The following is a 57,671-nucleotide window of genomic DNA, read 5'->3' as shown; positions in this document are numbered from 1 at the left end:
ATCGTCGCGCCATGCGAGTTCATGTGCGCAGGCGGATCGAGCTGTGTGGCGACCTGATCGGTTGGAAACCTGTAACTAGTGATCCCGGCGCCGAGCGTCTCGTAGGTGAAAGGGTCGCCGGCATCGATAACGCCGGGTATCGTGACGGACGCACGCGCCGGGCCGACTTCCATCTGACCGAAACCGACACCCACCGGTTGTCCCGGAGCAAATGCATGTGTCAGATCGACGTAGCGCGCCACGGCAAGAGTAGAGCGATACATCCGCCAAAGCGACAGGTCGTCCTGATCCGCGGCCCGGCCGACGAGCGGGAGCAGGATTCCCAGCAAAACCGAGCAGAAAATCAACCCTGTCGATCGCATGCGCTCGATGCTAGCACCGGCGGGGTGCCAGGAGGGAAGGCGCAGTCGTTGCTGCAATACAACGTCCGCAAAATTAGGGCGCGCAGGCTAAAGTTACCCTGTACAAGCGGACTACGGTTAAATGAGAGTAATGACAATGACCCGATTGGTCACGACTGGTATTCGGTCGCTCGTCGCGCTTGCGCCACGCAGGTATTGCGTCGCCGCCGTGTTCCTCGTGGGCGAGCGTGGATCGACCGGGCGCAGCGGCGGACACAGGCAACCGATCGCTGGCGGTCACGTCAAGAGGCGCATGAAGCCATGAATGCGCAGGTCAAGCCCGAAATCGCGCGGCTGAAGCCCTACCTGGCCGAAGTCGAGGCCGGCAAAGCCTATTTCTGGTGCGCCTGCGGGCGCTCGAAAAAGCAGCCCTACTGCGACGGTTCTCACAGGGGTACCGGTCTTGAACCACGAAAGTTTGTTGCAGCTGTGTCAGAAGAAGTCCTGCTCTGCGCCTGCAAGCAGACCGGCACCGCGCCTTTCTGCGACGGCGCACATACCAATCTTCCTGGTGGCTCGCCGCTCGACGATCCGAATTCCCCCGCGAACCGTGCGGTGGGTTACAGCAAGGAGATAGTAGGCGCGCGGACGATCCTGAACGGCGGCTGCTACGTATTCTCACCGGCTCACGCAAAGTTCGCGGTACGCGGGTCGCTCAGTTATTGCGACGTCGTGTCGGGCGGGTTCGGCGCGACCTACCAGTCACAGATACTGCTGCGCGTGACGGGCGATGCGTCGCCGATCATGACGTTTGGCGATTGCCATACGGCGCTGTTCGTCTCGAAGGGCTCTGGCAGCTTGAGCATTTCCGGTCGACGCTTTGCCTTGCAGTGCATGGACGGTGCCTATATCCGACCATTCGAGTCGTTCGAACTTGCGCCCGCTGCGGGCTCGACCCTCGAAGTATTTGCATCGGCTTGCCCACGAGGTGCCATCACCTGGGTCGATACGATGAGGCATGACTTTGACAACAGGTTTCCGGAGCGCATCGTGTCCGTCGACGAGGAACATCGCACGGCCATGGGTCCGCGCTGGTTCCAGATTCTCGTTGACAAGCGCATCGGGTCTGACGTTATCACTCAGTTCATCGGCCACATTCCTGAATCCAAGGCGGCACCGCACCGTCATCTCTACGAGGAAGCAATCATTGTTCACTCTGGCGCAGGCTGCATGTGGACTGAGGACCGGAAATCCGACGTACGGGCGGGCGATGTGATTTTCCTGCCCCGCAAACAAAAGCATTCGCTACAGGCAACGACGCTGGCCGGGATGAACGTCGTTGGCGTGATCTATCCGGGGGACAACCCCAGCATCAATTACTGACACAAAAGGGGATCGAAACGTGACCCAAGAATACAGTACAAATCTGCGCCTGATAGTGGCCCTGGTACCGTTCTCGTTCGCGCTTGCGGTCCGAACTGTACCGGCGATTGCGGCGAACTCATCTTCCGGCAGTGAAGTGCTGCAGGAAGTTGTCGTGACGGCTTCGAAGCGCGGTGAGCAGTCGACACAGGACATTCCCGGCGCCATCCAGGCGATTTCCGGCGATACGCTCGCAAAAATTGGCGCCGCCGAGTTCGTAGATTACGCTACGCGCGTACCGAGTCTTACGTTCAACGACCTCGGTCCGGGCGACAAACAGTATGTCATTCGCGGCATCACGTCGACCGGCCCGGCCACGGTCGGCGTATATTACGACGAGGCTGTGATCACGGCCTCGAATGCAAATGATGGAGGAGGCCGTAATGCGGACATCCGGCTTTTCGACCTCGACCGCATCGAAGTTCTGAAAGGCCCGCAGGGCACGCTCTACGGCGCAAGCTCGATGAGCGGCACGATCCGTTACATTACCAAGCAGCCCGATCTCGCCCGATTCGGTGGCTATGTCAATGCGGAGGCATCCACGACCGCCAATGGCGGGTCCAATCTCGGCGTCAACGGGGCGCTCAACCTGCCAATCATCACCGACAAGCTCGCGGTTCGGTTCACAGGTTGGGATGTCGACAACAGCGGGTTCATCGACGCCGTGCGCATACCATCCGGCCCGATCGAAAACGCCAATACCGAGCGAACGAGAGGCGCCCGCGTGACGCTGCGTTGGCAGGCGACAGACAAGCTTGCGCTATCCGCCACGACGACCAGCCAGTCGTTACATGCCGGCGGCTCCGCGCGATTTACGCCACCTGGCGTGCAATCCTTCGGTGACGCTGGCGCCGGTTTTCCATCGATCCCGGGAGGTGATCTCGTCAATACCGACCTTACCCAAAGTCCATGGGATGAGACGATCGACATTTATGGGCTTACGGCGGAGTACGCGGGTGATCTGGGAACGCTTACGGCGACAACGAACTATTTCGATCGCGATATCAGCTTCGTCTTTGACTCCTCGCCGATCCTGTTCTTCTTCGGCGTGCCGATACCCGGCATTACACTCGAGCCGCAGGCGCGACGGATCACAGCGAGCGAATTGCGCTACGCATCCAAATTGTCGGGGCCCATCAACTTCGTCGTCGGCGCGTTTTCACAGAATGAGCACAGCGATTTTCGCGTTGAAGTCGTCAAGATCAACGCTTTCGGGAATCCCGCCGGGCCCTTCAGCCGGCTCGACAGCGACGATGCGCTGCAAAACCCCAGCGGCAATACCTTCTTCGGCCGTATCGACAATGACCAGTTGAAGCAATTCGCAGGCTTTGGCGAGGTCACCTGGACGATCAACGAGCAATGGTCGTTGCTTGCTGGCCTGCGGTACTTTCACTCTTCGTTGGACAGCCAGAATGAGACCACCCATCCGTTCGGCGGCTTCGGCAACCAGATACCTGTTGGTGTACAGACCAATTCGGCAAGCGGCAACAAAACGACGTTCAAGGCCAACCTTTCATACAAATATGGCGCGCAAGGACTGCTGTACGCGACGGTCGCTCAGGGCTTTCGAGTCGGCGGTACCAACGCGGCGGATCTACCTTTTGCGAGCGGTATTCCGCCGAGCTTCGCTCCCGATCTCCTGACAAATTACGAGATCGGCGCGAAGAATGAATTTCTCGACCGCCGGCTGCGCTTGAACGGCGCGATTTACCAAATCAACTGGAAAGACATCCAGGTGCAGGCCCTCGACAATACACAGGCGTTCTTCTTCACAACGAACGGCGGCAAGGCGCGCGTGCGCGGCGCCGAGCTTGAGGCCGAGGCGCTCCTCGGGTCCGGTTTTGAGTTCGCTATCGGCGGTTCTTATATCGATGCCGTGATCACCGAGCTGCCACAGCTGTCAAGCGGCAGCAATGCGAGTCTGGGAAATGTCGGTGACCGCCTGCCCAAGGTTCCGCGCATTCAGTACAACGCGGCGTTGAGCTGGGGAACTCCAGTCGGCAGCAGTGCGAAGCTCGACCTGCGGGCCGATGTCGCGCACCGCGGATCAGCGCAATCCCAGTTCAATAACGCCAATGGTTTCGACCAGACTTTGCACGCCTATACGCTAGCGAACTTCAGGGCCAACTTGAGTTGGAACCAGTGGACGGCGAGTCTCTTTGCGCGGAATCTCTTCGACGAGCGTGCCGAAATCGACGCGATCGCCTCGGCGCAAGATCCTCTTGCCCATATTACGGCGCGGCCGCGCACGGTCGGTGTTGCCGTAACGAGAACGTTTTGAGTTGTGGTGGGAGGGCCTGGTAACCCTTTCAATGCGCGCTGTCATCGGCGAAGTGCCGCACGCCGCAATCGAGGCCGCGCGCCGGCGACTCGGTGGCTTGGCGCTTGGAACCAGGCTACTTGAGCTTGCGGTACCGGGTAGCGATTGCAATATTGCGATCAAGCTCGAGAATGAGCAGCCTGCGGGATCTTTCAAATTGCGTCCGGTCGCCAACTCGTTACTGTCGAAGGAGCGCGATACGCTGGCGTCGGGCGTCCATACCCTGAGTTCCGGAAACAGCGCAGTGGCATTGGCCTGGATGGCTGCGCGGCTCGGTATACCCGCAACAGCGATCGTCCCCGGCAATGCGCCACCACACAAGCTTCGGCAGCTCCGGGAGCTCGGCGCCCACATAGTGACGATGCATTTCGATGACTGGTGGCAAGCGATCCTGGCGGGAGCTGCGCCGGGAGTGCAAGGACTCCTTGTCGATGCCGCCCGCGACGCGGCAGCACTCGCGGCGAACGGCACTATTGGTCTTGAGATAGTCGAGTCAATGGACGATCTCGATGCGGTCTTCACGCCCTTCGGCAGCGGCGCCTTGGCCTGTGGTATCGCTTGTGCCGTACGTCCTCTGCGGCCGAGCGTCAAGATCATTGCCTGCGAACTTGATTCAGCGCAACCGCTGACCGCCGCCATTGCCGCTGGCAAGCCAACCACAGTCGAGTACGACTCGGGCTTCGTGAGCGGTGTAGGCTTCAGTTCGATCTTGCCGGAGCTCTGGCCGCTTGCAAGCCGGCTGATCGACGGCACGTGCACGGTGTCGATTGACGAAGTCGCAGCTGCGATTCGCCTCCTGTCGCTACAAGCCCAGGTGACGGCAGAAGGCGCCGGTGCGATTGCGGTTGCTGCCGCACTGTCGCGTCGGCACCCGTACCGAAAAGTATGCGCTGTCGTTTCCGGTGGCAATATCGAGCGCGCCGTGCTGGTCAGGATTCTGGCCGGCGCGCCGCCCGCCAAATGAAATAGCCAACAGTCACGATCACAAGCCATGGAATGCCGTACTTCCAGGATATGTTCCAATCCGGGTCGAGCCCCATCGTCACGAGGATGGCGAGGAGGAGGGCGATGCCGGCGTACTGCATCCACGGGAATAGCGGCATACGTACGAGAAGATCCTCGGCACGATGGCGGCGGCGAAAACCCAGATGGCTTGCCAGTATGATGATCCAGACCGTCATGGCGCCGAAGAGTGCGACGCCCAGCAGTTTTCCATAAGCGTCCGGCGTAATCTTCGAGATCGCGGCTGCCGCGAGGATGCAGGCACCGGAAGTAAGAATGGCGCCGACCGGTGTGTGGTTGGCACCGAGCCGGCCGAGAAAGCGCGGCGCATAGCCGCCGCGCGAGAGAGAAAACAGCATGCGCGAACACAGGTAAACGTTGGTATTCATGCTCGACAGCGCGGCGCTCAAGACAACGAAGTTCATAATACCCGCAGCGTAGGGAATGCCGACACTTGTGAATACGCGCACGAAGGGGCTCTCTTCGACGACCCGGGCACCGGTTTCGGTCCACGGCACGAAGGTCACGACAATCGCCAAAGCGACGACGTAGAAGAGAAACAACCGAAGGATCATCGTTCGCAGCGCCGCGGGAATGGCCTTCTGCGGTTCCGCGACTTCGCCGGAGGTGACTGCGATCACTTCGATGCCATTGAACGAGAAGACTCCCATGATCACGGCAAGCCAAATGCCCTGGAAGCCGTTCGGCGCGAACCCGCCTGGCAGGCCCGTGAGATTCGTAAGACCCTTGGCCGGTGCGCCGATCCCGAGGATGCTCGCGAGACCAAGAATAATGAATATGACAATGGCCGCTACCTTGATCATCGCGAACCAGTACTCGAACGTGCCGAAGTTGGCGACGGAGCGTGCGTTGACGTACAAAAGGACAAAGGCAAAGGCAATCGACCACATCCATACCGGCACGCCCGGATACCAGAACGTCATGTACAGGCCTGCTGCCACCGACTCGCCGCCAATCGCGATCACTTGCGCGATCCAGTAGGTATATCGCACCACAAAGCCCGCCCAGGGATTGAGGTAGGTCTCGGCATACACGCCAAAAGATCCGGCCGCTGGGTGCGCAACGGCCATCTCGGAGAGGCTGAATACCATCACCAAAGCCACGAAACCGGCAATCGCGTAGCTCACGAGTACGGCGGGCCCCGCGTAGTGAATGGCGATACCACTTCCCATGAAAAGGCCAGTGCCAATGGCGCCGCCCAGGCCGATCATCACGACCTGTGCTTTGGAGAGCGCTTTGGACAGGCCGTGTTCGCGCGCGATGAGTTCCGATTCTGACATCTGGTTTCCCCCTGATTTGCTACCTGCGGTGTCGCGGGAAGGTCATCGAATTTTCGACATTCGGCGGCCAGTCATCATGCCTGATGGCTGGAAATCGCGCCCGTTATGTTTTCGTGTCCTGGCCGCTGATGAACCTGCCAGGCAACGTGCGATGAATTGAGTCGCCAAGTTCAAATAGCCGCTCAATAGAGTGCTCACCAACAGCTGCCAGAGTCCGGATATTTGCGTGCGCTTGCGTCTTGTCGTTAATCTATGGTGATGGCCAGCGGTTGGGCACAAGATGGTGCAGTGCAGGAGCAGATCGACGCGACTGTCAAGGACGGCGTCGCGCGCGCCAAGAGCCGTCTGCCGCAAGGCCCGTCGCTGACACATTGCAGCGATTGCGGCATCGAAATTCCCATCGAACGCCGCACGGCGCTACCGGGCGTGCGATTGTGCGTGCCCTGCCAGCAGAAAAGCGATCAGCCAACTACAGCCCATTCGGCATACAACCGACGCGGATCCAAGGACAGTCAGCTGCGCTGATTTGCCTCGGTTTGTTCACCAGCGCTACGGAAATTGCCTATTTCCGTTAGATCCAAATGACGCGACCCTCCCTTTGGAGGGACGCAAATGGCAATGGCAGGGCAATTCAAAACCTCGCGCGACCAATGGGACGTCATTGTCGTCGGTTCCGGCATGGGTGGGCTATCCGCGGCAGCGGCGCTATCGCGGACGGGCCACAGGGTCTTGTTGCTCGAGCAGTACCAGACGCTGGGCGGACTGACGCACAGCTTTTCGAGGAATGGCTTCAGCTGGGATGTTGGTCTTCATTATCTCAGCGGCGTCGCGCCTGGCGAGCCGGAGCGCAGGTTACTCGACTGGCTTTGCGCATCACCCATCGAGTTGGCACCAATGGGAACCGTCTACGATGTGCTCCACATCGGCAACACAGATCCGCTACCACTCTCACGCCCATGCGCAGCGCAGGTGCTTGATCTGAAAGAGCGCTTTCCAGATGAATGCAAGGCAATCGATGCCTGGTTTGATGCGATCCACAAAGGCAAAGAAGCGGCGATGGCCATGCTGCAGTCCCGCGGAATGCCGCAGCCGATCGGCGCATTTATCGAGTGGTGGAAGAGGGGTGATCTCATGCGTTGGTGCGGAAGGACAACGGCCGAAGTAGCGGCCGAAATCACTGACAACCCTGAGTTGACTGCTGTCTTCTTTGCCCAATGGGGCGACCATGGCGGGCGGCCCAGCAAGGCCAGCTTTGCGATTCACGCCTTGGTGGCCTATTCCTATCTCGAAAGTGGGGGCTGGTATCCCATCGGCGGCTCGTCGGTGATCGCCGAACAGATTCTCCCCGTCATCAGGCAGTCCGGCGGCGAAGCGCGGGCGGGCGTAAAGGTGGAGACTGTGCTCGTAGATGATGACCGCGTGGTTGGAGTACGCACTTCCGCTGGCGAGGAAATCCATGCAGACGCCGTCGTATCCGATATCGGCGCACGCGAAACAGTCGATCGGTTGTTGCCCGGGGAATTGGGAGTCGATGACTGGATAGCGGAAATCCGGTCGATGCAGTCAGGCATTTGCCACTTCTCGATGTATCTTGGTTTTGAGGGGGATGTTGAAGCCGCGGGTGCGACCAAAGCCAATCACTGGATCTACCCGGACGGCGACATGGACGCGGTCTGGGAACGCGCACCGAACGGCAAGCCGCCGGGTATGTTCGTCTCCTTTGCGTCTCTCAAAGACCCACAACATGATCCGGGCCCCAAGCAGAGGCACGCGGGCGAGATATTGATCTGGACGGACTGGGCCGTCGTCGCGCGCTGGGCTGGTACGCCATCGGAAAAGCGTTGCGAGGACTATGTGCGCTTCAAGAAAACTGTTGAAGATCGGGTATTCGAACAGTTCCAGGCGTACTTTCCAGAACTGGCGAAACTCGTCGTCTTTCGGGAGCTCGCCACGCCATTGTCAACAGTTGCGATCACCGGTCACCGAAACGGCGCTTTTTATGGTCTCGATGTAACACCCGACCGAATAATGTCGAAAGCATTGCGTGTAAAGACACCAGTCAATGGGCTGTACCTGGCCGGTCAGGACGTCGCCTCCCCCGGCATACCGGGAGCGCTTTGGGGTGGAGTCCTGTGTGCAGGAAGCATTGATCCAAGCGTATTCAAGCATATCCACTGATGGCAAGCGTCGCGAGGTACTGCAGCAAATGCGGCTCGGGACGCAGGCGTCGGTGTGTTCAGTCTAAGCTGCGCCGGAAGCGAATTCTGCCGTCCATCAAGGTCATCACAACGCGCGTCTCACTGATTCGGTCTGGCTCGATTTCGAACAGGTTCTGGTCGAGCACGACGAGATCAGCGGCCTTACCGGTCTCGATCGATCCGGTTACCGCCTGCGATCCCATGGCCGTGGCGCCGTTGATCGTGAAAACGGCGATGGCCTGCGGGAGCGTCAATGCCTGATCCGGGCCGAGCACACCATCGTGTTTTCCGAAAGGACTGCGCCGTGTGACGAATGCTTCCAGATACGGAAACGGATTGAGATCAAGGTTGTCGTAGGCCCAATCGCTGCCTGCGGCAACGATACCGCCGGCGCGCGTCACCATGCCGGCGGGGTACACGCGTCGCATCAATGCCTCGCCAAGCAGGCCTGCGGCGGCGTCGGCGGTTGCGCTTGGAAACCATAGATAGGGTGACATTTCGCAAACGGTGCGCAGTTTCTGCAATCGCGGCATGTCGTCCGGGCTGATCATGCTGCAGTGGGCGATGTGGTGTACCGGGCCGTCCGGATTCGAACGACGAGCCAACTCGACGGCATTGAGGAATCGCCGGATTGCCTTGTCGCCGTGCGCGTGCGCCACCACACCTATGCCGCGTCGATCCATGTCAGCGACCAATGCGTTCAGTGCGGGCTCATCATAGTACGGCTCGACCGTTGCCGCCGCGATCGCGGCCGGAGGGTCGAGCAGTGACACAGCCGGCGGTACACCGTCGAGAAATATCTTGATGAATCTTGGGTTTACATACTGGCTCGAATGGGCTGCCGCTCCCGATAGCAATTCGATTGCGACTTCCGATTGATTCTTCGTGCCGAAGTTCGGACTTGAATAGAGAATCGCGGCCGCGATCCGAAGTGGCAGTTCGCCTTTGTCCGCCATCATCTGGTAGACGGCGAGCGCATCGCCATCGAGAACCATTGCATCCTGCGCGCCGGTGATGCCGTAGGAAGACATCTCCCCGAGGACCTCGCGCACAATGGCGTACTTTTCTTCGAAGCCTGGTTGCTCCTCTTTCAGGAATGGTTCTGCCAGTTCCATTGCGCTATCGAGCAGGAGTCCAGTCGGTTCCCCCGTCTTGTCATCCCTGACGATGACCCCGTCGGCGGGTGCGCTCGTGTGCCTATCGATATGAGCCAGACTGAGCGCAGCGCTGTTGAGCCACAAGGAATGGCCACCAAAACTCTTGACGAACACAGGTCGATCGGAAATTACCCGGTCGATATATTTGCGGTTGGCATCGACCTGGTAGCCGAACCCCTGTCCGACGATGACGGGAAAATCGGTATGCTCTGCCGCATACGCGGCCAGCTTCTCCACAACGCCTTCGGTCGACAGGTCTGGATGAATGAAAAATCCCGTGAACTTGAGGCCGCCGAGCAACGGGTGTACGTGACTGTCGATAAGCCCGGGCATGACGAATTGGCCGGCGAGGTCGATCTTTTCCGTGCCCTTGCCTGAGAGACGAACGACGTCTTGTGTCGACCCCAACGCGACGATTTTGCCGGCCCGAATGGCAATGGCCTCGGCCCAGGGCCGGGCAGGATTGACGGTGTAGACTCTACCATTGATCAGCACCGTATCGGCAGGCTCGCCTTTGGTGCTCGCACAGGAGGTGAGGCACAAGCCGCAGACACTCATGAGAGCCAGTAGCCGCGCATTGATGGTGGTCTTCATGGGAATCGACTCACGCCTGCTTGGTTGAATAATTCTAGTCCGCAACGGTCTGTTCGCCCGCGACCGACTCCTCCGGCGCGGGCAGCCATACCGAGACCCGCGCACCGCCGCCATCACGATTGGCAATTGCCAATCGTCCGCCGTGGGCATCTATGATCTCACGGCAGAGCGTCAGGCCGAGACCCGTTCCCCTGGATTTCGTGGAATAGAAGGGTAGAAGCGCGTCGCGCAGCACATCCTCCTTGAGTCCGCTGCCGCGATCCGACACCTCGATGACGAAGCCTTCCGTATGCTCGCTGACCCGGAGAGTCACCTCATCAGGCGGCGAGCCGGACTCGATGGCATTCTTCACGAGATTGATGAGAACCTGCTCGATCTGCGCGGCATCGACACTCACCGGTCGTTCCGGCAATGGTTCGAGGATACGGAACGGCATGCTATTGCCGAGTCCCTCGAGCAGACTACGCCAGGCTATGGCCGCCGGCCGCGGCCGCGGCAATTTTGCGAAGCGTGCATAACCCTCGATGAAATTGGCAAGATGCGAAGCCCGCTCCTCGATCGTCTCGAACACGCGCGCCAGTCTTCCAGGCTCCGGCATGGCAATCAGTTCACGTCCGGAGTGCGCAAGCGATGTGATAGGTGCGAGCGAATTGTTGAGTTCGTGCCCGATTACGCGGATGACCTTCTTCCAGATCGCGACTTCCTGCGCTGCCATCTCGCGCGTCAGCCGTTTGAACAACAATAGTCGGTGCGGCTGGCTGTTCAGGGAGAATGGCCGATGACTGATATGGTAAATCTCTGTCTCGGCGCCTACGGAAACTGTGATCAGTGTATCCACGCCGCCCGCAACGGCTTCGCGCATCGAAGATGGCGCTGATCGCATGATCTCGCTGAAGCGCAGGCCTTCGATTTTCCTGCCTGCGCCGAACAGCTGTCGCGCTGCGATGTTGCTGAAAACGATCTGCTCGCTCGCATTGGTCAGTACGAGCGCAAGCGGTGTCGTCTGTACAACTGTATCGAGCAGTAGTTCGCGCTGGTAGATATTGAGCCGTTCGCGGCGGAGGCTATCGCCCAGGGCGTTGTACTGTGATGTGAGTTCGCCTATCTCGCCTGTAGCCGTCGGTGTCACGCTGACGCTGAAGTCGCCGTCCCGCAGGCTGCCGATACCGTCCGCGATGGCGCGAATGCCGCGACTCCAGCGACGCAACATGCGATTCGTCACCCAGAGCGCAAGCGGAACTATCAAAAGGAAAGCGCTGGCACCGGCGAGCACGGGCGCGTCAAGCCACGCATCGAGCAGTACTGCTGCGGCAGCCACCAACGCGGCTGTCAGCATTACGATCGCCCCCATGCGGCCGGCGAGCGAAGGACTGGTGCGAGGGTCTTGAATCATGCCGGGCACTATCGTGCCAGATCAGCCGCAGGTCATCGACGTGTATCGGGCGCGCTGCGGCTCAGCGGGTTTGCGGCCCATCATCGGGTGTGGCTGCCGTCTTCAGCCCAAGTTTCTCCATCCGGCGGTACAGCGCTTGCCGCGACAGGCCCAGGTCGCGGGCGGCGCGGGCGATGACTCCATTCGACTGCGACAGCGCCTGCTCGATCGACCGACGATCGATATCCGACCCATCGCCTGGATCGATCGCCGAGGGCAGCGCGAGCCCAGCCGCGGAAATCGACGGATCAGCGGCAAGCAGACAGGCGCGGTGGATGACGTTTTTCAGTTCGCGAACGTTTCCTGGCCAGCGATAGCGTGTGAGTGCGCGCTGTGCGTCCGCGGCAAGGTTGAAGCCAGGCTCGAGGAAGTGCTGCGCGAGCGGCAGGATGTCCTCCGGGCGACCAGACAGCGGCGGCACATCGAGTTCGATGACGTTGAGTCGATAGAGCAGGTCTTCGCGGAACCGCCCGTCCTTGATGAGTTGGGGCAGCGCGGCGTTGGTCGCGGCGATGATTCGAACTTGAGTCCGGCGGGTGGAATTCGACCCAAGACGTTCGTATTCGCCAGTTTGCAGGACGCGAAGCAGCTTTGCCTGGCCCTGCGCTGAAAGATTGCCGAGCTCATCGAGAAAAATCGTGCCGCCATCGGCTGCCTCGAAACGGCCTATACGCGCCTTTGCACCCGTGAAGGCGCCCGCTTCCGTGCCGAACAACTCTGCTTCCATCAGCGTATCGGGTAGTGCGCCGACATTGACCTTGACGTAGGGGCCGGATTTGACCGCTGAGTTGGCCTGGACGATGTCGGCCATCACCTCCTTGCCGGCGCCGTTCGGGCCCGTAATGAGCACAGGCACATCCGCATGGGCAATGCGCGCGGCGGTCGCGGCGAGCGCGTGCATCGCCTCGCTTTCATACACGAGGCCACGCAGGTCAAATCGCTCCGCGAGCTGGGCGCGGGTGGTCGCGCGCCGGTGGCGTATGGCTCGATTTTCGGCACGCGTCGCTTCGAGTTCGAGCAAATTGCGTACGGTGGTCAGGAGGCGCGTATTGTCCCAGGGCTTCGCCAGATAATCCGAGGCGCCAGCCTTCACAAGTTCGACGGCTGTTTCAAGGTGTGTCCAGGCCGTCAGAAGAATGATCGGTAGCTGCGGGTGCTGCGAGCGAATCCGGCGAAAGAGGGCGATCCCCTCTTCGCCAGAGGTTGCCTCGCGGCGAAAGTTCATGTCCTGAATGACCAGATCCACGGGATCACGCGCAAGCGCATCGAGTCCCGCCGACGCGTTAGGCGCGCTCACCACTCTGGCGCCCTGCATGGACAGGAGAATGTCGAGCGCGGTGCGCACGGCTTCGCTGTCGTCGATAACGAGTACCGTGTGCTCCGCCAGGTCGAATGTGCCGTTCTGTGCCAGCGGTTTCCCCGTCGGCGAGGAACTGATCCGGGTGTCGGCGGCCGCCATATTGAAGACAGTCTAGACCGTTCTGCTCGCGACAGCCGGCGAAATGCCCGAAGCGCGCCGTGCCGGCTGCAGGGCAGCGCCCAGGCCGATCGACCAGATGAGCAGCACACCGCCCACCAGGTAGTAGAGGTCGAGGCGCGGCAGTTCATACCGGGTCGAGATCCAGTACCCGATGCCAAGGGCTGCACCGCAGCCGGCGACGACACCCGTGGTGGTTACCATCCAGTTCTCGACCATGAAGTGCCGCACGATGTCCATGCGGCGGGCGCCCACCGCACGGCGCGTTCCGATCTGTCGTATGCGGGTCGAAACATTGAATGTCGCGAGGCCGAAGATACCAAGCGCGGTGATGGCCAGGAGCGCTACTGTCACGCTCACGAGGAAAATCGACATGTTTCTGTCGTCCAGGTAGGACTGGTTGACGAAATAGTCGAATGGTTTCACCCATCGCAACACGCGCCCCGGATTCGAGTCGCCGAGGCGGGTTTCGATTTCGCGCATCACGGCGTCGCGTCGACCAGGCTCGGCGCGCACGACATAGATGGCATTAGGCCCGTCTTTGATACGAGGGAAGAATACGACATTCTCGAGTTTGTCCCACTCAACCCACGCGCCCTGCATGTGCTCGATTACGCCGACAATGACAATCGGCTTGCTGAGGCTGTCGTAGAAAGTCTTGCCTACGAAATTGTCGTCGTTCGGGAACAATTCCTTTGCGAACGCTTTGGTGACAATCGCCTGCGAGGCGAATTCGAAGGTTTTCGATGGCGGGAGGATCTCGCTCGCATCGAAATTCCGGCCCGCAGCGATTGTCAGACCGAGGGCCTTGACGGCCTGCTCATCCACGTCGTAGTTGTTGCCCGGTACCGACTCCCTCGGTCCCACTTCACCGGGGCGCGATTGAAAGCCATTAGAGCTGCCGCCCCCGGACAGGGGAATGTTGCTCATGAGACTCGCCGTCATGACCCCGGGGATGCCCCGTAGTGACGCCAGATCACCGCGCCAGCTCGCGTCGTAGTCGAAATCCCTCGCAAAACCCGCGCTGGCTACCCAGATGATGTTGGCGGTGTCCATGCCAGTAGGACGGGTGATTTTGTCGACGCGCTGCTTCACCACATAGACGGCGTTGACCAGTACGGCGAGTCCGATAGCGATCTGGAACGCGACCAGAATTGCGCCGGTTCTATTGCGCCACAAGGCGCTCGCGATGGGGCGGATGTTCCAGGCTGTCATATCACTGTGCCTTCAAATAAGTAGCTGGAGGGATGCGGCCGATACGCCATGCAGGGTAGAGTCCCGCCGCGATCGTTGCGAACAATGCCAGGGCGAGTGCCGTGACGACGCTTGTCAGGTCCACATGCGCGAGCGCCTGGGTGCCGCCGAGATTGGACGGATCGGTGGTGTAGAGTGCGCGCAATCCGGCGAGGAGCACGCCACCCAACACAAGTCCGAGCAGCGCGCCTATCGTCGAGATGACGCCGACCTCCACCAGGTGTTGCAGGAATATTTGTCTGCGGCTCGCGCCGAGCGCGCGCCGGACACCGGTGAGTGGAGCATTGTTCAGGAATTTGGCGAGCAACAGGCCGACCGTATTCAGAAGACAAACGGCAAGGAACGCGAAAGCGAGTCCTACGAGGACGCGATCGTCGTTGCTGACCACATCATTGTCGATGAGCCACTGGTCAGGGCGCGTCAAGCGGTTGTTCAGCTTGCGCTGGTAACGTCCGCTTTTCTTCTGCTCCATCGCATAGTTGTCGAGAAAGGTCTGAAAGCGCTCCCGCGCGGCCTCGGTCGGCAATTCGACCCACATCTGGATCCAGGTATTCTCCGAACTGAGAAAATCCTGGTAGTTGTTGATCTCCTCGGCTTTCCATCCGTTGGTATTGCCTGCGCTTTGCAGTTCGAGTACGGAATTCCAGCCGAACGGAATGTAGACATCCTCGGGATCCGCCAGATTGCCATTGTTGAGATCGTAGAAAGTTGGCAGCGGCAGCCACCTGTCCCGCACACCGACGATGCGAAACTCATCGTCGTTCCAGCGAATACGCCGGCCGACGCTGTTGATACCGCCAAAGAGCTTGTCATTCATCTCGCGGGAAATGACGGCGACGGGTTCCGGAGCAAAATCCGCATCGCCACCCCAGGTGCCACCGTATTGGAATGGCACGTCGAACATGGCGAAGAAATCCCTGGTCGTCACCCGGGTCAAGGTACGCTCCGGCTTGACGTGTGCGCCATCGACCGACAGGACACCGATGGCCTTGTGCATGATCACCTTGCGCGTCGGTATGTCCGAGCGGTACACCGCCACGGCATCGCGGTAGGTGAGCTGCTCGGGCGGCAACTCCGGCTTCTTGATCCGATTGGCTTGTTGCGGATCCCAAAAATCCATCGTGACCGCATAAAGCACGTCGTTCTTCCACCAGATCGGATTGCCGGACATCGCTCGGTACATCGTCAGAGTAAGCACGCAGACCGCTATTCCGAGCGCGATCGCACCGATCATGAGCGCCGTGAGTCCGGGGCTGCGCCGGAGGCTTCGCAGCGCCAGTTCGAGGTAATAGCCGAACATCAGTGACTCCTCAGGGTTGCGCCACGGCAGTACCCGCACCGGGCGCCGGCTTCATGATCACACTGTCGTGCGATTCGTAGGGCTTCAGGTCCGAAATCTGGCCATCGACGATATGCACATTGCGGTAGGCACGCCGCGCGAGCTCCGGGTCGTGAGTCACCATGATGATGGTCGTACCCATTTCGTTGATTTGCTCGAGAAGATCCATGACTTGCCGCGCCATCAGTGAATCGACATTCCCTGTGGGCTCATCCGCCAGCAGGAAACGGGGGTCGCCGGCGAGTGCGCGGGCAATCGCGGCGCGCTGCTGTTGGCCGCCCGAGAGCTGCGAAGGCATGTGGTGCATGCGCGAGCTGAGCCCAACCACATCGAGAGCACTTTTGATTCTCTGTTCGCGGTCTTTCTTCGTGAATCCGCGGTAGCGCAATGGCACGTCGACATTGTCGAAAATATCGAGATCCGGAATCAGGTTGAAGCTCTGGAAGATGAATCCGATCTTTTCGTTCCTGAGGCGCGATCGACGTTCGTCAGAGAGTCGACTCACGTCATCGCCGTCGAGCCGGTAAGTGCCGGTATCGAAAGTCTCGAGAAGGCCTGCGACATTCATGAATGTGGTCTTGCCAGAACCCGATGGGCCGGTAACTGCAACGAACTCGCCATCCTCGACCGTCAGCGAAAAATCCCGCAGCGCATGGGTTTCGATCAGGTCGGTGCGGTAGATCTTGCTGATGCCTTGCATTTCTAGCATTGCGGTTGGCTCCTTGACTGTGAGACGGCGGTTCAGCCGCCAATGTGAAATTCCGGAATTTCTTTGGTATCGCCGGCACCGGAGATGACTACCTGCTCGCCCGGTGCAACGCCCTTGATGACTTCGATTTCACCGACCGAGGCTGCGCCGAGCTCTACGGGTGTGAGCACGGCCTTGTCGCCGTGCACGACGTAAACAGCTTTGGTCGATGACAGTATGTCCGAGCTTCTCTCGAACTTGACCGCATTGGCGCGCTGGTCGATCACGATCCGCACGGAGCCTCGCTGGCTCTGGCGCAATCCCTGCGGCTGGTGCTGCGCGAACTTGACGCGACCGGTGACCTGGCCAGAGCGCACCTCGGGCGATATCGCCGTAACCAGTCCGCGGTAATTCTCGCCGTCGAGCGCAATCTCCGCGTCCATGCCGGGTTTGACGTCTCGCGCATAGACATCGGCGATCTGGAATTCGAGTTCGAAGACCGACAGGTCAACGACCGTGAGGAGCGGTGCATTTTCCGTCACATTGGTTTTCTCGGCCGCAGCCAGATTCGCAACCATGCCATCGACCGGCGAGCGCACGTTGAGCTCATCCACACGTCGCTTCAGGTTTGCGACCAGGATGCCCTGGCGTTCGCGTTCGAGCCGTCGGGTGCGAAGATCGAGATCGAGGCTCTCCTGTTCAAGTCCCGAAGTCTGCATTGCGTGGTCGTAGGCGAGTTTCGCAGAAGCGCGATTGTCCTCGGCTGTTCTCAGTTCGCGCTCGGAAATCGCACCCTTTTCCCAGGCGGATTGCGCGCGTTGCAATTCGCGCTCGGCGGCGCGAATCTGCACATTCGCGAGGTCGGCGGCTTCCTTGGTCGCGAGTTTCTGGCGGCGGATCTCTATCGCCTGGCGTTGCAGCGCCGTGTCGAGGCTCTCGAGCGTCGCGCGCTCGCGCTGGTATTCGCTCTCGAGCGTTGGGCTGGCGAGCAACGCGACTGTTTGGCCGGCCGTCACGCTGTCGCCGGCCCGGACCTGGTAGCTGATGTTTCCCGCGGCGACCGCGTAGAGCGTCGGGCTGACGGCGGCAACGACAGTGCCCTGGCCCGACACATCGCGGACGAATGGTCCCTCGTTGACGGTGACTATGCGCAGGCGGTCACGCGATACCGTGTATTCAGTGGCTAACCAGCCGCGAATCAGGAAGGTGAACACCAGGATCAATGCCAGTGCGCCACCGACAAGGCCGATGATGACCCGGCGATCGACGCCCGGCCTGGCATTCAGCCTGACATCCTGCCGGCTGGTATCGCGAATGCTCTCGCCGGATCCCGGTGATGCGTCCGCCTGGGTGGCGGCGTCAAGCGGGCGCAGATTCGTGATTTTCATGTGAGATCGTCCATGACTACGTGCAATGCATAACCCGTGCCAGGAGCGGGTTGCTGCTAACGCATTGAAAAAGAACTCAATTCTCTCGGCTCGTTGCGTCGCTTGATGTCCGCGGACAGTTTGCGGACAACGACCGGACACTCGACCGGAGACACCGGGCCTATTCCCTCGGGGAGCAAGACGTTCTACAATAAACCAGTCAGTTAATTAAGTACAAAGTTAATCAATGCCGAATCGACTCGATCGGACTTTCGCTGCGCTCGCTGATCCCACCCGCCGCGCGATACTCGCGCGGCTAGCGGCGGGCGAAGCAACAGTGTCGGAACTGGCTAGGCCGTTTCTCGCCGACATGAGCCTGCCTGCAGTTACCAAGCACCTGCAGGTTCTGGAGCGGGCGGGGCTCGTCAGCAAGGGGCGCAAAGCGCAATGGCGACCCTGCCGCCTCAATAGCGAACCACTGCGCGAAGCCGTCGATTGGATGGAGCATCATCGCGTCGCCTGGGAGGAGCAGCTCGACAGGCTGGGCGCGTACCTCAAGTCGCAACAAAAAGGAGCCCGTCGTGGGCACAAGAAATAGATCGAACATGATATCCATCACGCGACTCTATGACGCACCGCTTCAGGCGGTCTGGTCGGCGTGGACGAATCCGCAAGAAGTGGCGCAGTGGTGGGGTCCGCGCGGATTTACGCTCACCACCCATAGCCACGATCTGCGTACCGGCGGACATTGGCACTACACCATGCATGGACCGGACGGGACCGATTACGAGAACACGACGCAGTACCTGGAGGTCGCTCCGCTGCAACGCATGGTCTACGACCATGGTGGCCACAAGGATCGACCGCCACTGTTTCGCGTCACAGCGCTGTTCACCGAGCGTAGTGGCCGAACGCAGCTCGACATGAGCATGGCCTTGGCAACGCCTGAGGCCGCCGACGCGACGCGCGCCCATATAAAGAAGGCTGGCGGCGAAGCGACCTGGGACCGGCTGGCCGAATATCTGGTCAAGCAGCTCGCGGGACAAGAACAGTTCTTCATGACCCGCACGTTTGATGCGGATATCGGGCGCGTATATGAAATGTGGAGCGACCCTGAACACCTCGCCAAATGGACACCGCCCACAGGTGCCACAATGACGTATCTGCGGGCAGATCCGCGTGTTGGTGGTTCGTCGTTCTATGCGATGACTTTCACGAATGGGCTGACGATCCACGGTCTCGTCCAATACATTGCGCTCGAACCGCCCGATAGACTGGTTTACACGCAACAGTTCTGCGACGAAAACGAGCGTATCGTGCGCGCGCCATTTTTCAAGAATTGGCCGGAGACAATGCTGACCACCATCGAGCTCGTTGCCGAGGGACCGGATCGAACACGGGTCACCGTACGCTGGGAGCCGCAGCACGCTGATGCCGCCGCTATTGCCGAGTTTGTCAAACAACGCGGCAGTATGAGCATGGGTTGGACCGGCAGCCTCGACAAGCTCGATGTGATTCTCGGCGCAAGCTCGAGCTAGTATGCGATCGGCGGTGGGTTCTTGGAAGCTGTCATGTGCGTGGCTCGCTGTCGGACTACTCCCGGTGCAACTGGCAGCGCAGACCGATCCAGACGGCGGCTCAGGTGCGCGGCAGATCTATACAGCAGCCGACTTCTCGCGATACGCACCGAAGAACGCCTACGACATGCTGGTGCAGGTTCCGGGGTTTTCCATCCGCGACAATGAGGAACTGCGCGGACTGGGTCAGGCCACGGGCAATGTGCTGTTCAATGGCAAACGGCCATCTAACAAGACCGACGACATGTTCACGCAACTCTCCCGTATCCCCGCCGATACGGTCCTGCGCATCGAAATCGTCGACGGTGCCAGTCTCGAGCTTCCGGGTCTTTCCGGGCAGGTGGCGAACATCGTCTATCGCGCCGGCAATTTTTCCGGTCAATACTCGTGGCGTCCGGAATTTCGCGCGCACTACACCGACACGCTGCTGACCAGAGCGAGCGTATCCGCAAGCGGTCGCCGGGACGACTTTCAGTACGAATTGGCGCTCACCAACGATAACGGGCGGCGCAGTGGCGCAGGTGGACCTACACTCATATTTGACCGCGCGGGCACCATCGTGGAAACGCGGCGCGACATCTGGAATACGCACTACGACGAACCCAAGCTTTCAGCGAATCTCACCTGGGGCGGCGCGGACGAGCGTATCGGGCACCTCAGCGGACATTACCAACGCATTTTTGACCGCTACGATGAAGACGGGCAGCGCTTTGGCGTGATTCCACCCGATCAGCTGCGCGCCGTGCGAGAAATCAACGACAGTTGGAATTATGAGATTGGCAGTGACTATCAGTTTCCCCTTGGATCCGGATCCTTGAAGCTCATTGGACTGCGCCGGTTCGGTCGCGAGCCATTTTCCCAGGAAATAATCACCCGCTATAGCGATGCATCGCCCGCAACGGGCGATCGCTTCGCACAGACCGGCGAACTCGCGGAGACTATCGCGCGCAGCGAATATCAGTGGCATATGCTTGCAGGCGACTGGCAGCTATCGAGTGAAGCGGCGTTCAATTCGCTCGAGAACGCTGGCGCGCTTTTCAAGCTGGATCCTTCCGGCAATTTCGTCGAGTTACCCTTTGCCGACGGCTCAGGCAGCGTCAAGGAAGACCGTTACGAGACCCTGATCAGCGTCGGGCACAACATCACTCCGCATTTCCTGTTCCAATTGACCGCCGGTGCCGAGCGATCGACGATTACCCAGACCGGCATCAACGGCATCACGCGGACATTCTTCCGGCCGAAGGGCTCTGTGACGCTGGCCTGGACGCCAACGGCGGACTTTGATGCGTCGCTGAAAATAAGGCGCCGTGTGCTGCAGCTCGACTTCTATGACTTCCTGGCGCGAGCGTTCTTGAATGACAACAACAATAACGCCGGTAACAACGAATTGCGGCCACAGCAGGACTGGAGTTTCGAGGCGGAGATCAACAAGAAGTTGGGTGGGTGGGGCTCCAGCAAACTATTCCTTGTCTATCGCGCCGTCGAGGACCGTGTCGATATTGTTCCACTCGCCTCGGGCGAGGGCGTAGGCAACATCGCCAGATCGCATGGCGAGGCCATTCGGCTGACTTCGACGTTCAATCTCGATCCGATGGGTTTGAAGGGAGTGAAATTCGATACCGACATCCTCTTCCAGGGTAGCGGTCTCCGCGATCCATTCAACGGCCAAACCAGGCAATGGAGCGGTTTCAGGGACAAGTATTTCGACGTTGCACTACGCCATGACGTACCGGGCAGTAACTGGGCGTGGGGAGCGGCTGCAAGCTACGCGCACGATCAGCCTCAATATCGCAGCAACCAGGTCGATGAAGTCTGGGAAGGACCATGGTTCGCGAGTATTTACGCCGAGAACAAGAGCATGTTCGGCCTGACGGTGCGGGCAATGGTTGATAACCTGCTGGGCGCGCGCTCCAGGCGCTATCGCGTGGTCTATTCCGATCTGCGCGGACTGAGTCCCGTCGACTTCGTCGAGGACCGAAATCGCCTGATCGGTCCGATCTTTTCCCTCTCCGTGCGCGGCACGTTCTAGCCGCGCATTGCGGGGCGTTAAATCGACCGCTGACGCCCGGGCGGGCTACACTTGCCTTTGATTCCGCGAACAGCCCCCGAGCGTCACCCGTGCCGAGGAGAATCCGGCGACTACTGGTCGCCAACAGAGGCGAAATCGCCATACGCATCATGCGTGCCGCCACCGAGCTCGGCGTGCGCACCATTGCCATCTATAGCAGCGAGGATCGCTTCTCGCTGCATCGCACCAAGGCGGACGAGGCCTATCTCATCGGTGCTGGCAGCGGACCGATCGATGCCTACCTCGATATCGAGGATGTACTTCGCATAGCGCATGAGGCGGGCGCCGATGCAGTGCACCCAGGCTATGGGTTCCTGTCGGAAAACCCCGAACTCGCCGCACAATGCGAGCGCGCTGGATTGATCTTCTGCGGACCTTCCGTCGCGACACTTCGGCGTCTCGGCAACAAGGTCGAAGCCCGAAAGCTTGCCGTAAGCGCGGGTGTGCCGGTGATGCCCGCCTCGCCACCATTGCCTGATGACATCGCGGGCAGTCGCGCCCTCGCCGCCGAGGTGGGTTACCCCGTAATGCTCAAGGCAAGCTGGGGTGGCGGTGGTCGCGGCATGCGTATCATCGAGAGCGATGCGCAGCTCGCGGAAATGCTTCCCGTTGCCCGCCGCGAGTCGCTGGCAGCCTTCGGCAACGACGAGCTGTACTTCGAGAAATTGGTGCGGCGTGCTCGACACGTCGAGGTGCAACTGCTGGGCGACAGCCATGGCAACCTGGTGCACCTGTTCGAGCGAGATTGCACCGTGCAACGGCGAAACCAGAAAGTAGTGGAGCGCGCACCGGCAGATTTTCTTACCGACGCCCAACGTGCCACCCTTTGCAGTGCGGCACTTGCAATAGGCAGGGCGGCGAATTATTGCGGTGCCGGCACAGTCGAGTTTCTGCAGGATGCAGATACGGGCGAGTTCTATTTCATCGAAGTCAATCCGCGAGTGCAGGTCGAACATACTGTCACGGAGGCGGTAACCGGCATCGATATCGTGCAGGCTCAAATTCGCATCGCTGACGGTGCGCGCATCGGGACACGCGAAAGTGGCGTTCCGTCGCAGGGGGAAATTCGTATATCCGGCCATGCACTGCAGTGCCGTGTGACAACCGAGGATCCCGAGAATGGTTTCATTCCTGATTACGGTCTCATTACCGCGTACCGCAGCCCCGCCGGCTTTGGTTTGCGGCTCGATGCAGGAACCGCGTATGCCGGCGCGATCATCTCACGGTATTACGATTCACTGCTCGTCAAGGTCACAGCGTGGGCGCCGCACGCCGATGAGGTGATCGCGCGTACGCATCGCGCGCTTTGGGAGTTTCGTGTCCGTGGCGTCGTAACGAATCTGCGTTTTCTCGACCAGGTCATCACGCATCCGGCGTTTGCGGATTCGAGCTACACGACCAAATTCATTGACACGACACCCGAACTGTTCGATCTGCCACGCAAGCGCGATCGCGCGACACGCATCCTAAACTACATAGCGGAGACCATCGTCAACGGCAATTCGCAGACCCGCAACCGGCCGCGCCCCATCGTGCTGCAGTCGGTGGCACCGCCGCGTCTGCCGGTGGCAGATCCGCCACCGGGGACACGCCAGCACCTGCTCGATCTCGGTGCGGAGAGATTCTGCGAATGGATGTTGACCGAAAATCGCATTCTTCTCACTGATACCACCATGCGCGATGCTCACCAGTCGCTGCTGGCAACCCGCGTGCGTACGAAAGACCTCGCGGCGATCGCGCCGGCCTATGCGGCACTGCTGCCGAACCTGTTTTCAGTGGAGTGCTGGGGCGGCGCGACTTTCGATGTTGCGATGCGCTTTCTCAAGGAGGACCCATGGGAGCGGCTCGCTCAACTGCGCGAGGCTATGCCCAATCTCCTGCTGCAAATGTTGCTGCGCGCCGCCAACGCCGTTGGCTATGCAAATTATCCGGATAATGTCGTGCGTCATTTCGTGGCACGCGCTGCGGACAGCGGTATCGATGTATTTCGCGTATTCGATTCGCTCAACTGGGTCGAGAACATGCGTGTCGCCATCGATGCGGTGCGCGAAAGCGGGAAGCTGTGCGAGGCCGCCATCTGCTACACGGGCAATCTCTGCGATCCGGGTGAACGCAAGTACACACTCGATTATTACACACGGCTTGGACGCGATCTCAAGGCGGCTGGCACGCAGATTCTCGGCATCAAGGACATGGCGGGTCTACTGCGACCACAGGCGGCGCAGCTGCTGGTGAAGGCACTTAAGGATGAAACCGGGTTGCCAGTGCATTTTCATACGCATGATACGAGCGGCATCGCCGGTGCCTCCGTGCTGGCCGCGGTCGATGCGGGCGTAGATGCCGTGGACGGCGCCATCGATGCAATGAGTGGCCTTACCTCGCAACCAAATCTCGGCTCCATCGTCGAAGCCCTGCGTTTCACGGCGCGCGACAGCGGGCTCGATCCGGCCCGGTTGCGCGTGATTTCCGCCTACTGGGAACAGGTGCGACGTCAGTACCTGGCGTTTGAAAGCGATGTGCGTTCGGGTGCGTCGGAAGTCTATGTGCATGGAATGCCGGGCGGGCAATATACCAACCTGCGCGAGCAGGCTCGATCACTTGGCATCGAGGATGCGCGTTGGCCGGAAGTGGCACACACCTATGCCGAGGTCAATAACATGCTGGGCGACATCATCAAGGTGACGCCGACGTCCAAAGTTGTGGGCGATCTGGCGTTGCTCATGGTCACTAGCGGCATCACACGCTCGGAAGTCGAGGATCCCGATCGCGATTTCGCGTTTCCCGAATCGCTGGTGCAGCTTCTGCACGGCGAACTCGGACAGGCCTACCGGGGATTTCCACAAGCTCTTCAATGCAAGGTGCTCAATGGGCGCAAACCGCTGACTGAGCGGCCAGGGGCGAATCTGCCGCCGGTCGATCTCGAGGCGGCGCGACGCGAAATCGAGGGCAAGATCGGGCGCGCGGTGACCGAGAACCAGCTGGCATCGTACCTCGTGTACCCGAAAGTATTCATCGACTATGCGGCTGATCGTGCAGCCTATGGTGATATCGGCATGCTGCCGACACCGGTTTTCTTCTATGGCATGGAGCCCGGCCAGGAAGTCAGCATCGATATCGAGCGAGGCAAGACTCTGATCGTGCGCTACATCGCTGTCAGCGAAGCACATGCGGATGGAACACGTACCGTATTCTTCGAATTGAATGGTCAGCCGCGTTCAGTTCGTGTTGAAGACCGCAGTCAGGTTGCGGTGACCCCCGCTCGACCGAAAGCCGAAGCCGATAACCCACTTCATGTCGCGGCGCCGATGCCGGGGCGCGTAGTTAGCGTCAACGCCAGGGTTGGTCAAAAATGCGGGCGCGGCGAAGTCCTGCTGACTCTGGAGGCGATGAAAATGGAAACCGCAATTCGTGCGGATGGCGATTGCGTTATCGCAAAGGTGCTTGTGTCTCCTGGGGCACAGGTCGACGCCAAGGACTTGATGTTGGTGCTGGAGTAGGATGCGATGAGCTCCATTCCGGCATTTGTTCCAATTGCTCCCATGTCTCGCGGCCTGGCGTTAATCACCTATATTGTGCTGGCGCTTGCGGCGACACTGCTGGTGGTAGGGCCAAAAATTGTGGTTGCCATTGTCGCTGTAATTTTCGCAGCCGTCTGGCTCTGGTATCGACCGGGTGGTTTCGAGGTTCGCGATGGCTGTCTCGTGATCCGCTGGCCGTTGCGGCAGCGACGGATTGCGCTGGAAACGGTTGTATCAGCAACACCTGTCACCAAGGAGGAGCTGCATGCCAGGTATGGCCGGGGCATTCGAATCGGAGCTGGCGGTTTGTGGGGCGTATTCGGTCTTTACAGAACGCCCCGCCAACTGTTCGACATCTACGTTACCAATACATATCGACTGTTGGTCATTGAGCGGGTAGACGACCGGCCACTGATTATATCGCCGGCAGATCCACACGAAATGGCGCAACTGTTGTCGACGACTCGAGCGAACGCAGGGTCATAGCTGGTCTGCGTCGCCGTTTTGGTCTTTGATCGATCCAGTGACAAGAGTTGGCAATCATGCCGACGCGTACCTTAGGATGTAAGTCCCAGCTTCTTGCGTATTTCCTCGAGGCAACTTGTTGCTGCGATCTCCGATTCCGTCGTAATGCGCGCGCCGTCGTCGGCAAGCATTTCGTCGTAGCTTGCTGATTCCTTCGAATACTTCGGACTTCGCACGCAATAGGCTTCGCCGACACTCATGCCACTATTCGTATCGATCAGGAATGCTTTTGCGGAGTACTGAATTCCGTAATGACCCCAGTGCGTCGGGAAGTAAAGCATCGTCCAATTTACGGTTACGACATCGAGTACGAAGTCGCTGCCCGAATAGGCGACAGCAATCTCTTTAGGATCGAGCGAGGTCACCTGCTTGTTCGAGGTGATAGACGTCATTGAGTGAGCGGCAATCAGTTCGTCGAACAGTGTCGGGCCGATCTTCGCCGCGGGATCGGTGAACTGAAAACGGTCTCTCAATTCGCGACCAGCCGTTACCGTAGATGCGCCGGCCACCGCCCCACCGATCGCGCCAAACAATCCGCCTGTGGCCATCTTGCCCGCCGTCATAACCGCGAATTCCGGTAGCGAACGGCGTGCCAGTACAATTGTTTTTCCTACGAATTGAGACTTGGCCTGCAGATTAACGGGCACGGTCTTTGTGCTGACACAGGCAGCAACGAGCGTCACGAGCAAGATGCCTGTACCGATGTGCCGATACTTGCCAGTGGAATTCGACATGCAACGCCTCCTTGGCGAACCTTGACAACCCGTAAAATGGGTAGACACCTGCACTGAAATGCCGCGATGACAGTCTAGCCGAGACGCGGAAAATGCGTCAGTATGGAGTGTGCAACTGCCTGAGCCGAATCGGAATTCCGCTAGAAATCATTGGCGTCTCCATGTAGCCGCGTGGTGTCTTTTTTTCGTTCTGGACGCATTCCCTGTGAGTGCGGCGAGCAACCCGCCACCCAATATTGTGGTGGTGCTCGTCGATGACATGCGCTGGGACGATTACGGTGCGGGGGGAAATACGATAATTACCACGCCCAACATTGATCGCCTGGCGGCTGAAGGTGCACGTTTCACAAACGCATTTGCGACGACGCCGCTTTGTTCGCCGTCGCGCGCTAGCCTGCTGACGGGTCGCTACGCGCATCACCACGGGATTATCGACAACACCCTGCGCCCGAGCCACGACCTGCCGGTTTTTCCGATCGCCTTGCAAAAAGCCGGCTATCGCACTGGTTTCTTCGGCAAGTGGCACATGGGCAACGACGACCTGCCGCGACCAGGCTTCGACCGCTGGGTCGGGATGGCCGGACAGGGCGAAGCCATCGATCCCTCATTCAATATCGATGGCAAGCGCGAACGTCATCCCGGATACGTGACGGATTTGCTGACTGACGAAGTAATGCGATTTGTCGCGGAGCCGGACTCGCGACCATTTCTGGTCTACCTTTCGCACAAAGCGGTGCACCCGAACATCGTGCAACGCGATGACGGTAGCAGCACCGGGGTAGCGGGGCAGCCGGATGGTTTCGTGCCCGCGCCGCGGCATTCCGGTCGCTACGCTCAGCGCGTGTTCCCGAGGCGAGCGAGTTTTGGCGTGCCGCCGCGCGACAAGCCGGCACTGCAGCAGGCGATTGCCGGTCTGCCGCCGCTTGGCAAGGCGACGGCGACCAGTGATGCAGAGATTGCCGGGCGCCTTGAAATGCTGCTCGCGGTGGATGAGAGCCTCGGTCGAATCCGGGACGCGCTTGCCGCGGCTGGCCAGCTCGATCGCACCGTCATGGTGTTGACGAGCGACCACGGTTACTTCTATGGGGAACACGGTCTCAACGAAGAGCGTCGTCTCGCCTATGAGGAAACCATCCGCGTTCCTCTGCTGGTGCGTTATCCTTCGCGCGTGCCTGCAGGTACAACGCCCGACAATTTCGCCCTCGGCATCGATCTTGCTCCGACATTGCTGGATCTGGCCGGTGCCGGGATCGACCCGGGCATGGATGGCCGATCATTGGTTCCCCTGCTCGAAGGACGCAAACCAACCTGGCGCAACGCTTTTCTCATCGAGTACTACAGCGACACCGTGTTCCCGCGAATTTTCAGGATGGGTTACAGCGCGGTGCGTACGGAGCGGTACAAACTTATTCGCTATCGTGATATTGAGGGAATGGACGAGTTCTACGATCTCGCGAAAGACCCTTATGAGCTGCACAATCGAATCCACAAATCTGACGCTGACGCGCAGATTCGCGAGCTCGACACGGTTCTGCGGAGCCTACGCAACTGAATGACCTGATCCAGTCTGTTCTCGTCGCATTGACGGACCTGCAGTTCTGGCTTTTTGTCGCAATCGGGTTCGTTGCCCAGCTTTTCGACAGCGGCATCGGTATGGGCTTTGGCGCGATCAGCTCGACCGTACTTGCCGCCCTTGGTCTGCCGCGCGAAGTCGTCAGTGCATCGGTCAACGGAGCAAAATTGTTCGCGGGGATTGCATCCGGGATTTCGCATATCGCCCTGAAAAACATCGACTGGCGGATTCTGCGTTCGCTGTTGATCGCCGGCACGGCGGGCGGCATGGCCGGTGCATGGTTCATCACGACTTTCGACGGTCGGTGGGTTGGCGTCGGTATCTCGCTGTACCTGCTCTTGGTCGGCCTGTTCCTGTTGTGGCGGGCGTACCGACCGTCCGCGCGGGTCTTCGATGGTCGTGGAGTCGCAACGGTGGGTATCGCGGGCGGATTTCTGCAGGCGGTGGCCGGCGTCTGGGGCCCGCTGGTGACGAGTAACCTCGTTGCGCTCGGCGTCAATCCGCGCGGTGCCATTGGTACAGGCAATGTCGCCGAAATGTTTATTGCCGGTATCGTATTCGCCGTGCTGATCGCCCAGCTTGGCATACAACGCGTCAGCTATTTTGGTGTAGCGCTGCTTGCGGGCGCGCTGCTTGCAGCGCCGCTCGGCGCCGTTCTTGCGCGCGAATTACCGCGCCGGACTCTGACCATACTGGTCGGACTGCTGGTGACGCTGCTGAGTGGTCTGCGGCTATATCACGACGCAATTGGCTGATGAACTTAGTGACATTCTTGTTTCAGTCACGACATGTTTTCGAAGCATATCGTGATGTTTCGGCGCGCCGGCTTGAATGCGCGTTCGATCAGCCGTCCTTATCGATGACCGAGCCAGCGATGAAGTGCCTGACCTTTCCACATCCAGAGACCCGACAGGACCATGATTGGGACCACTATGAAGCGGACGCGGTTGGCAAACAGTGGCAATTGATCGAACGGGCTATAGATGTAGCCAATGATTGGAATGGCTAGAACGAGATGAAATGAGCGAACCAGCGTACGTTTGGTCTGATCCTTCATAGTGTTGCAATGTTAACACCAGTCGGCAATGTCGTTTGCAAGTTCCAGAGCATGCGTCAATGGCAGCCCATGCGGCGCGCCGGCGTAGATCTTTAGCTTACTTTGCGCCACCAGCGCTGCAGTTGCTTGCGCATTGTGCACGAGTGAGGCGGAAACGTCCGCGTCACCGTGTACGATCAAAGTCGGTGCCGACAATCTACGCAAATCGTTCCTGTAGTCGGTTTCCATGTCGATACGGTTCGCCGCCAACGCAACCGTAAGGGGGGTTTGCAAGCAAAGATTGATTCCCCATTGCACACGAGCGGCAGAAGTGTCGGGCGAGAAGAATGCAGGGGCATTTTCCGTCACCCACTGTGGGAAGTCTGCGATCCAAAGTGCGTGCAGTGCTTCCAGGGCGGCATGCGATACACGGGATTCATGATCGGCGGTGCGGATGTTATAGGGCGTAGTTGGCGAAACCAGTACCAGGCGCAAAGCGTGGCGCCCACTTGTCCGACCCGCAAACCGGCATGCCGTGCCGCAACCCATAGAATGTGCGACGATGGTCGCATCCGCCAACTCTCGGTGCTTCCAAACCCGCGCCAAGTCATCTACCAGAATGTCCGCGGTCCAACTCGAAAAGCCCTCGGTTGAGTGACCATGCCCGCGCATATCATAGGTAACGCAGCGATAACCTCGTGCCAATAACAAGGCAACCACCGGATCCCAAAGCACCTGGCTCAAGGCCCAGCTGTGGATCAGGACAATGGTGTGACCTTGGCCGATATCCCGAATCCGCAACTGAGCACCGTCTGCCGTACGGACAGTCGCAGTTTGACCGGCGGGTTGCACGCCATCGGCGCTAGCCGCACCTGCCGTTGCGAGAGTCAAACCACCGAGAGCGCCATATCGGGCAAGGATTTGTCGTCGATTGATGGTCATGGAACCGCCCTACTTTTAGCTGCAATGCACCAGCATGCTGCCCGTCCCTTCTGGGTGACAATTACCTGGGAGGTCATCGCGCGGCGGATGTTTGAGCGTATCATTCGGCAAAATGCGACCGAACAATTCAACGGTCGGCGTCTTATTGCGCCAGTGGCGGAATTATCGCCGTATGAGCCAGTTGGCACTTGCACTGGATGGCGAGCTGTCTGCCCGTCATCTGAGCTTCATAGAAACCGGACGCTCTCAGCCCAGCCGAGCATTGCTGTTGCGTCTGTCAGAGCGTTTGGATATACCGCTGCGCGATCGAAACGAATTGCTTTTGGCAGCCGGGTATGCACCGGTTTTTTCCAACAGCTCGCGTGACGGCGCAACAGGAGGTCCTGCACGCGAGGCTATTGAGCTGATCCTGGCAAGCCATGAACCCTTTCCGGCACTGGCGGTTGACAGCGAGTGGAACCTGGTGCAAGCGAATCGCGCCGTTGGACCATTGTTGGCCGGCGTCGCGGCAGAGCTATTGGTTCCCCCGATCAACGTTATTCGATTGAGTCTGCACCCGAATGGGCTGGCCCACCGTATTGTCAATCGCGCATCATGGTATAGGCACATTCGTCACCGCCTTGCTCGTCAGATGGCGGTGACGCACTCGAGTGTTTTGGGCGCTTTGTATGATGAAATTGCCGGCTATGCCGAAATGGAGCCGGCTGATCCAATGCCGGAAATCCCCTTCGACGGGTTTGTTGTGCCGCTGCAACTGCGATCCCCGCTGGGCGAGCTGTGCTTCTTTAGTACGACGACGCTCTTCGGTACGCCGCAGGATGTACTTTTGGACGAGATTGCCATTGAAACCTTTTTTCCTGCCGACACATTGACGCGGAAACGACTACAACAAATGGCCGCGTAGATGCAGGAGGAGTAAAGATGAATCCCCTGGTCACCAAGGTGCTTGAGAAAAACACGCGCTGGCGCACCGAAAGCATCGCGCTTCGTGAGATTTGTCTGGCCTCCGGCCTCAATGAGTCGCTCAAATGGGGCCAGGCATGTTACGACCTCGATGGCAGGAACGTGGTGCTGATCCACGGTTTCAAGGACTACTGCGCACTGTTGTTCATGAAAGGTGCGCTACTCAAGGATCCGAAGGGATTGCTGGTTCAGCAGACCAGGAACGTGCAGTCGGCGCGGCAGCTACGCTTCAAGTCCATCGCGGATATCACGGCGCGCAAATCGACAATCGCTGCGTATATCAAAGCGGCCATCGAGGTCGAGCGATCCGGGGCGAAAGTAAGAATGAAAAGCGCTGCCGAGTTTGCCATGCCGGAGGAGCTTCGCCGGCGATTGGACGATGATCCCCGACTCGCCGAGGCATTTCGCGCCCTCACGCCAGGGCGGCAGCGCGCCTACCTGCTTTATTTTGCATCAGCCAAGCAGTCGACGACCCGTGAGACACGCATAAACAAACACACTCCGAGGATCCTGAAGGGTCTGGGCCTCAACGATTGACGCGCCGGAGGAGGCTAATCATGAAAAGTATTGTCACGATCACACTGACCGGCCTGGTCATCGGCGGGTGCGGTTCCGCAGACGATTCTGTTTCGGATGCTGTCGAGTCGACGACGCAGGTCGCGACGGCAGTGTCGATCCAGCCCGGCCAGGTCATGGCGGATAACGTCATCATTTTTGACAAAGGACGCGCCTTGTCCAGAGGGCCTGTCAAGATGGCACTGGGCGAAACCGATCCTGCGACGGGCGAGAAAGTGTACACGGGGCGTATGGGCCAACCTGAGCCCGCCGGCCCGAAAATCGCTTTTGTCGTGCGGTCTGTGCCGGAGGGCGTACTAAAGGATTATCACGACCATGGCATAGCAATGTCGGAGAACACGGCCTATTTGCTTCCAGAAGGCGTACAACTCTCGCCGGATGCGCTCCGCGACATGACACCCGTCGGCGCCATCGACACCGAATTATCCAATGAGGAAATCGTCGCGCTATTTGGGGTCCAAATCCCCGAACCACAATGGGTTCCCGCGCCGGACTGATCATCACCGTGTTCGGCCGCTTGTGCGTCTGGACCTGCGCTTCTCCGGCTGATTGATTTTCCGCAAAAGCCGCGCCACGGCTTTGACAGTGGCCAGCGATGAGGGGTCGGTTGCTGCGGCTGTTGTCGTGTCCGAATCGGTCGGTTCAATAGACTCGGTCGAAGCCGCTTCGACTGTGGTATCGGCTGCACTTTCGGTTTCGCTCGAGGTGGGCTGCGACGTGCTTGCCTCGGTGCTGCCCTGCAGCAATTCTTCCGTGTGCGCGCCCGTTGCGCACAATGCCAGCAGACAACCGCAGGTTATCGACAGGACTGGATTCATTCTCAGTACTCCTCATGTTCGTGACGAGCGGTATACTGACGGTGGCGTTTGCAGGAAGTGCCGCTCTCGATGGATTAACAGAGTTGGGCGGCGAAGCAGCTCAGTAAAGTAATCAACCGTTGGCGTAATCCTCGCCAGCGCTTGCTTTGCTCGCCACCGCCGTCTGCGGGTTGCTGGAGGATCGTCACGCAATGGGCAGCCAGCCGATAACACTGCTACTCGATGCGGCGCGCCGAGGCGAGCCGGCAGCGGCCAATGCGCTGTTCAGCGAAGTCTATGCAGAACTCAAGAGTATCGCGCGCTCACAGCGTCGCCGCTGGCGCGGCAATGAAACGCTGAATACCACAGCCCTCATCCACGAAGCCTTCGTCAAACTGTCTGCAAATGACCGACGATCCTATGTCAATCGGGCACACTTCTATGCGACGGCCTCGAAAGCCATGCGTCATGTACTGATGAACTACGCGACGCAACAGAATGCCATGAAGCGCGGAGGCGATGCGGTCCGCGTGCCTCTCGAGGATACGCACCTCGACACCAACGCGTCCGCGGAAGAATTGCTGGCGCTCAATCAATTGCTCGAACGCCTTGAGCAGCGGGACCCAAGAGGCTGCCAGATCGTCGAGTGCCGCGTGTTCGGTGGCATGAGTGTCGAGGAGACAGCCGAAGCGCTCGGCATCTCGGTTGCGACGGTAAAGCGGGACTGGCAGGCTGCGCGCGATTGGCTCTATCGCGAACTCGGATCGCCGCAACCTGGAAACAGCTGATGCGGCGAGAGCCAGACCCGTCATCCGTCGCTGATGCCGAGCGCTATTTTGAACGTCTGGCTGGCGGTGCGCGAATCGCGGTGCTTGCGCAGTCGCCTTCGCCACCGCCTGAGCAGCGGCGCATTGGCCCGTACGAGCTCGTCGAACTGATCGGTCGGGGTGGCATGGGCGCCGTTTATCGGGCAGAACGGGCAGATGGCCAGTTCGAGCAGCGAGTCGCGCTCAAGTTGCTGCCTTTCGGTCTGGGTGGTGAGTCGCAACGCGAGCGTTTTCTGCAGGAGCGGCGCACGCTGGCCCGGTTGAGTCATCGCAATATTGCGCGACTTCTCGATGGTGGCGTTACCAACGATGGTACGCCGTATTTCGTGATGGAATACGTCGAGGGCGTGCCGATAGACGCGTATTGCGATCGGCTCGCGCTTGATGTGACGGCGCGCTTGCTCCTGTTTCGGCAGGTTTGTTCGGCGGTTCGCTATGCACATCAAAACCTGATCGTACATCGCGACCTGAAGCCCGCTAACGTACTGGTCGATGATCGGGGTGGCATCAAGCTGCTGGATTTCGGAATCGCCAAGCTCATCGGTGACGCCGACAGCGGCCGGACTTCCGTTACGGAAGCCGCCGATCGCGTCCTCACGCCGGAATACGCATCGCCCGAGCAAATCCGGGGTGAGGCATTGACTGTAACGACCGACGTCTACTCGCTGGGTGTTCTTCTGTTCGAATTGCTGACCGGCGAGCGGCCGTATCGGATCGCCGAGCGCTCGCTGCCGCTCGTGGCCAAGGCAATCCTCGAGATCGATCCCGCCCGTCCCAGCGACGTTGCACCGGCGGCACGCCGCAGGTCTCTTCGCGGGGACCTCGATGCGATCACGCTCAAGGCGCTGGAGAAGCGTGTGGACCATCGTTACCCGAGTGTCGAAGCGCTGGATGAGGACATCGCCAGGTATCTGGCGGCGCGGCCAGTCAGCGCGCGGCCGGCCAATACGCTCTACCGAATCGGCAAGTTCGCCCGTCGACGAAAGGTGCTGGTGGCTGGCGCTGCTGCGACCGCGGCGAGCCTGTTTGCGTTGGGGGCGCAGACCGTTGCATTCTCGGTCGCAACCGAGAAGCAAGCGGCGGCCGTGGCGCGCGAGAGCGATCGCGCGACGGAGATTCGCGATTTTCTGTTGAACGTGTTTTCGGTTTCTGACCCGAACGAATCGCGCGGCGAGACCATCACTGCGCGAGAACTCCTCGATCGCGGGGCGGAGCAATTGCGCTCGGACTTGCAGCGCCAGCCGGACAGCCGGGCTGCACTGTTCGCAGCCATTGCCACGATATACGAGCGCCTTGGCATGTACGAAAGGGCCGAGACCATGTTCCAGCAGGCCCTGCTGCTTTATCGGCAAAGCGGCGACGCGCACGGAGCTGCGGTGGCAGAAGCGCTCGGTCAGTACGCCCGCATCAAGGAAATCAAGGGCGACTACCGTACCGCCGAGCAGCTCGCGCGTGAGTCGCTCTCGCTCAGTGAGCAAAGGGGCGAGCAAATTGCCATCGCCAGAAGTTCGAATATCCTGGGACGCGTGCTGCATTTGCGCGGCGATTATGATGACGCCGAACCCTACTACCGGCGCGCGCTTGCGATCTACCAGGCGGAGTACGGTAACAACCACGAGGATGTCGCGCTCAGTTTTTCGCATCTTGGCGCCCTGATGGCCCACAAGAACGATTTCGACCTGGCGGAGCAATACCAAACCGAGGCGCTCGCGATTCGGCGCCGGCTGTTTGGCGACGAGGACCTGCGCCTGTTCGGCAGTCTCAACAATCTCGCTGACCTCGCGCAACAGATGGGCAACTACGACCGGGCACTGGAATACTTCGGGCAGGCGCTCGCGATCGCTGACAAGTTCCTTCCGGAGAATCATAGCGACAAGGCATACGTCTATAACGGACTCGGTGTCGTCAATCGAAAACTCGGTCGCTACGACGAGGCCGAGAGATACTACCGGCAAGCGATCGCCCAATCGCAAGCGGTGTTCGGCGATTCTCATCCCACGGTTGCCGGGTATCGTGCCAACCTGGCCAAACTGCTCTACCTGCGTGGTGATCTCGCAGCGGCTGAAGCCAGCTACAGGAACGCCTACGCCGCGCTTGCTGCAGGAACGCCGGACGATCCCTACGTTGCTCTCGTGCGCAGCCGGCTCGGGAGGGTCATGGCCGAACGCCGGGTGAGCCAAGAATCGCAGGTGCATGTACGAGAAAGCTACAGCAAGCTCCTTGTGGCCTATGGCCAGCAAGATGCGCGGACCCGCGAAGCAGCGGACAATATGGCTTTTGTGGAGGCGCGGCTCCGCCCAATCACAGTGAATTTGCGCTAGCGCGCCTGCCGCGCGTGCATCGCAATCTGTTCCTCCCAGCTACGCGGTGAGCTGAACGCACCGCATTTTCGGTATGTCTCTACGCAAGGGCTGCTGATCGATCAACTCGATCACAGCTCAATTCCACGATGCATTCAAAAGGAGACCGACCGATGAAACGTAACAGGATAACGACGCCATTGGCGCTCGCAGCCTTGGGAATGGCGATCGGACCGCTGGCCAACGCCAAGCCCTGCAAGGACGTGGTGTTCAACGTGACCAACAATCACTTCGAGGGCCGTGAGATCGAGATTCGCCAGGTGAAATTCCGCAATCCGCACAAAGGCGGTAAGCAGCAAACCGAGGATGTGAAGAATGTCTGGTGTGATCCAGGCGCCACCTGCAGTACATTGGGCGACAACCTCGCGGATGCGGACAAGGTCGATCTCTACGATATCCAGGTCGTGTTCAAGTATCGCGAGCATGACGGCGGCATGTCGAAGGAGTTCGTCACACAACCGTTTACGCCGACGTACCGCAAGTGCAAGGAAGGCAAGCAGTACGGCCCCATCGTCGTTACGGATTCGCCGTAACAGGGAGATGCCCATGAAACGAATCCTGCGCCTGGAGCATGCGCTTGCAGGTATCGGTCTTTTGTTGTCCGCTTCGGCCAACGCCGCACCGGCCAAATACGACTGTTACCGTTTCGACAAGCTTGCCGAGGACTCGCGCTATACGGTTGGCGATGTAATCGACACCGAGCACGCGGTGATCACGATCAAGCAATATTACACGAACGGTAACCCGGCGATGGCTGATGCACGCCGCGCCGAGGTGGTGAACTCCAAAATTGCCGGTGGCGATTCGCCGGAGCTCAGCGTCTACCTCGTCTCTGTCAATGTCGTACCGAAACAACCGATAACGCGTGTTCGTACGCGCCTTGCTCAAAGCATCAGCCAGAGCGGGGGCTTCGCCAATGCCAATATTGTCGTCAATGGCGAGAAGCACGAGAGCCCGAATGGCTTCGCCGCAATGGATGGCAAGATCATCGGACGTCCTGGTAAAGGCCGCGCGAAGATCACGGCACATATCGCACCGACCGGGTCGGGCAACTGGCACAGCGGAACCTTCGAGCTGGCGTCGAAACCCGGCGAGACCATCGAGAGTTTCACGATCGGTGGCCACACTTGGCGGATTGACGACATGTGTATCGGACTGTAGGGACGTAGCGATTCCGCTCCTGATCCGGGGGTGGACCTGTGGAACCCGGTCTGTCGACCGGGTTCCATTGGTCGGCGAATAGTCAGACCGACCGGATGAATCGAACAACCGCCTGCGTCCATGCCTCGGGCTGCTCGTCAACGATGTCATGCGTGCCGCCTGCCAACTCGACGTAAGCAAAATCAGGACGCAACGCATGAGCGCGGCGCGACATTTCGTAGGCATCATCACCGGTGTTGGTCAGGATCAGGGTACGGCAACGCAGGGCGGCGAGATCTGGCGCCATGTCATGCGCAAATGCTGCCTTGTGGCCGTACCAGGCAGTATCTCCGGCCCAGAGCTGGTCGATCAGGCGCCGATGCATCGCCACCTCATCTGTCCAGCCCGGCGAATACCTCACACGCGTATTCCAGGCCTCCAGCAGATGCGAGCCATCACGCCTGACCTGCAATGCACGCAAGGGCAGGCTGGAAAAATGCGCAAGGTCCTCTGCGCTCAATACAGGCGGTCCGTTCAACACCAGTGAGGACACAAGCCCCGGGTTGCGTGCCGCCATGTTGCAGAGGATAGCCGCCCCGGTGTGGTGTCCAAGAAAATGAGCTGTCCCGAGTCCAAGTCCCTGCACGACCGCCACGAAGGCATCCGCATAGCCAGCGATCGACGGCGGCTGCCGCGGCACATCGGACTGGCCGTAGCCCGGCGTGTCGACTGCGATGACATGCAAGCCCTGCGCGGCGAGCAAAGGCATCGCGCGCTCGAACATCCGCCCGCAGACGGGCGACTGGTGGGCCAGTATGAGGCTGGGGCCCATGCCCGCTTCGTAATAATGTATTTGCCCGAACGGGCCATCCAGGTAGTTCTTGCGCATTGGAATATCCCTGTCGTGGCTGCCTCCCTTGACTGAAATGCGGCGGTAGGCAGCCGGCCTGCGGTCAAGGATACAATTTCCGGCGCTGCGCTGCGCTCTGCGCCCGGATCATTGGCGTCATGGCCGCTGTCAAATAAAGAGAACTCCCCGATGGTCGACGCAAGTCGCAGGCAATTCATGGTGCATGCTGCCAATGCAGGCGTGATCGGAGCCGGACTGCTTGCCGCCGCCGCAGCTCGATCGGCACAGCCGCACCCGCTTCCGGACTTTGCCGACCCGGCGCAACGTCTCGAGGCGAAAGTAAAGATGATTGGCACGCTGGATGAAGCGCCGGTACATACACTGGTGCGCATTCATATATATGGATATGGCCATGAGGGTAATCTCACGCCATTCTTTTCGATGCACAACTATGCAGTGAATTTTTGGCGTCGCCTCGCCAACGGAAATTACCAGGTCAGGGTCTACGAAACCGGAATTTATACCGCCTTTGACAGTCAGGACGTCATCACCGAATGGCGCAATCCATACACCGACGAAATTCGCGAAGTACAGCAGTTCCGCTCGGGGCCGCTCACGGTTGAGTTTGGTCCTGATGGCATCGTTCCCGGGCCCGAGACGACGGTCAAACCCGTCGCGATGGCGATTGAGGTGATCGAAGACAGCATCATCCACAATACGCAGAGTTCGTTCGCGTTCCCGTCACCTTTCATGCCGGAGGAATTTCCCAAGGAAAGTCCAGGCCGGATGTTTTTCTGGGACTCGCACTACACGCACATGAGCCCGGCAAATACCGTCGCGGACCCGAAGGTGAGGAACGCGCCAGCCAATATCACCCTTACCAATCTCGTGTCATGGAACCCCTGGCTCGGCATGGCGCAGCGGCCAGGACGGACATTCGGGCGAGGTGTTGGCCGCAAGATCGACGGCCCGCGGTCGTTGCCACCCCAGGTGCTCGAGGGTCTGCGTGAACACACGCCGCAGGTGCTCGACATCGACAATTGGGGGCCACCGTACAACGATATTGCGGATTACAAGAACAAGCTCAGGAAGGCGAGGGGTTGAACATGCGACGCATCGGAGGCCTTCTTGCCCTGGCGGTGCTGACCGGTTGCGCCGCGGGGGAGGACCCCTTGGTATTGCAGCGCCACGCTCGCGCACCTGCGGATCCGGTGGCCGACGTGGATTGGTACGAGCCGACCGAGGCCGTTGGCACGCAGGAGGGAACGCCGCTCGTTGTCGCGGGGGCCGGTGATCGCACTATCGATGCAAACGTCCTCGACGGGGCAGAACGCTACGCCGCGAGCATGAACAGTTACGGGCTCGTCGTCGCGCATCGTGGCGTCATCCAGCTCGAGTCTTACAAAGACGGATTCAATGCCGGGCGTCGACTCGATTCGCAATCGTTGCACAAACCGCTGGTGGCCATATTGACGATGGCGGCCGTTGCCGACGGCAAGCTGGCGCTCGATGATCCGCTGGCGAAATTCATCCCGCAGTGGCGCGACGATGCACGTGGCAAGATCACGGTTCGCGACGTCCTGTACATGCAGACTGGTCTCGAGGAACCTGCCTTTGCGGCGAGACTGGATAATCGCGCCTATCGCATGTTCATCACCAGCGATCTGGCATCTGCCGTGCTTTCGCTCGGAGCCGAGGATGCGCCTGGCACTCGTTTTCGCGTGCACTATGCTGCGACACAGTTACTGCAAATGGTCCTGGAATCGGCGACGGGCCAGCGTTACGCCGCCTACCTGCAGAATCGGTTGTGGTCGCGCATCGGTGCGTCGCCCGCGCGTGTGCGGCTCGACCGGCCCGATGGCGATGCACAGGTGTTCTGCTGCCTGCAGGCAACCCCGCGCGACTGGCTGCGCATTGGCTTGATGCTCATGCACCACGGCGAGGTTGGCGCCGACGCCGTAATACCGCTCGATGCGTGGCTACAGCTCTTGACGCCATCGCCATTGAACGCCAATTTCGCCATGCAGCAGATCTGGCGTGGCAGTCCATATGCATCGCTGCGTTACCTCGATAGCCGCGAACCCAGGCGCGGCCTGCCGGTTTCCGCTCCATTTGTTGCCGAGGACGTGTTTTTTCTGGAGGGTCGGGGCGGTCAACGCGTGTATGTCGTGCCGAGTCACGAGCTCGTAGTCGTGCGCCAGGGCGAGGTGCGCATGGACTGGGATGACGCGGCGTTTCTCAATCCGTTGATCGCAGCGGCCCCGCCTGCGACAACCGCGACAACGACGGGACGTCCGATTCCGACACCGGCCTATTCGGCGCTACTGCTACCACCCCGCCCCGACTATCAAAAGGACAGCAGTTGGGCCCGGCAGGCGAAGACGTCGCTCAGACCGACGGCGGCTTTCTACGTGCACCCGACGACCTACCGCGAATTTGCGTACTGGAATGCCCCCATCGGCGATCCTGCGATCGATCGCGGTGTCGACGAGGTCGTGGCGGGCCAGGCCAGCGTGCTCGATGATTGCTGTGATGTATTTGCACCACGTTATCGTCAAGCCGCCATCTCCGCACTCGGGGTCAACCGCCAACCCTATGAGCTGGCGTTACTCGATGTGCGGGCCGCCTTCAAACACTTTCTTGAACGAATAGGCGATCGTCCCTTTGTGCTGCTTGGTCATAGCCAGGGTGCGCTCCATGTGCAGCGACTCATGACGGATGTCGTGGACCGGGATCCTGCCCTGTCGAGGCGCCTGGTGGCGGCTTACATCGTCGGAATCCCGGTACCGCAGGCAATGTACACGCAACAGCTCTCGCGGACGCGACCCTGCAACGCACCGGACCAGACAGGATGTATTGCCACCTGGTCAACCTACAGCGCGAATTTTGGGCAATTCCCTCAAGTGCGGAACGTTGTCAGGCAGATGTTCGCACCACTGATGCAGGCAGCGGGCACGCAGGCGATGCAATGCATCAATCCATTGACATGGTCGATCGACGAGCCCAGCGCCGGTCGGCAGGCAAATCGTGGTGCCGCCATGATCGATATGACAACGTTGGCGCTCATGCCGCCCGTAGCCCGGCTGGTGGGTGCGCGTTGCGACGACGGGCTGCTGATCATCGAACCCGACCCAGCGCCACCATTCACCGGCTTCGATCTGATGGGAGGCAACTACCATCTCGCCGACATTGCGCTGTTTCATCGCAACATTGCCGACAACATCGCGCTGAGGGCGGAGGCTTGGCAGCGGCAAAAAGAGGCATCGCGAGCTCGCTGACGTATACTGCACGATCGCAATTTTCCAGGCGGTCCCTGTCATGAAATCTCTGCTTGCATCTTTTCTCCTGGCGTTGTTCGTTTGTGCCGGCGGCATCGCCTTGGCGGAAGAATCCCCCGCATCGACGAGCGACAAATCGGCCAAGGATGAACCGCCGCCCGAAGGCAAGTTATCGGTTACTCATCACCAGGTCCGCATGGGCGGATCCACCATCGCCTATACGGCGACGGCGGGAACCATGCTCATGAAGAACGACAAGGACGAGCCTGTCGCCTTGTTCGGATTCACCGCCTATGTGCGCGATGGAATGGACGCGCGGACGCGCCCGATTGTTTTCGCCTACAACGGGGGTCCCGGGTCCGCGTCGGCGTGGCTGCACATGGGCATCCTCGGCCCGCGTCGCACGGTCATCGAAGATCTTGCGGTCAATTCGCACGGTCCTTTTCGCCTGGTCGACAACGAGTACGGTGTGCTCGATGTGGCCGATCTCGTGATGATCGATCCGGTCGGCACTGGTATTTCGCGCCCGGTTGGCAAAGCCGAGGGCAAGGACTTCTGGGGCGTCGACCAGGATATAGAATCCGTGTCGAACTTCATCGTGCAATACCTGTCGACCTATGGCCGCTGGGCTTCGCCCAAGTTTGTCCTGGGCGAGAGCTATGGCGGCATGCGTACCGGCGGCGTCAGCTATGCGCTATTCACCAAGCACAATGTCGCCCTCAATGGCGTCATACTCGTGTCGCCCTATATGGATTTCGCCTCGGGTAATGCCGGGTTGCGCATGGACGATCCCTATGTGAATTTCCTGCCGACTTTCGCGGCGACGGCGTGGTATCACCATGCCCTGGCGAATCGCCCGGACGATCTGCTGGGCTTCTTGCGCGAAGCGGAACAGTTTGCCGAGGAAACCTATGCGCCTGTCCTTTTCAAAGGGCGTCGCGCCAGCGCTGCGGATCGCAAGACCGTACTCGCCGGGCTCGAGCGTTACACGGGTGTATCGGCGCGCTACTGGGATGCGGCTGATTTGCGTATGGACGAGGGACACTTCCTGCAGGAGCTCGAGCGCGACAAGGGCATCGTGATAGGCCGCGTGGACTCGCGCTATCGTTCGGGCAACATCAATCCGCTGGCGGAGACGATGCTATACGATCCGTACACGAGCGCCGTCGCACCGGCGATCGTTGCCACCTTCAATGACTATTACCGCAACGAGCTCAAGGTCGAAACCGATCGTGAATACGTCCTGTCCGGACGGCTATACGAGAACTGGGACGGTCGCCACGCCCAACCGGATCTCGGCGGTTACAAGTCGCCCGTGGCGAACACGGCGGTCGACCTCGAACAGGTCATGACCATGAATCCCAACATGAAAGTGCTGATCCAGCAGGGGTATTTCGACCTGGCGGTGCCGTATCGCACCGTCGAGTACATACTGGATCACATGCGGGTGCCGGATCCGGTCCGTGCGAACGTCCGCATCGAGTATTACGAGGCAGGCCATATGATGTACGTGCATCCGGCGTCAATGCAGAAATTCCGGCATGATCTCGCGGGTTTCATTGCCGCAGGCAGCCGCTGACGAATATCCCAACGTGACACAGGGTCCTGTGTTGTTTACGAAATCGTAATCATGGGCTCAGGCTGTTGTAGTCAATGATCGCCAATACTTGTCGCATCGTCGGCATTCGGCCGACGACGCCACGACGGACTACAACTGCTCGTCTGGCCGATGTTCGATCATCGCAAGGAGTAAGCCATGATGTCATTCTCATCAAGCCGCGGTGGCACCGCCATCAACGCGGCAATGTTGATCGCTGCGGGTTTCGTCGCCGCCGCACCAATTGCTGCAGACGCTGCCGGCGCGTCGTCGACGACCATCGTGATTCAGGGCAGCCGCGAGACGCGCAAAGTCATCGGTCGCTCGGACATTGGCGCACCTATCGTGCAGGTGGATCTCAGCCACACGGTCAGCTACGCGGATTTGAATCTGGCCAGTGCGTCTGGAGCCGAGACGCTGCGTCAGCGAGTTGATAGTACGGCGCATTTGTTGTGTCGCGATCTGGATCAGCTCTATCCACTTGAGAGCAGCGACCCGATGTGTGCGAAGCATGCCGTCCACATGGCTAAGTCCCAGGTGGATGCGGCTATTGCGGCCGCGAGCGCAAGGCGCAGCGGCTAGGTTGCCGAGTCGACCGGTCCGGGCGCGACAGCTTCCCCGGGCGGTGCTAACGGTCTGCGCCGACCGCAATGCCGGCCGGCGCAGCGTTTTGACGAACGATTGCCTTGACCTGAAGATAGCGCGCGACGCCTGCTTTGCCGAGTCGCGCGCGGCCGAGGCCCGACAGCCTTGTTCCTTCCCACTCGAAGTCCATTACCATGCTTGAGAGGGATGCGTCGCCAATACTGATGAATCCAGCGTCGAGTGCTGACGCGATGCGCTCGGCAGTGGCTTCATCGCCCGCGAAGACATTCGCCGATAGTCCATACTCGGTATCGTTCGCGAGCGCTATGGCTTCGTCGAGACCGTCGAATGGCATCACTGGAATGACGGGCCCGAATGTCTCCTCTTTCATGACTTTCATCGAGTGATTGACCGCTGACAAAACGGTTGCTTCGCACCAGCGTCCGCCCTTGTCGATGATCTTGCCACCCACCTCGAGTTTGGCGCCCCGCGCAAGCGCATCGTCTATGTGTTCGCGGACGATGTCGGCCTGCCGTGCCATGATGAACGGCCCGATCTGGCCTTTTGGGTCATCGCAGGTAAGCTTGACGGTGCGTGTCTGTGCCACGATGCGCGCAAGCAGTGCGTCGTGGATTCGCCGGTCCGCATAGACGCGCTCGAGTGATTGACAGGCCTGGCCGCTCGCGAGCAGCGATGCGCGCACGATGGCCGTGGCGGCCGTGTCCAGGTCGGCGTCCGCTGTGACGATCGCCGGATCCTTGCCGCCGAGTTCAAGAAAGGCCGGAATGAAGCGCCGCGCGGCGTGCTCGGCCACCAGGCGACCTGTACGGACGCTCCCCGTACAGACAACGGCGTCAACATGATCGATCAAGGCTGCGCCGGTGCTACCGGGTCCGCGCACGATGGCGACCACGTCGCGCACCGCCGGCACGGCATCGAAAATCCTGCGCAGGGGCTCGACGTAGCGGGGCGTGACTTCGCTCGGCTTCAACACGACACCGCAGCCCGCCGCAAGCGCCGGCAGCAGGTCGATCATCGACAGGATGACCGGGAAGTTCCAGGGCGCGATGACGCCAACGACGGGGTAGGGCACCAACTGCTGGCGACCGCTGATTCCCGGAATTGCGGCCGGGCGCTGCGCATCGTTTCGCAATACGATCGCGGCAGCATCGATTGCGCGTTGGATCATCTCGCCAACCGCGGCCGTTTCGATGGCCGCGATCCGGTGGCGACCCGTATCGACCTGCAGGCTTTCCCGCAATTGCTCCGCATTGGCTGCAAACGCCTTCGCGAGTTCCCCCAGGGCCTGAGCGCGGCCGGATACGCCAAGCTCGCGCCAGCGAGCCGATGCTGCGCGGACCCTAGCGCAGGCGTTCGCAACCGCCGCCTCGTCCGCTACCTCGAATCGGTAATCTTCCACGCCGGTCAGGGGATTTCTCGCCATCATCGTGCTCGCCATCGACGGTCTCCGCCATGTATCTGAACGGCACTGTCCTGCCGGGCACAAATTATGGCGACATTTTCAACCGGGATCGCAACTACCGCTTGGATCCACCACCTGGCGTTTGGCGCATGCCGCTCGCAGCCCCGGGCCGGAGCACCTATGCTTGGACCATGGATGCCAAGCGCCTGCTGCTCATCTGGGGTGGTCATGAAGGTGGCCGCACCGAACAATTGCGCGACGCGGTTTTGCGTGGTGTTGCGGCGGCAGGCAGCGACATCTGCCTTCGCGCCAAAGCGGCCCTTGTCGCCACCAGCGGGGATCTGCTCTGGTGCGAAGGCCTGTTGATGGGCACGCCGGAGCATTTCGGGTATATGTCAGGCGCGCTGAAGGATTTTTTCGATCGTACTTTCTATCCCGTCGAAGGCCGCACCGAGGGCTTGCCGGTCGGGCTATTCATCAGCGCCGGAAACGATGGCAGCGGCGCTGCCGCGGCGGTCGAGCGGATCAGCATCGGATACCGATGGAAGTTCATTGCGCCGCCGGTCATCGTGGTGGGCGCGCCTGACGCGCCGGCCTTGGCGCGCGTCGAGGAACTCGGGGCGACAATGGCGGTCGGGTTGGTTGCGGGCGTTTTTTGATCAGCACCCGGTCGAGGTCGCGGTCGCAAGCGTATAGACGCAGCTGCTGCTGATTCGAGTGGACGGTCGGAAGATATCGAAAACCAGCATTTCGCGGTTCGCTCCGCAAAGTACGCCGTTGAAGCGCTGGTCGGTGAATTCACAGACGAGATGCTCACGATCGTTCCAATGGTAGCGTCCCTCGCTGTGTACATTCTCTATTAGCTGAGCTTCGCGATGAAATTGCGCGACCGAAAGCACGATTTCGTTTCGTCGATTCACAGTCGAGTCGCCGTGGAAGGTAATCAATTCGCGGTAAACCGTTGCGAACAGAATGCCACCGCCATGAAGATCCGTACGAGCAATAAGTGGTCCGAGATAGGGGCAATCGAGGCGCAACGATCGGCGCGTGTCGGCTGTCACGGCCGGTTACGCGTGCCGCTATGCCTTCGTTCCGGCGCGTAGAGCAACCTGTCGAGGTCGGCTCGCAATCGATTCCAGTCGACGGCGCCATAGGCCGCCAACATACGCCGCTGGGTGCGACGCCAACGGGGCAGCGCACGCGCCAGCACGCGTCGGCCAACGGGCTTCAAAGCCACGGATCGATGCCGCCCTGCGCCGCGCGCGCAGATCTCAAGCCAGCCGCTGCGGGCCATGGGCCGAAGGTTTCGTGACAGCGTGGTTGCATCGACGTGAATCGTTGCGGCAAGCTCGGTCATTGACACCGGACCGGACTTGGCAAGCGCGATGAGAATGGTCAGCTGCGAGACGCGCAGGCCACAGGCGCGCAGCTGATCATCATAGTGGCGTGAAATGGCCCGCGCGGTCCTGCGCAGTGCGAACGCCATGCAGGCGCTGGTTCCGGCGAGATGCAGACGTGGCGTCGTTCGTCCCACTTTCATGCTCATATTTTGACATGTATATGCATGTCAAAGAAGGACCTGATGAATCTGTGATGCAGTCCGTGGCTGGCAAAGCGGGCTCGGCGCAGCATGAGCCATGGTCGCGATTTCATTCACCGGCCTTGGGTTCCTGGCGCCAGCACTGATGGTGCTGCCCTATCTGCTGACCTATTGGCTCTTGCAGCTGACAGTGCCGGCGGGCGGGCGGCTATGGCCCTATTTGCTGGCCGCAACGGCCGCGCTGGTCTTGACCTATGCCATTGGTCGCAGGCTGAATGCGAACGGTATACGCCACCGGTTGTGCAACATCCGGTTCGAGAACTGGGCATTCATTCAATTCGCAATGACTGCTGCAGTCTACGGGCTGTTCTGGCTGGGTGCAGTTTACCCGCCCTGAGGCAGGCGCAAGCGCAAGGCACCGCGAGGGGTGCAGCGCTCCTGCAGTGCGCCGGCTCTAGGTCAGCAGACGAGCATCGATTTCCTGCTCGGCGATCAGCCAATCCTCGAGGTCGTTGCCCGGCGCGAAGCCGCGTCCGGCTGCGCGGTAATAGGCGGCCTTTGCAATCATGTCGTGGCGAGTATCAGGATCGACGAATGCCGTGCTGCGCTCGATGACGCGATTGGCGCGCTTTGGGGAACGTCCCGGCGAGGCGCTCCGGGTCGATCGTCGGGGTGCAGGCGAGGTCGTGGGGGTTCGTTGTGGCATCGGACCGCTCCCTAGCTTGACGAGTTCATACTAGACACCTGTTGCGCCGGCAAGTTCCTCTCACATCGCATCAAGTGGCATCGCACTAACCAGGCAACACCTTGTGACAATTACGTATCGGCGAACTGCCTTTACGGGACTAAGTTGCTGCTTCGGATGCTGCCAAGGAATGCGCATGGCAACACTGGTACTGGTCTGCGACCGAAGCGCCGCGCGCTTTTTTCATCGCGAGAGTCGTCGCAAAGGCGCGCCGCTCGAGGAAAAGGCCATCTTGGTCTCGCCTGCGGCTCGATTGCGACCGACCGAGATCAACAGCGACCGCGCTGGACGCATTTACGCGCGCAGCGCGACATCGACGGGGCGACACAGCGTACGCGGCCATACGCCGGGCCCTGACCGTGAGCCGCATCGGGTGATCGCCGAGCGATTCGCCAAACGCATCGCCAGGCGGCTCGACCGCGAACGACAGTCGGGTGACTATGATCGTATCGTGCTGGTTGCATCGCCGCGCTTTCTCGGCACGTTGCGCGCTGCCCTCAGCGCCGCGACGAGGACGCTTTTGGCAGAGGAGCTGCCACGTGACTGGGTCCGCGCCGATGTGACGCAGATTCGCAAGCGCTTGTAGGTAAATATCCCTAATACGATTGCGAAACAACGAATGGCGCGTATACGGGCCTCGACTTAGGGTAGCCGCAGGGCAGCCGGAGCGATGCCATGTGGAAGAAAATCCTGTTCGCGATCCGCGATCCGTTCGATACCGATAACGAACCTCTCGCCAAGGTCGCCGACCTGGCAGCGGCAGCGGGCGCTGAACTCGATTTGTTTCATGTCGCTTTCAGTCCTGTGATTGCCGACGCCAACCTGCCCCAGCGCGCGGCGGCGGCGACCATTCGCGACCAGGTACGAACTGCCAGGGCTGCGCTCGAAGCACTCGCGTCACCCTATCGATCGCGCGGTACGGTCGTCCATACGAGCGTGCGGTGGGACCGTCCAGCCTATGAAGGCATCATTCGCCAGGTGTTGCGCAGCAAGCCGGACCTTCTGGCCATCGATGCGCAGCAGCGAGGCGCCCTGGGTCGCTTGCTCGTGCGGCATACGGATTTCAGGCTGATAGAATTATCGCCGGTCCCAACGCTCCTGATGAAATCGGCCCGCAATCTGCGGGAGTCCTCGATCGTCGCTGCCGTCGATCCAGAGCACAGCCACGACAAGCCCGCGCAGCTCGATAGCGATATTCTTGCGCAGGCAGCGTTCTTCGAAAAGATACTCGATGCTTCGACCACGGTCGTACACGTGCGGCGCCCGGCAACGGACTATGTCGTCGGCTTCGATGGCCAGCCCGTGCGCGTCCCCGCCGACGACAAGTCGAGCGAATTGAACCGACAACGGGTCAAGACGAAGCTTCGTGAACTTGCCGATGCTGCCGGACTCCCTGCGGCGCATATACAAATCGAATCCGGCGCGGCCGACCAGGTACTCAGCGAGATCGTCAATCGGTTGCGAGTGGGCCTGGTGATCATGGGGGCGGTGTCGCGCTCCGCGTTGAAGCGCGCTTTCCTCGGCCACACCGCCGAACGCGTGCTGGACCAGATCGATGCCGATATCCTTGTCGTCAAGCCGCGGCAATTCAAGACTTCCGTGCCAGCGACCTCGCGTCACCTGGTGCGGGCCGCTGCTCCACTCTGACGCACGCCGCCGCGCTCGACGCACGGCCGTGCTCGCGGCCGCGGCCTTGTGCCTGGTTTTCCCGCTGGTCGCGGTCGGCGAGTCGACGCTGGAGGAAGTCCTGGCAGGGCGGCTTGCATCGCAGCCGGAACCATCGTCAGCGCGTGCATCGGCGATCCTGCAAGCCATACGAACAGAATACGCGGCGCGCGATTATCGACCGCTGTGGCTTGGCGACAGGCGGCCGACGGCCGCTGCGCGTGAGTCTGTCCTCGTGCTTCAGCGATCCTTCGAACACGGACTGGATCCGCGCCATTACCAGGCGAGCTGGCTCGCCGAAACCATGAGGTCACTGGGTGCTGGCAACAAGGACTTGCAGTCCATGGCGGGTTGGGACCTCGCCATGACATCATCGGTCGCGCGATTCCTCGTCGACCTGCAGGTGGGTCGTGTGGATGGCGCGCGTTTTGGTTTTCCGAAGGTGAGTCTGGATCGGATCCGCAGCCTGGTGGAGGGCTCGATGCGGCGCCTTGCGGCGGAACCCCTGAGCGTCCTCGCCGAATCGACAGCCTGCCAACTGCCGCAATACCAATCGCTCCTCCCGGAGCTGGCGCGGTTTCGCAGCCTGGCACGATCGGATTTGAATCCGCGGCAACTGCCCGACGCGCGCGGCGGCGTGCTCCACGAGGGTGACGAATACGCCGCCGTTCGCGAGCTCATCGATATCCTGCGTGCATACGGCGCGCTCGCAGGCGCAGACGAAGTCGATCCGACGCACATCGGACCGCAGGTGGCACTGGCCCTGCGCCGCTTCCAGATGCAAAGCGGCTTGCAGGCCGATGGTGTCCTGGGGCCTGCAACCCTAGCTCAACTGCGGGTGCCGTTCGCTCAGCGTGTCATGCAGATTGAACTCGCCCTCGAGCGATGGCGATGGATCGGCCAGCAGGACGAACCCTATGTGATCGTCAATCTGCCGCAATTCACCCTGTTTGCCTACGCGGCCGGTGCATCGCAAGACGTTCCGCTTGCCATGCGGGTCGTGATTGGCCAGGACGATGAGCGCTGGCGCACTCCGCAATTCTCGGCGGTGATCACCGAGGTGATATTCAATCCATTCTGGGACGTACCGGTCTCGATTGCCACGCGGGAGCTGTTGCCGCTGGAACGAGCCCACCCGGGCTATTTGACGCGCAACGGATTCGAGGCTGTAACGGTCGATGGGCGGACATCGCCCGCCCGCGGCGCGGCACTAGTGGCCGTTGCCAACGGCTCGATGCGTCTGCGGCAGCGACCAGGCGCGGGCAATGCGCTTGGTCGCATCAAATTCCGCATGCCGAACGACTATGGTGTCTATCTGCACGATACGCCGGCGAAGGATCTGTTCGATACGGCCTGCCGCGCATATAGCCATGGCTGTCTGCGACTCGCCGAACCCTCCGCCCTGGCGCAATTCGTGCTAGGCCATGGCCTGCGAAGCGGCGGCGCCGAATGGCCGGCAGGCCGTATCCGTGAGGTCATGGCAGCGGAGGAAACGATCAACCTGCGGCTCGAACGGCCACTCAGGTTCCATGCGATGTACCTGACAGCACAGGCGGGTGCGGACGGGGTGGCGTTTTTTCCCGATATTTACGGATTGGATTCGAGGCTTGCGCGTACTGTGCGCGATGCACCGTGACGCGATGAGCCGAATCAGCCGGCCCAGCTGCGGACACGGCCCGTGTCGAGGTGTACGAAATTGGAGCGTCGATAGTAGCCAACACCGCCTAGCTGAAACCCCAGGGCGATATCGCGCACCTTCTCGATGCTGGCATCCTTGAGCCGGATGTCGATCGCCTGCCCGGACATATGCAGGCTCTGTTTTGCAACACCCGTGGAGCGCGCGCCCAGCATCGCGTTGGTGGCCGCAGAGCGATAGCCCGAGATGACTTCAAAGCGCGGCTCGCGCTCACAAGCAACGGCCAGGCTATGCAGCAGCTCATAAAGACGCGGGTCGATTTCATGCTCCTCGCCAGTGCGAAAATCGCGAAGAAAATGTGCCAGGCCGCGAAGGCCGGCCGTATCGTACGAGCCATCACGGGCAAAACAGAAATGACACTCCTCGCCCGTGTGCACATTGAGCAGTTGCAGTCGCTGTTCCCCCGGGAGCGCGGTCGCAATCGTCGCGAACGCCGAGCGGGCCGATACGGCAGCGACCCCGAGGCTCGCTGCCAGGGTTGTGAATTGACGCCGGGTGCACCGTTGCATGTCGCCTCGCCGAGTCTGAAATGGCACGCTCGCGGAACCGCTGCGCCTGGTGGCAGTCAGAACCGGTATTCAGGATTGCCGATTGTGCACGTCGTTGCAAGAGGTCGGCGAACCGGCTGGCGGTTTCTGTGCGATGCGGCACGCCAGACGCAATCGGCCTGATATGTCAACATGTTGCATCGAGGCATGAGGAGCGTCGACCATGAGGGTATCGAGAATCGTCTCCATGACGGCAGGCATCGCCTGCCTCGCAGGCATTGCCTTGGCACAGGCACCTCAATCCGCAGGAAGTGATGACGGCCTCGAGCCGAGGCGTGCGAGCGGCCTGCAGTCATTGCGGATGCGGCCCGGCGTATCGCTGGCCCAGTACCGCCAGCTGGTGCTCGAGCCGATGGAAGTAGCATTCAGCAAGACTTGGGATCCCCGTCCAGCGGGCGTGAAGGTATCGGATCGTGAAAATCTGCAATTGCGCGAGCGGCTGGCCCGCGTTCTCGCCAAGGAATTCCGCAAAGTGCTGCAAAATGACGGTCGGTACGAGGTCGTCGACCATCCCGGGCCCGACGTGCTCAGCGTGCGGGTTGCGGTCGAAGACCTCTACATCAATGCGCCCGATGTGTCGCGGCCGGGAATCGTGCGCCAATACACGCTGACCACGGGTGAAATGACGCTCAACGCCGAGCTTCGCGACTCGGTAACGGGCGAACTGCTGGCGCGCATTCGCGACCGACGACGCGACCCCGAGTCGAACTGGCTGGAACTGACGACCGCGCTCGATAATGACCAGTCGGTGCGGCGCGCCGCGGCGAAGTGGGCCGAGGCCCTAAAGGCACTGCTCGAGACGGCGCGCCAGCAGCCCGCCGCCGAGGACGGCCGCCTGCACTGACCCGACCCAGGCCTCCCGGCCTGTGTCCGGCGTCCGCAGGAGTTTGCCGCTGGCGAGCGTGCAGGCGGTCTGGTAATCTGCGCGGCCTTTTTTCGGCCTATCCCGATCGTGCAGCCCAATATTCGCAACATCGCCATCATCGCCCATGTCGATCATGGCAAGACGACCCTGGTCGATTGTTTTCTCAGGCAGTCCGGCACGTTCGCTGCGCACGAGAAAGTCACCGAGCGCGTCATGGATTCGAACGCGCTCGAGCGCGAACGTGGAATCACCATCCTGTCCAAGAATTGCGCGATCGAATATCGCGGCACGCGCATCAACATCGTGGACACCCCGGGGCATGCCGATTTCGGAGGCGAGGTCGAGCGCGTGCTTTCGATGGTCGATGGCGTCATTCTGCTTGTCGATGCGGTCGAAGGACCGATGCCACAGACCCGATTCGTAACGCGCAAGGCCCTTGCGCTCGGACTGCGGGCGATTGTCGTCGTCAACAAGGTCGATCGGCCAGGCGCACGCGCCGACTGGGTCGTTGACCGGACGTTCGATCTGTTCGACAAGCTTGGCGCCTCGGATCAGCAGCTCGATTTTCCTATCGTCTATGCATCGGCATTGCAGGGATGGGCAAGCCCCGATTCGACACGGCCAGGCACTGACATGGCGCCTTTGTTCGAGGCAATCCTGCGACACGTGCCGGCGCCGAGCGCCGATCGCGATATGCCGCTGCAATTGCAGATCTCCACGCTGGACTACAACAGCTATGTTGGCCGAATCGGTATAGGTCGTATGCGGCGCGGCGTGTTGCGCCCTGGCGCTACCGTGCAGCTGCTATACGGCGATGACGACCGTGGCAGCGGACGCATCGGCCAGGTGCTTCGCTTTCGAGGACTCGAACGCGAGCCGGTTGCCGAAGCGAGTGCTGGAGATATCGTGGCAGTGACCGGCATCGAGAAGGTCGACATCGGCCTCACCCTGTGCGATCCAGCGCAGCCGCAGGGGCTGCCACCGATCAAGGTCGATGAGCCCACGTTGGCGATGACATTTCAGGTCAACAGTTCTCCCTTCACCGGTCGCGAGGGCAAGTTCGTCACGAGCCGGCAGATTCGCGATCGCCTCCTTCGTGAACTCGAGAGCAATGTTGCGCTTCGCGTCGAGATGACCGCCGACACTGACGTGTTTCGCGTCGCCGGCCGCGGCGAGCTCCACCTGACCATCCTCATAGAAAACATGCGCCGCGAGGGTTACGAACTCGCTGTCGGCAAACCGCAGGTCCTGCAGCGTATCGAGAATGGCCAGGCCCTGGAACCCTACGAAGCCCTGACGGTCGACATCGATGCCGAGCATCAGGGCGATGTGATGGCGTCGCTCGGTGAACGACGCGGTGAGCTGATGGACATGGTGATCGAACCGGACCGCAACGGCCGCAATTCGGGAAGGGTGCGCCTTGAATACCGCATTCCGGCACGCGGGCTCATCGGCTTTCAGAGCGAATTCATGACGTTGACGCGTGGCAACGGCCTCAGCAGTCATATATTCGATGGCTATGATGCGGTGAAGGGCGATATTCCCGGTCGGCGCAATGGCGTGCTGGTCAGCAACGAGCAAGGTGCTGCGACCGGCTACTCGCTTTTTGCCCTGCAGGAGCGTGGTCGGCTGTTCGTCAGTCCTTCGGATGCGGTGTACGAGGGCATGATCATCGGCATCCACAGTCGCGAAAACGATCTGGTCGTCAATCCGGTGCGCGAGAAGAAACTTACGAACATTCGCGCTGCTGGCAAGGACGAGAACATATTGCTCACGCCGCCGGTGCCGCTGACTCTGGAACTGGCTGTCGAGTTCATCGAGGACGATGAGCTGGTCGAAGTTACGCCGCAGTCTATCCGGTTACGCAAACGCCAATTGAAAGCGCATGAGCGCAAGCGCCGTGCCGATGCGCTGACCGTATAGAGCCTGTCCTGCATCCCGGCCGAGCCGCCTTCTGACGCGCACCGGCCGATGGTCGCGGCGGCATGTTTGCAGGCGGTTTGGTTCGCGCTCAAAGCCATTTGCGGCGGCGGAACAGCCACAGCAGCGTAGTTGCCACCACCGCCATGAAACCGAGCAGCAGGTAGTAACCATAGCGCGAGGCCAGCTCCGGCATGTGCGTAAAGTTCATGCCGTAAATACCGGCGAGAAAACCGAGTGGCACGAAAATCGTCGTGACGATCGTGAGGACCTTCATGATTCCATTGAGCCTGTGAGCAGCCATGGACAGATAGGACTCGGTCAGATCGCCCACAAGGTCGTGATAGAGCGTGGCGAGGCTCGCTGTCCTTTCCATTTGCTCCGAAACATCGTTAAGCGCCGGTGCCGAGTCCGGCATGACCAGCGCAGTGGGCGGTAGTTGGCGCAGGCCGCTGAACAATTGCGCATGATAAACACAGGTCCTGCGCAGCCGGCGCAGTTCAAGCTTCTGGCTGCTGAGTTCGCTGAGGAGCGCATCGCGCGGTTCGTGCTCGATTTGATCCTCGATTGCATCGAGGCGTGACTCGAGTTTCATCAATCGCTCGAGAAAGCCGTCGGCAACAATGCGGCAAAGCCGTAGGGCCAAGCGCCAGGCGTCGACCGGCGTCGGATGTTCCGTGTCCTTGAGTTCCCGTGCCAATTGCTCGCAGGCCATGGAGCGGCCGTTGTGACGCGTCAGTATCTTCGTCGCCGAGACGAATATCGCCAGCTGCGACGTCGTAAAGTCACCGTTGAACTCACCTGGCTGCAGCTCTTTGAGCAATATGAACGAATAGTCGCCAAAGTCCTCGAATTTGGGCGGGTGACGCTGGCGTTGCGCATCCCGGACCGCTTCGGGGTGTGCATTCAGCTGTCTGCGCATGATTGCCGCCTCGTGCTCGGCCGGCTCGCTGTCGAGCGCTATCCAGGCCCAGGTTGGGTCGCCGGGCGTCGGGCTGGAGGGCGCCGCCAGGTCATTCTCCGACGATGTCCGGTGCAGACCCGACCCGTCCTGTCGCCAGAATGTGATCATCGTCTTGTTTTTAGCACATCGGCAGGCCGTTGCGGAAATGGCCGGGTTTCCAGTCGCTGCGCCTCAAGGGTCCGGCGTGCCGGCCGATCAATAGGGATACCCCGGCGGGTGGTCACGCCGCGGGCCCGTGCACCATGGACGCAGCCAGATTACTCAATGATGTCGACCCGGACGATTCGCGACGCCACGGCGTGGGCTGGATCGCGGTCGTCGAACGCATGGCCGAGAGCCAGTTCGACGACATGGCGTTCATCGCTGCCCGCGCCTGCGCCGTTCCGACCATGCTCGTGTGCTTCTCCCATCACGGCGAGCGCTGGGTGCGCGGATCATTTGGCATTGCGGCCTGCGACTGGGACGCCTGCAGCCGGCTTTCGGACAGCGGGTTGCGACGAAGCGGCGAGCTGCTGATCATACCGGACCTGCTGCTGCACGATGAACTACGCGTGAGCGGCATCGATTGCAGGTCCCTCGGCGCGAGATTCGCGATGATCGCGCCATTGCTGAGCGGAGTCGGCGATGAAATCGGTGCCGTGCTCGCGCTCGATTCCAAGACGCGCAGCGACGCGCGCAACATGGTCGATGTGATGCAGGTTGTCGCCGGACAGATCGCCGCGCAACTGGAGTCCTTTGCATCCATGGCCGAGCACGAGCAGCATCGGAAATTTCTCGAAACCTACCAGAAATTGCTGGAGGACCGACAGGAAACCCTCACGGTACGCAACGAGCGGTTCAAGACCCAGAGTCTGACGGACGAGCTGACGGGACTTGCCAATCGGCGCGCATTCGACATGCAGTTCGAACAGGCCCTGGCACAGGCCTCGCGCTATGGCCAACACCTGTCCTTGATGCTGCTCGACGTCGATCACTTCAAGAGCTACAACGACGAGTTCGGCCATCCCGCGGGCGATCTCGCGCTCGTGCAGGTGGCGAGTCTCCTGCGCGACAGCGTTCGCAAGAGCGATACCGTGGCGCGCTACGGTGGCGAAGAGTTTGCCATCATCCTGCCGGTCACCGAGAAAAGCGGTGCCATGGGTCTTGCCGAGAGATTTCGCGCAGCCGTCGCCAACGGCAGCTGGGAGAAACGCCAGGTCACGATCAGCATCGGCGTTGCCACCTACTCGGGTGGCCGCGCAAGCGTCGAGGCCATCCTGGGTGATGCTGACGCGGCGCTCTATCGGGCCAAGTCGCTGGGGCGCAACTGTGTCGTTGGTGCCGGCGCGACTCCAAACACGAACCAGCCACCGCTGCCGTGACCTGGTGCGGCGAGCTCGCCGCGGGCAATTTTCGCGAAGCGCTCGACTCCCGCGGTCGCGTAGTCGGCGATGGTGTGGGCAAAGCACCTGTCGGCGGGAAAACCCGCCGCGGTACAAAGCTCCTGCGGCAGCTGCTCCCGGAATACGGTGTAGTGCGGTTCGTTGTTGTTCTCGGTATCCCAGTTCCAGAAGAAGTTCTCGTAGCTGCTGACTGCCGCTTCGTTCGGCAATTCCATATGTACCATGGCACCGCCAGCACTCAGCAGCCGTCTGCATTCCACGAGGATTTGCCGCGTCGACTTGAGTGCAACTTCATGAAAGAAGAATGAGGAGACGATCAAGTCGAAAAAGCCGTCCGGGAAATCCGTGTGTTCGGCATTCTGCTGGCTGAAATGCACGGGCACACCCTCGGCGGCCGCCAGTGCCAGTCCGTAGCGCAATACCGGGGCCCCGACGTCAATGCCGTACAGCTCGGCTTGTGGAAATACGGCGTGATAGGGGAGGAGATTCTTGCCGCTGGTCGTGCCAAGATCGAGAATCCTGCGCGGCTTGAATCCGGGATACTTCTCGCCGAGCCAGTTCGCGACGGATTCACCAACCACGCCGGGCCGCTTGCGATAGGGGTGCTGGCCGGTAAATACCTTGCCGCCCTGCGCGATGACCGCGCCCTGGGCGACGTCATCAGCCGTGAATTCGGAGTGGAAGCAGCCCGGCGCCAGGTGCACATCGAGTGCCGAAACATAGCGCGGGACCTGCAGGTGCGGGTTGAGGCGTAGCGAACTGCCGGCTGGCGGCGATTTCGCCAGCTGACGCGCCATTTCGATCATTTCCCCAAGGCCGCGCTCGACCGCCGGTTGCACCGACTGGTAGCACATTTCCTGGGCATTGTAGCGAATCGAAGAATAAAAGCGGTAACTGGGTTCTGATTCCATGGCGTGCCGGATCGCTCGCCACTGACTTGGTTCGTTGACCTTGTCCGCAATCGTCGGCGCGATGCGTTGCTCATAGTCCATGCGCAGGTCCTGGCGCATATCGATGATCGCGTGCTTGCGGAGCATGCTGATCATCTTCTGTCGCGCTCGTTCGTCGTGGGTCGGGCGAAAGCATCGTTCGATGTTCATGCGCATCACACTCCGCTCAATCTGGCGAATACCGCTACACCGGCAGCGGCGATCTTCTCATCGTCTGCGGCGGCCACGCCCGAGACACCGATTGCGCCGACACAATGATCGCCGGCAACGAGGGGCAGGGCACCTTGCAGCGGCACGATGTCGAGCGCCATGAGGCCCGGCATGTCCTTGATGCGCGCGGCGATGGCGCCGCTCGGCTGCTGCAACTTGGCCGCGGTCCTGGCCTTGCCAAGGGCGACTTCCATTGTGAAGCCGCGGGACTGCAACCGTTCGGCAAGAAGAACAGCGCCGGCGCTGTCGACAATGACGATGCTCACCTGCCAGCCGCCAGCCTGCGCAGCGTTTCGGCAGGCGGACATCAATTCTCTCGCGTCGTCGATGGTCAATGCGGGGAGCCGCCGCATGGTCAATGGTACTCCTCACCGCCCGAGACATTCATGGCTTCGCCGGTCACGTAGCTTGCCTCGCTCGAGCACAGGAAGGCACAGGCATTGGCCGTATCACTTGCAAGGCCCACGCGTCCGAGAGGAATTCGCGCGCGCATCGCTGCCAGGTATTCATCGACGTTCTGGCCGCGCGCGCTCGACATGAACTGATTCTGCCAGGCTCCCAGGCCGGTGGTGACATGATTCGGGCAGATCGCGTTGACGGTGATCCGCTGCGGGCCGAGCTCGATCGCCGCCGATCTCGTCAAGCCGATGAGCCCGTGTTTGGACGCACTGTAGGCGGATGTGAGCGCCGAGGCGGATTTGGCCGCTTTCGAGGCAATCGAAACGATGCGCCCGGCGCCCCAATCGCTGTCGCTGCTTTGCCGCTGCATCTGCGCTGCGGCATGCTTGATGGCGAAAAAACAGCCGCGCAGATTCACGCCGAGCACCTGGTCCCATTGCGCTTGCGTGAGCTCGACCAGCGGGCCAAACAGATAACCCACCCCGGCGTTATTGACGAGGATATCGATGCGACCAAACCTAGCGAC

Annotated in this window: 52 protein-coding genes (2 of these 52 cut by a window edge); 31 read left to right on the top strand and 21 right to left on the bottom strand. The window is 60.5% G+C overall.

Annotated features, from left to right (window positions below):
* Positions 1-362 carry the 5' portion of a cyclase family protein gene (locus R3E77_14045; GenBank protein ID MEZ5500534.1) on the bottom strand. It extends 580 nt beyond the left edge of the window, so 362 of the gene's 942 nt are visible here — the first part of the coding sequence; the start codon lies at positions 360-362; its stop codon lies beyond the left edge, outside the window.
* Positions 363-410: 48 nt separating this feature from the next.
* On the opposite strand from R3E77_14045, the gene R3E77_14040 reads away from it, so the two are divergent.
* The 3 genes from R3E77_14040 to R3E77_14030 are packed head-to-tail and all read left to right on the top strand — an operon-like array spanning position 411 to position 5,047.
* The gene (locus R3E77_14040) at positions 411-1,724 is read left to right on the top strand and encodes a CDGSH iron-sulfur domain-containing protein (GenBank protein MEZ5500533.1); all 1,314 of its coding nucleotides are present in this window, start codon (positions 411-413) and stop codon (positions 1,722-1,724) included.
* Positions 1,725-1,743: 19 nt separating this feature from the next.
* On the top strand, positions 1,744-4,044 hold the full coding sequence (locus R3E77_14035) for a TonB-dependent receptor (protein ID MEZ5500532.1): 2,301 nt from the start codon (positions 1,744-1,746) through the stop codon (positions 4,042-4,044).
* A gap of 31 nt (positions 4,045-4,075) precedes the next feature.
* Complete coding sequence (locus R3E77_14030) at positions 4,076-5,047, top strand: pyridoxal-phosphate dependent enzyme (protein ID MEZ5500531.1); 972 nt, start codon at positions 4,076-4,078, stop codon at positions 5,045-5,047.
* Here R3E77_14030 and R3E77_14025 read toward each other — a convergent pair.
* Complete coding sequence (locus R3E77_14025; protein ID MEZ5500530.1) at positions 5,013-6,386, bottom strand: amino acid permease; 1,374 nt, start codon at positions 6,384-6,386, stop codon at positions 5,013-5,015. The two genes, R3E77_14030 and R3E77_14025, sit on opposite strands and share 35 nt — an antisense overlap.
* Positions 6,387-6,644: 258 nt before the next feature.
* Here R3E77_14025 and R3E77_14020 point away from each other — a divergent pair, with 258 nt between their 5' ends.
* Together R3E77_14020 and R3E77_14015 are read left to right on the top strand one after the other, a co-directional pair.
* Positions 6,645-6,911 carry a DksA/TraR family C4-type zinc finger protein gene (locus R3E77_14020; protein ID MEZ5500529.1) on the top strand — a complete coding sequence of 89 codons (267 nt, stop codon included), beginning with the start codon at positions 6,645-6,647 and terminating at the stop codon, positions 6,909-6,911.
* An 87-nt stretch (positions 6,912-6,998) separates the two neighbouring features.
* Complete coding sequence (locus tag R3E77_14015; GenBank protein ID MEZ5500528.1) at positions 6,999-8,564, top strand: NAD(P)/FAD-dependent oxidoreductase; 1,566 nt, start codon at positions 6,999-7,001, stop codon at positions 8,562-8,564.
* Between the two features lie 58 nt (positions 8,565-8,622).
* Here the strand turns inward: R3E77_14015 and R3E77_14010 are convergent, their stop codons facing one another.
* The 7 genes from R3E77_14010 to R3E77_13980 all read right to left on the bottom strand — a co-directional run bounded on the left by R3E77_14010 (position 8,623) and on the right by R3E77_13980 (position 17,913).
* Positions 8,623-10,335, bottom strand: a complete 1,713-nt coding sequence (locus R3E77_14010) for an amidohydrolase (protein MEZ5500527.1) — start codon at positions 10,333-10,335, stop codon at positions 8,623-8,625.
* A 34-nt stretch (positions 10,336-10,369) separates the two neighbouring features.
* Positions 10,370-11,728, bottom strand: coding sequence for an ATP-binding protein (locus R3E77_14005; protein ID MEZ5500526.1), 1,359 nt, complete (start codon positions 11,726-11,728; stop codon positions 10,370-10,372).
* 61 nt (positions 11,729-11,789) lie between these two features.
* Positions 11,790-13,226, bottom strand: a complete 1,437-nt coding sequence (locus R3E77_14000; GenBank protein ID MEZ5500525.1) for a sigma-54 dependent transcriptional regulator — start codon at positions 13,224-13,226, stop codon at positions 11,790-11,792.
* Between the two features lie 12 nt (positions 13,227-13,238).
* Positions 13,239-14,459, bottom strand: a complete 1,221-nt coding sequence (locus tag R3E77_13995; protein MEZ5500524.1) for an FtsX-like permease family protein — start codon at positions 14,457-14,459, stop codon at positions 13,239-13,241.
* 1 nt (position 14,460) lies between these two features.
* Complete coding sequence (locus R3E77_13990) at positions 14,461-15,798, bottom strand: ABC transporter permease (protein ID MEZ5500523.1); 1,338 nt, start codon at positions 15,796-15,798, stop codon at positions 14,461-14,463.
* Between the two features lie 10 nt (positions 15,799-15,808).
* Positions 15,809-16,546 carry an ABC transporter ATP-binding protein gene (locus R3E77_13985; GenBank protein ID MEZ5500522.1) on the bottom strand — a complete coding sequence of 246 codons (738 nt, stop codon included), beginning with the start codon at positions 16,544-16,546 and terminating at the stop codon, positions 15,809-15,811.
* A 32-nt stretch (positions 16,547-16,578) separates the two neighbouring features.
* Positions 16,579-17,913 (bottom strand): HlyD family efflux transporter periplasmic adaptor subunit, encoded by a 1,335-nt coding sequence (locus R3E77_13980; protein ID MEZ5500521.1) that lies wholly within the window; start codon positions 17,911-17,913, stop codon positions 16,579-16,581.
* 226 nt (positions 17,914-18,139) lie between these two features.
* Between R3E77_13980 and R3E77_13975 the strand changes: the two genes are divergently transcribed.
* From R3E77_13975 to R3E77_13955, 5 genes are all read left to right on the top strand, one after another.
* Positions 18,140-18,490: a metalloregulator ArsR/SmtB family transcription factor gene (locus tag R3E77_13975; protein MEZ5500520.1), complete on the top strand. Its 351-nt coding sequence runs from the start codon at positions 18,140-18,142 to the stop codon at positions 18,488-18,490.
* Complete coding sequence (locus tag R3E77_13970; GenBank protein ID MEZ5500519.1) at positions 18,474-19,430, top strand: SRPBCC family protein; 957 nt, start codon at positions 18,474-18,476, stop codon at positions 19,428-19,430. The genes R3E77_13975 and R3E77_13970 overlap by 17 nt, the downstream gene beginning before the upstream one ends.
* Positions 19,431-19,494: 64 nt before the next feature.
* The gene (locus R3E77_13965) at positions 19,495-21,498 is read left to right on the top strand and encodes a TonB-dependent receptor plug domain-containing protein (GenBank protein ID MEZ5500518.1); all 2,004 of its coding nucleotides are present in this window, start codon (positions 19,495-19,497) and stop codon (positions 21,496-21,498) included.
* A gap of 89 nt (positions 21,499-21,587) precedes the next feature.
* Entirely contained in the window at positions 21,588-25,034 is a 3,447-nt protein-coding gene (locus tag R3E77_13960; protein ID MEZ5500517.1) for a pyruvate carboxylase, read from the top strand.
* A 42-nt stretch (positions 25,035-25,076) separates the two neighbouring features.
* Positions 25,077-25,541: a PH domain-containing protein gene (locus R3E77_13955; protein ID MEZ5500516.1), complete on the top strand. Its 465-nt coding sequence runs from the start codon at positions 25,077-25,079 to the stop codon at positions 25,539-25,541.
* Between the two features lie 71 nt (positions 25,542-25,612).
* Here R3E77_13955 and R3E77_13950 read toward each other — a convergent pair whose 3' ends face one another.
* Positions 25,613-26,314: a hypothetical protein gene (locus R3E77_13950; protein MEZ5500515.1), complete on the bottom strand. Its 702-nt coding sequence runs from the start codon at positions 26,312-26,314 to the stop codon at positions 25,613-25,615.
* A gap of 205 nt (positions 26,315-26,519) precedes the next feature.
* Here R3E77_13950 and R3E77_13945 point away from each other — a divergent pair, with 205 nt between their 5' ends.
* A complete protein-coding gene (locus tag R3E77_13945) occupies positions 26,520-27,866 on the top strand; it encodes a sulfatase (protein MEZ5500514.1) in 1,347 nt (448 codons plus the stop codon).
* A 29-nt stretch (positions 27,867-27,895) separates the two neighbouring features.
* The gene (locus R3E77_13940; protein MEZ5500513.1) at positions 27,896-28,642 is read left to right on the top strand and encodes a sulfite exporter TauE/SafE family protein; all 747 of its coding nucleotides are present in this window, start codon (positions 27,896-27,898) and stop codon (positions 28,640-28,642) included.
* 314 nt (positions 28,643-28,956) lie between these two features.
* On the opposite strand, the gene R3E77_13935 is transcribed toward R3E77_13940, so the two are convergent.
* Entirely contained in the window at positions 28,957-29,865 is a 909-nt protein-coding gene (locus R3E77_13935; protein MEZ5500512.1) for an alpha/beta hydrolase, read from the bottom strand.
* Between the two features lie 112 nt (positions 29,866-29,977).
* Between R3E77_13935 and R3E77_13930 the strand changes: the two genes are divergently transcribed.
* From R3E77_13930 to R3E77_13900, 7 genes are all read left to right on the top strand, one after another.
* Positions 29,978-30,769, top strand: a complete 792-nt coding sequence (locus R3E77_13930; GenBank protein ID MEZ5500511.1) for a helix-turn-helix transcriptional regulator — start codon at positions 29,978-29,980, stop codon at positions 30,767-30,769.
* Between the two features lie 17 nt (positions 30,770-30,786).
* Positions 30,787-31,365 carry a YdeI/OmpD-associated family protein gene (locus R3E77_13925; GenBank protein MEZ5500510.1) on the top strand — a complete coding sequence of 193 codons (579 nt, stop codon included), beginning with the start codon at positions 30,787-30,789 and terminating at the stop codon, positions 31,363-31,365.
* A gap of 20 nt (positions 31,366-31,385) precedes the next feature.
* Positions 31,386-31,901, top strand: a complete 516-nt coding sequence (locus R3E77_13920; GenBank protein MEZ5500509.1) for a hypothetical protein — start codon at positions 31,386-31,388, stop codon at positions 31,899-31,901.
* Positions 31,902-32,413: 512 nt separating this feature from the next.
* Positions 32,414-32,989 carry a sigma-70 family RNA polymerase sigma factor gene (locus R3E77_13915; GenBank protein MEZ5500508.1) on the top strand — a complete coding sequence of 192 codons (576 nt, stop codon included), beginning with the start codon at positions 32,414-32,416 and terminating at the stop codon, positions 32,987-32,989.
* Positions 32,989-35,349, top strand: a complete 2,361-nt coding sequence (locus tag R3E77_13910; protein ID MEZ5500507.1) for a serine/threonine-protein kinase — start codon at positions 32,989-32,991, stop codon at positions 35,347-35,349. Before R3E77_13915 ends, R3E77_13910 begins: the two co-directional genes overlap by 1 nt.
* A 152-nt stretch (positions 35,350-35,501) precedes the next feature.
* Entirely contained in the window at positions 35,502-35,921 is a 420-nt protein-coding gene (locus R3E77_13905; protein ID MEZ5500506.1) for a hypothetical protein, read from the top strand.
* A 13-nt stretch (positions 35,922-35,934) separates the two neighbouring features.
* Positions 35,935-36,549 carry a hypothetical protein gene (locus R3E77_13900; GenBank protein MEZ5500505.1) on the top strand — a complete coding sequence of 205 codons (615 nt, stop codon included), beginning with the start codon at positions 35,935-35,937 and terminating at the stop codon, positions 36,547-36,549.
* A gap of 82 nt (positions 36,550-36,631) precedes the next feature.
* On the opposite strand, the gene R3E77_13895 is transcribed toward R3E77_13900, so the two are convergent.
* Positions 36,632-37,417, bottom strand: coding sequence for an alpha/beta fold hydrolase (locus R3E77_13895; protein ID MEZ5500504.1), 786 nt, complete (start codon positions 37,415-37,417; stop codon positions 36,632-36,634).
* A gap of 150 nt (positions 37,418-37,567) precedes the next feature.
* Between R3E77_13895 and R3E77_13890 the strand changes: the two genes are divergently transcribed.
* The 4 genes from R3E77_13890 to R3E77_13875 all read left to right on the top strand — a co-directional run bounded on the left by R3E77_13890 (position 37,568) and on the right by R3E77_13875 (position 42,835).
* Positions 37,568-38,482 carry a DUF1838 family protein gene (locus R3E77_13890; GenBank protein ID MEZ5500503.1) on the top strand — a complete coding sequence of 305 codons (915 nt, stop codon included), beginning with the start codon at positions 37,568-37,570 and terminating at the stop codon, positions 38,480-38,482.
* A 2-nt stretch (positions 38,483-38,484) separates the two neighbouring features.
* Positions 38,485-40,656 carry a DUF3089 domain-containing protein gene (locus R3E77_13885; GenBank protein ID MEZ5500502.1) on the top strand — a complete coding sequence of 724 codons (2,172 nt, stop codon included), beginning with the start codon at positions 38,485-38,487 and terminating at the stop codon, positions 40,654-40,656.
* A gap of 40 nt (positions 40,657-40,696) precedes the next feature.
* Positions 40,697-42,235 (top strand): hypothetical protein, encoded by a 1,539-nt coding sequence (locus R3E77_13880; GenBank protein ID MEZ5500501.1) that lies wholly within the window; start codon positions 40,697-40,699, stop codon positions 42,233-42,235.
* A gap of 177 nt (positions 42,236-42,412) precedes the next feature.
* Entirely contained in the window at positions 42,413-42,835 is a 423-nt protein-coding gene (locus R3E77_13875; GenBank protein ID MEZ5500500.1) for a UrcA family protein, read from the top strand.
* Between the two features lie 46 nt (positions 42,836-42,881).
* Here the strand turns inward: R3E77_13875 and R3E77_13870 are convergent, their stop codons facing one another.
* Positions 42,882-44,297, bottom strand: coding sequence for an aldehyde dehydrogenase family protein (locus R3E77_13870; protein ID MEZ5500499.1), 1,416 nt, complete (start codon positions 44,295-44,297; stop codon positions 42,882-42,884).
* A 155-nt stretch (positions 44,298-44,452) separates the two neighbouring features.
* Here R3E77_13870 and R3E77_13865 point away from each other — a divergent pair, with 155 nt between their 5' ends.
* A complete protein-coding gene (locus tag R3E77_13865) occupies positions 44,453-44,920 on the top strand; it encodes an NAD(P)H-dependent oxidoreductase (GenBank protein ID MEZ5500498.1) in 468 nt (155 codons plus the stop codon).
* Here the strand turns inward: R3E77_13865 and R3E77_13860 are convergent, their stop codons facing one another.
* A complete protein-coding gene (locus tag R3E77_13860; protein MEZ5500497.1) occupies positions 44,921-45,322 on the bottom strand; it encodes a hypothetical protein in 402 nt (133 codons plus the stop codon).
* On the bottom strand, positions 45,319-45,801 hold the full coding sequence (locus tag R3E77_13855; protein ID MEZ5500496.1) for a MarR family winged helix-turn-helix transcriptional regulator: 483 nt from the start codon (positions 45,799-45,801) through the stop codon (positions 45,319-45,321). Before R3E77_13855 ends, R3E77_13860 begins: the two co-directional genes overlap by 4 nt.
* 97 nt (positions 45,802-45,898) lie before the next feature.
* On the opposite strand from R3E77_13855, the gene R3E77_13850 reads away from it, so the two are divergent.
* Entirely contained in the window at positions 45,899-46,198 is a 300-nt protein-coding gene (locus R3E77_13850; protein ID MEZ5500495.1) for a hypothetical protein, read from the top strand.
* 57 nt (positions 46,199-46,255) lie between these two features.
* Here R3E77_13850 and R3E77_13845 read toward each other — a convergent pair whose 3' ends face one another.
* Positions 46,256-46,507: a DUF2934 domain-containing protein gene (locus tag R3E77_13845; protein MEZ5500494.1), complete on the bottom strand. Its 252-nt coding sequence runs from the start codon at positions 46,505-46,507 to the stop codon at positions 46,256-46,258.
* A gap of 175 nt (positions 46,508-46,682) precedes the next feature.
* Between R3E77_13845 and R3E77_13840 the strand changes: the two genes are divergently transcribed.
* The 3 genes from R3E77_13840 (at position 46,683) to R3E77_13830 (ending at position 49,847) form a co-directional block, all read left to right on the top strand.
* Positions 46,683-47,132 (top strand): host attachment protein, encoded by a 450-nt coding sequence (locus R3E77_13840; GenBank protein ID MEZ5500493.1) that lies wholly within the window; start codon positions 46,683-46,685, stop codon positions 47,130-47,132.
* Positions 47,133-47,221: 89 nt separating this feature from the next.
* Positions 47,222-48,193 (top strand): universal stress protein, encoded by a 972-nt coding sequence (locus tag R3E77_13835; GenBank protein MEZ5500492.1) that lies wholly within the window; start codon positions 47,222-47,224, stop codon positions 48,191-48,193.
* Positions 48,194-48,221: 28 nt separating this feature from the next.
* Entirely contained in the window at positions 48,222-49,847 is a 1,626-nt protein-coding gene (locus tag R3E77_13830; GenBank protein ID MEZ5500491.1) for a L,D-transpeptidase family protein, read from the top strand.
* A 14-nt stretch (positions 49,848-49,861) separates the two neighbouring features.
* On the opposite strand, the gene R3E77_13825 is transcribed toward R3E77_13830, so the two are convergent.
* A complete protein-coding gene (locus R3E77_13825; GenBank protein MEZ5500490.1) occupies positions 49,862-50,416 on the bottom strand; it encodes a YcbK family protein in 555 nt (184 codons plus the stop codon).
* Positions 50,417-50,618: 202 nt separating this feature from the next.
* Here R3E77_13825 and R3E77_13820 point away from each other — a divergent pair, with 202 nt between their 5' ends.
* Together R3E77_13820 and typA are read left to right on the top strand one after the other, a co-directional pair.
* Positions 50,619-51,299, top strand: coding sequence for a DUF3313 family protein (locus R3E77_13820; GenBank protein ID MEZ5500489.1), 681 nt, complete (start codon positions 50,619-50,621; stop codon positions 51,297-51,299).
* A gap of 108 nt (positions 51,300-51,407) precedes the next feature.
* On the top strand, positions 51,408-53,243 hold the full coding sequence (gene typA / locus R3E77_13815) for a translational GTPase TypA (GenBank protein MEZ5500488.1): 1,836 nt from the start codon (positions 51,408-51,410) through the stop codon (positions 53,241-53,243).
* Positions 53,244-53,331: 88 nt separating this feature from the next.
* Here the strand turns inward: typA and R3E77_13810 are convergent, their stop codons facing one another.
* The gene (locus tag R3E77_13810; protein MEZ5500487.1) at positions 53,332-54,312 is read right to left on the bottom strand and encodes a magnesium transporter CorA family protein; all 981 of its coding nucleotides are present in this window, start codon (positions 54,310-54,312) and stop codon (positions 53,332-53,334) included.
* A gap of 134 nt (positions 54,313-54,446) precedes the next feature.
* On the opposite strand from R3E77_13810, the gene R3E77_13805 reads away from it, so the two are divergent.
* Positions 54,447-55,565, top strand: coding sequence for a sensor domain-containing diguanylate cyclase (locus tag R3E77_13805; protein MEZ5500486.1), 1,119 nt, complete (start codon positions 54,447-54,449; stop codon positions 55,563-55,565).
* On the opposite strand, the gene R3E77_13800 is transcribed toward R3E77_13805, so the two are convergent.
* The 3 genes in view from R3E77_13800 to R3E77_13790 are tightly spaced (at most 5 nt apart) and all read right to left on the bottom strand, a layout consistent with a single transcriptional unit that may run on beyond the window.
* A complete protein-coding gene (locus tag R3E77_13800; GenBank protein MEZ5500485.1) occupies positions 55,484-56,686 on the bottom strand; it encodes a class I SAM-dependent methyltransferase in 1,203 nt (400 codons plus the stop codon). The two genes, R3E77_13805 and R3E77_13800, sit on opposite strands and share 82 nt — an antisense overlap.
* A gap of 5 nt (positions 56,687-56,691) precedes the next feature.
* Positions 56,692-57,099: a heme-binding protein gene (locus tag R3E77_13795; GenBank protein ID MEZ5500484.1), complete on the bottom strand. Its 408-nt coding sequence runs from the start codon at positions 57,097-57,099 to the stop codon at positions 56,692-56,694.
* Between the two features lie 2 nt (positions 57,100-57,101).
* On the bottom strand, positions 57,102-57,671 hold the 3' portion of the coding sequence (locus R3E77_13790; protein ID MEZ5500483.1) for an SDR family NAD(P)-dependent oxidoreductase. 288 nt of this gene lie beyond the right edge of the window; 570 of the gene's 858 nt are visible here — the last part of the coding sequence; its start codon lies beyond the right edge, outside the window — the gene reads right to left on this strand; its stop codon occupies positions 57,102-57,104.

The organism is Steroidobacteraceae bacterium, assembly GCA_041395505.1.
Lineage (GTDB): Bacteria > Pseudomonadota > Gammaproteobacteria > Steroidobacterales > Steroidobacteraceae > JAWLAG01.
Note: the sequence above shows the minus strand (reverse complement) of the source record. Positions and strands in the feature narration are given on the sequence as shown.

What these genes read in the sequence shown, in the direction of transcription:
- R3E77_14030 (MEZ5500531.1), top strand. Translation starts at nt 4,076, where the DNA reads ATGCGCGCTGTCATCGGCGAAGTGCCGCACGCCGCAATCGAGGCCGCG.
- R3E77_14025 (MEZ5500530.1), bottom strand. Translation starts at nt 6,386, where the DNA reads ATGTCAGAATCGGAACTCATCGCGCGCGAACACGGCCTGTCCAAAGCG.
- R3E77_14020 (MEZ5500529.1), top strand. Translation starts at nt 6,645, where the DNA reads ATGGCCAGCGGTTGGGCACAAGATGGTGCAGTGCAGGAGCAGATCGAC.
- R3E77_14015 (MEZ5500528.1), top strand. Translation starts at nt 6,999, where the DNA reads ATGGCAATGGCAGGGCAATTCAAAACCTCGCGCGACCAATGGGACGTC.
- R3E77_14010 (MEZ5500527.1), bottom strand. Translation starts at nt 10,335, where the DNA reads ATGAAGACCACCATCAATGCGCGGCTACTGGCTCTCATGAGTGTCTGC.
- R3E77_14005 (MEZ5500526.1), bottom strand. Translation starts at nt 11,728, where the DNA reads ATGATTCAAGACCCTCGCACCAGTCCTTCGCTCGCCGGCCGCATGGGG.
- R3E77_14000 (MEZ5500525.1), bottom strand. Translation starts at nt 13,226, where the DNA reads ATGGCGGCCGCCGACACCCGGATCAGTTCCTCGCCGACGGGGAAACCG.
- R3E77_13995 (MEZ5500524.1), bottom strand. Translation starts at nt 14,459, where the DNA reads ATGACAGCCTGGAACATCCGCCCCATCGCGAGCGCCTTGTGGCGCAAT.
- R3E77_13990 (MEZ5500523.1), bottom strand. Translation starts at nt 15,798, where the DNA reads ATGTTCGGCTATTACCTCGAACTGGCGCTGCGAAGCCTCCGGCGCAGC.
- R3E77_13985 (MEZ5500522.1), bottom strand. Translation starts at nt 16,546, where the DNA reads ATGCTAGAAATGCAAGGCATCAGCAAGATCTACCGCACCGACCTGATC.
- R3E77_13980 (MEZ5500521.1), bottom strand. Translation starts at nt 17,913, where the DNA reads ATGAAAATCACGAATCTGCGCCCGCTTGACGCCGCCACCCAGGCGGAC.
- R3E77_13975 (MEZ5500520.1), top strand. Translation starts at nt 18,140, where the DNA reads ATGCCGAATCGACTCGATCGGACTTTCGCTGCGCTCGCTGATCCCACC.
- R3E77_13955 (MEZ5500516.1), top strand. Translation starts at nt 25,077, where the DNA reads ATGTCTCGCGGCCTGGCGTTAATCACCTATATTGTGCTGGCGCTTGCG.
- R3E77_13950 (MEZ5500515.1), bottom strand. Translation starts at nt 26,314, where the DNA reads ATGTCGAATTCCACTGGCAAGTATCGGCACATCGGTACAGGCATCTTG.
- R3E77_13935 (MEZ5500512.1), bottom strand. Translation starts at nt 29,865, where the DNA reads ATGACCATCAATCGACGACAAATCCTTGCCCGATATGGCGCTCTCGGT.
- R3E77_13930 (MEZ5500511.1), top strand. Translation starts at nt 29,978, where the DNA reads ATGCGACCGAACAATTCAACGGTCGGCGTCTTATTGCGCCAGTGGCGG.
- R3E77_13925 (MEZ5500510.1), top strand. Translation starts at nt 30,787, where the DNA reads ATGAATCCCCTGGTCACCAAGGTGCTTGAGAAAAACACGCGCTGGCGC.
- R3E77_13920 (MEZ5500509.1), top strand. Translation starts at nt 31,386, where the DNA reads ATGAAAAGTATTGTCACGATCACACTGACCGGCCTGGTCATCGGCGGG.
- R3E77_13915 (MEZ5500508.1), top strand. Translation starts at nt 32,414, where the DNA reads ATGGGCAGCCAGCCGATAACACTGCTACTCGATGCGGCGCGCCGAGGC.
- R3E77_13910 (MEZ5500507.1), top strand. Translation starts at nt 32,989, where the DNA reads ATGCGGCGAGAGCCAGACCCGTCATCCGTCGCTGATGCCGAGCGCTAT.
- R3E77_13905 (MEZ5500506.1), top strand. Translation starts at nt 35,502, where the DNA reads ATGAAACGTAACAGGATAACGACGCCATTGGCGCTCGCAGCCTTGGGA.
- R3E77_13900 (MEZ5500505.1), top strand. Translation starts at nt 35,935, where the DNA reads ATGAAACGAATCCTGCGCCTGGAGCATGCGCTTGCAGGTATCGGTCTT.
- R3E77_13895 (MEZ5500504.1), bottom strand. Translation starts at nt 37,417, where the DNA reads ATGCGCAAGAACTACCTGGATGGCCCGTTCGGGCAAATACATTATTAC.
- R3E77_13890 (MEZ5500503.1), top strand. Translation starts at nt 37,568, where the DNA reads ATGGTCGACGCAAGTCGCAGGCAATTCATGGTGCATGCTGCCAATGCA.
- R3E77_13885 (MEZ5500502.1), top strand. Translation starts at nt 38,485, where the DNA reads ATGCGACGCATCGGAGGCCTTCTTGCCCTGGCGGTGCTGACCGGTTGC.
- R3E77_13880 (MEZ5500501.1), top strand. Translation starts at nt 40,697, where the DNA reads ATGAAATCTCTGCTTGCATCTTTTCTCCTGGCGTTGTTCGTTTGTGCC.
- R3E77_13875 (MEZ5500500.1), top strand. Translation starts at nt 42,413, where the DNA reads ATGATGTCATTCTCATCAAGCCGCGGTGGCACCGCCATCAACGCGGCA.
- R3E77_13870 (MEZ5500499.1), bottom strand. Translation starts at nt 44,297, where the DNA reads ATGGCGAGCACGATGATGGCGAGAAATCCCCTGACCGGCGTGGAAGAT.
- R3E77_13865 (MEZ5500498.1), top strand. Translation starts at nt 44,453, where the DNA reads ATGGATGCCAAGCGCCTGCTGCTCATCTGGGGTGGTCATGAAGGTGGC.
- R3E77_13855 (MEZ5500496.1), bottom strand. Translation starts at nt 45,801, where the DNA reads ATGAAAGTGGGACGAACGACGCCACGTCTGCATCTCGCCGGAACCAGC.
- R3E77_13850 (MEZ5500495.1), top strand. Translation starts at nt 45,899, where the DNA reads ATGGTCGCGATTTCATTCACCGGCCTTGGGTTCCTGGCGCCAGCACTG.
- R3E77_13845 (MEZ5500494.1), bottom strand. Translation starts at nt 46,507, where the DNA reads ATGCCACAACGAACCCCCACGACCTCGCCTGCACCCCGACGATCGACC.
- R3E77_13840 (MEZ5500493.1), top strand. Translation starts at nt 46,683, where the DNA reads ATGGCAACACTGGTACTGGTCTGCGACCGAAGCGCCGCGCGCTTTTTT.
- R3E77_13835 (MEZ5500492.1), top strand. Translation starts at nt 47,222, where the DNA reads ATGTGGAAGAAAATCCTGTTCGCGATCCGCGATCCGTTCGATACCGAT.
- R3E77_13825 (MEZ5500490.1), bottom strand. Translation starts at nt 50,416, where the DNA reads ATGCAACGGTGCACCCGGCGTCAATTCACAACCCTGGCAGCGAGCCTC.
- R3E77_13820 (MEZ5500489.1), top strand. Translation starts at nt 50,619, where the DNA reads ATGAGGGTATCGAGAATCGTCTCCATGACGGCAGGCATCGCCTGCCTC.
- R3E77_13810 (MEZ5500487.1), bottom strand. Translation starts at nt 54,312, where the DNA reads ATGATCACATTCTGGCGACAGGACGGGTCGGGTCTGCACCGGACATCG.
- R3E77_13805 (MEZ5500486.1), top strand. Translation starts at nt 54,447, where the DNA reads ATGGACGCAGCCAGATTACTCAATGATGTCGACCCGGACGATTCGCGA.
- R3E77_13800 (MEZ5500485.1), bottom strand. Translation starts at nt 56,686, where the DNA reads ATGAACATCGAACGATGCTTTCGCCCGACCCACGACGAACGAGCGCGA.
- R3E77_13795 (MEZ5500484.1), bottom strand. Translation starts at nt 57,099, where the DNA reads ATGCGGCGGCTCCCCGCATTGACCATCGACGACGCGAGAGAATTGATG.